The sequence below is a fragment of the Rathayibacter tritici genome (assembly GCF_002932875.1).
GTDB lineage: Bacteria > Actinomycetota > Actinomycetes > Actinomycetales > Microbacteriaceae > Rathayibacter > Rathayibacter tritici.
Genome location: NZ_PSWS01000046.1, coordinates 1 through 53,162, shown reverse-complemented (window position 1 = coordinate 53,162; position 53,162 = coordinate 1). Strand labels below are relative to the sequence as shown.

Below are 53,162 nucleotides of genomic sequence, written 5' to 3'. Positions count from 1 at the left end.
TCACCCCGCCAGGGCCCGCGATCATGCGTCGAAGCGGTAGCCGAGGCCGCGGACAGTAACCAAAAGCACCGGCTCCTTCGGTGTCTTCTCGATTTTGGAGCGGATGCGTTTCACGTGGACGTCGAGCGTCTTCGTGTCGCCGAAGTAGTCGCTGCCCCAGACCCGGTCGATGAGTTGGCCGCGGGTGAGGACACGGCCGGCGTTGCGGAGCAGCATTTCGAGGAGCTCGAACTCCTTGAGCGGCATCGGGGTTTCGGTGCCGTCGACTTCAACCGTGTGGCGTTCGATGTCCATGCGGACGGGGCCGGCGACGACGATCCGTTCCTCTCCGGGTTCTTCCGTGCGGCGGCGGAGGACGGCGCGGATGCGGGCGAGCAGCTCGCGGGTCGAGTAGGGCTTGGTGACGTAGTCGTCCGCGCCGAGTTCGAGGCCGACGACGATGTCCACTTCGGAGTCCTTCGCGGTGACCATGATGATCGGGACGGAGGAGCGGGTGCGGATCTCGCGGCAGACCTCCGTGCCGGGCATGCCGGGCAGCATGAGGTCGAGGAGGATCAGGTCGTAGTCGCCGTCGTCGAAGGCCGCGACGGCGCGGTTGCCGTCCTCGGCGACCGTGACGTCGTAGCCCTCGCGTTCGAGCAGGTAGCTGAGGGGCTCGCTGAGGGCGCTCTCGTCCTCGACGAGCAGGATGCTGGTCACGCGTGTTCTCCTATCGGGGCGGCCGCCGCGAGGGGCGTTCTGGTCGGGTCTGTTTCGGGGAGTCGGATAGTGAAGGTGGAGCCGCGTCCGGGCTTGGACCAGACGCGGACATCTCCTCCGTGGTTCTGCACAGCGTGCTTGACGATGCTGAGCCCCAGGCCGGTGCCGCCCGTGTGGCGAGAGCGGGCCTGGTCGACGCGGTAGAAGCGCTCGAAGACGCGGTCGAGGTCCTCCTCAGGAATGCCTATGCCCTGGTCGGTGACGGCGATCTCGACGACGCCGCCGGTTGAACGCACGCCGATTCCCACCCGGGAGCCGGCGGGCGAGTACTGAATGGCGTTCGCGAGGAGGTTGTGCAGCGCCGAGACGAGCATCTTCTCCTGACCGACGACGTATGCCTTCTTCATTCCGCCCTTGACCAGGGTGACGTTGTGCGACTCCGCCAGCACATGGGTGGTCTCGAGCGCCGCGGTCACGATGTCGTCGACGCGGAGGACGTCGGCCGAACCGGCCACGTCGGCGGCCTGGAGGCGGGAGAGCTCGATGATCTCCCGGGTGATCTTCGCGAGGCGGTGCGACTCCTGGGTCAGCCGGTGGGCGAAGCGGCGCACCTGCTGGGGGTCGTCGGCGGCGGAGTCGAGGGCTTCGGCGAGCAGGCCGACCGCGCCGATCGGGGTTTTCAGCTCGTGGGAGATGTTGGCGACGAAGTCGCGTCGAACGGCCTCGAGTCGGCGTGCCTCAGTGTGGTCCTCGGCGATGACGAGGACGTAGCGGGAGCCGAGGCGGGTCGCGTGCACGACGAGGGTCACGGCGGCGTCGGACAGGGGGCTGGTGACGAGCTCCAGGTCCTGGACGATGTCGTCGCCGAAGCGACGGACGCGGTCGACGATAGCGACGAGGTCCGGGTGCAGCAGAGTGTCCTGCGAGACGAGGCCGAGGGCGAGCGCCCGGGTTGAGGCTTTGAGCACGTTGTGCGACGGATCCGTCACGAATGCGGGCGAGCCGACGGCGTCGATGATCGCCTCGATCCCCTCGGGGAGCCCGACCGTGATCACGTCCTGCGCGATGCGGCCTTGACGGGCGGCGAGGGTGAGCACGGTCGTCAGAAGAATCCCGATCGCGACACCGAGAACGAGCGACAGAACCACGATCAAGCCCGAATCCACGGACCCAGGCTAACCATCCACCGGCCGTCCCCTTACCGGGCACCTGCCGATCCTCCGGGGGTCGAGTACTGTTCAAGCGCCCGGCACCGTCCGTTAACCTGCCGTGGTCATCATGACTGCGCCTGCGCCTACCGAGTGCAGTCGCAGCGGCGTGCGAGGTGCTCGCCGCAGATCCGGCGCCGTCGTCCTCGTCGCCGTAGAGAGGGTCGAACACAGATGCGCGAAGTTTTCCAGCAGGAGCTGGCCGAGGTCCAGGAACGACTCGTCGAGATCTCCGGGCTCGTCGAGATCGCCATCGAGAAGGCGACGCAGGCGTTCAACCACTCCGATGTGACCCTCGCCGAGGAGGTCATCGCGAGCGACGCGCGCATCGACGAGCTGGCCATCAGCCTGGACGAGCTCGCCATCGACATCCTCGCCCGGCAGAATCCGGTCGCACGCGACCTGCGGATCGTCGTCTCGGCGCTGCGGATCAGCGCGTCGCTCGAGAGGATGGGCGACATCGCCGAGCACATCGCTCAGCTCTCGCGCTACCGCTTCCCGGACAAGGTGGTCCCGAAAAGCCTGCGCCCGACCTTCGTCGAGATGGGCCGGCTCGACGTGGTCGTTGCGCACAAGCTGACGGAGCTGCTGCGCTCGCAGGACCCCCGCATCGCGGAGGAGATCCGCGACGAGGACGACAAGATCGACGAACTACACGTCAGCGTCTTCGACAAGGTGCTCAGCGAGGCATGGAAGGGCCAGGCCGCCGACACCGTGGACGCGACTCTCGCCAGCCGCTACCACGAACGCTTCGCCGACCACGCCGTGTCGATCGCGAAGAAGGTCCAGTACCTGATCTCGGGCGACTGGGGCTGAGTTCGCCTGCCTGAACTTCGGCTCGTGAAAAGGGCTTCGGCTCGCAGGAATCATCTGATCCTGCGAGCCGAAGGTGTTTTTGCGAGCCGGAGATCGGGGGACGCGGACGGGGACGGCTACTTCGTGGCGCCCTGGGCGGCGACGGCGGCAGCACCGGCGGCGGCGGCCTCGGGGTCGAGGTAGCGCGCTTCGCCGACCGGCTCGAAGTTCTCGTCGAGCGTGTAGACGAGCGGGATCCCCGTCGGGATGTTGAGCTGGGCGATGTCCGAGTCCGAAATGCCGTCGAGAGTCTTCACCAGGGCGCGGAGCGAGTTGCCGTGCGCGGTGATCATGACGGTCTTGCCCGAGGCGAGGTCCGGCTTGATCTCGGACTCCCAGTAGGGCAGCATCCGCTCGATCACGAGCTTGAGCGACTCGGTGCGCGGCAGGGCGTCACCGAGCTCGGCGTAGCGCTCATCGTGCGCCTGCGAGTACTGGTCGTCGTCGGCGATCGGCGGCGGCGGGACGTCGAAGGAGCGGCGCCAGGTCTGGAACTGCTCGGCGCCGTACTCGGCGAGGGTCTGCGCCTTGTCCTTGCCCTGCAGCGCACCGTAGTGGCGCTCGTTGAGGCGCCAGGAACGCTTGACATCGATCCACAGACGGTCGGCGACCTCGAGGGCAATGTTCGCGGTCTGGATCGCACGGGTCTGACGCGAGGTGTAGACGATATCGGGGTGCAGACCCGCCTCGATCAGCAGCTCGCCGGCACGGGTCGCCTCCGCGACTCCCTGCTCGGTCAGCCGTACGTCGACCCAGCCGGTGAACAGGTTTTTCTGATTCCACTCGCTGTTGCCGTGGCGCACGAGGATGAGGGTGTAGGTCTCGGACATGCGTCCAGCTTAGAGGCGGCCCCCTCGCCGGCGAATACGCTGAAGGGCATGCCCATCGGAGCCGTCACCCGCGGAACGACGGGCACGAACCGCCTCCGCCGAGTCGACCGCCGACTCGCCGAACTCCCCGTCCTGCAGAGCTCCCCCACGCCGCTCGTCGTCGACCTCGGCTTTGGTGCCAGCGCGGTCACCACCCTCGAGCTGCACCGACGCCTGGTCAGCACGGTGCCGGACGTGGAGGTGCTCGGCCTCGAGATCGAGCCGGCCCGCGTCGACACCGCCAGAAAGCAGCTCGCCCGGGTCCGGGAGGGAGGCACGGCCTTCCCCGCCGACGCGCGGGTGCACTTCGAGCGCGGCGGGTTCGAGGTCCCCCTGCCCGCGGGCCGGCGCGCGAGCATCATCCGCGCCTTCAACGTGCTGCGTCAGTATGACGAGGACGCGGTGGCCGCCGCCTGGGAAACGATGACCGTCAGGCTGCAGCCGGACGGCGTGCTGGTCGAGGGCACCTGCGACGAGATCGGGCGCATCTGCACCTGGATCGAGATCGGCCGGGAGGGTCCTCGCTCGCTGACGCTGTCACTCCGGCTCGCAGCAATCCCCTCGCCGATGACGGCAGCCGAGCGTCTGCCCAAGGCGCTCATCCACCGCAACGTCGCCGGCGAGGGGGTGCACGCCTTCCTCTCGGCTCTCGAGCGCGCGTGGACCCTCCACGCGCCGCTCGGTGTCTACGGTCCGAGTCAGCGTTGGATCGCGGCGATCCGCGATCTGCGCCGAGACTGGCCGATCCTCGACGGTCCGCGGCGCTGGCGTCTGGGTGAAGTGACGGTCGCCTGGGAGGCGGTCGCCCCCTCCTCCTGAACGCTAGGCGAGCGGCGGCAGTGCAGCGCGGGCCTCGGCCGGATCGGTGCCCGACGCTATGAGCAGGTCGACGACGAGCGGGCGGAGCAGGACCAGCACCGTCTTCTCGGCGAGCCGCGCCTCCGGGATCAACCGTTGAGGGTCGAGCGTGGTCGCGAGCAGCACGAGGTCTTGACGTGCGAGGGCGAGCAGTGACGGATCAGCGATTGCTCGGCCGAGCAGGGCGATGCCCGGTGCACACGCGGCGACCGCTCCGGCAAGCGCCGGCCGCGGGGCGGTATCGCCGACGAGGAAGTCGGTGCGGCGCGCGACGATGCGCAGATTCCGGGTCGCCAGATCGAGCGCGGCGAGCATGGTGGCCTGCCGGGCGAGCTCGCCGCGGTGCCGGCGAACGAACGGCGAGATCCGCGCGACCCCGATCGCCGAGTCGAGTGCTGCGGCCCAGCCGTCGATCAGGGGCTGCGTCCCTCGGACCCGGTCCAGGGCGACGGCGGAGGCGGAGGAGTCGCCCCGTCGGAGCGCGTCGGCCAGCTCCTCGACGGTGCGGCTGAGTGCGCTCATCAACCGGTGCGCCTCCGCCCGCGCCGTGCGCAGGGGCGGGCGGGGCACGATCGCCGTGCAGAGCAGCGCTGCGAGCCCGCCGATCAGGCCGTCGACACTGCGGGTGAACACTCCGCCATCCGGCTCGGGGAGGATCATCACCAGCATCGCCTGGGTGCCGGCGGCGACCGCGAACCCCGGCGAGGGCGAGAGCGCGCGTCCGAGGGTAAAGACAATGGCGAGCACCACCGCGAGCTGCCAGATCCCGCTCCCCCATACGAGCAGCAGGACCTCGCTCGCGGTAATACCGATCACCATCCCCGTCGCGGTCTCGGCCACCTGCTTGGGCCTCGTGTCGCGGGCCATGCCCAGGCTCGAGATCGTGACGGTCAGCGCCAGGACGGGCGAGGGATGCCCGAGCAGAACGTGCGCGACGGAGTAGGCGAGGGTCGCCGCGACCACGATCTGCAGCACCGCGGGCAGCGAGGCACCCGCGCGGGCGAGAGCCCGGGCCGGATTCAACCCGGGGGTGCGGAGGAGCGCGCGAAGCCGGCCGGCCGCTCGGCCCCGCTCGGCGGGTCCTGCGGCCACCATGCCGCGACCTACCTGGTCGTCGCCCCGAGGCGGGGCAGACGGGGCACGCCGGCCTCCGCTCCGGCGCCGGGTGGGACCACGACCTCCTGAGCCGCGGCGACCCGGGTCTCCCCCACGAGCACCGTCAGCTCGAGGTCGACGGGGACGCTCCGCTTGACGAGGGCGAGGGCGATGGGCCCGTCCTCGTAATGCCAGGCGCTGGAGGTGACGGTGCCGACCTCGACCGGCTCACCGCCCTTCACGGCCGTGACGACGTCTCCGTGCGCAGGCAACACCGAATCGGAGCCGTCGAGCTGCAGCAGCACCAGGCGGCGAGGCGGGTGGCCGAGGTTGTGCACCTTCGCCACCGTCTCCTGGCCCCGGTAGCAGCCCTTGGCGAGGTGCACGCTGGAACGGAGGAGGTCGAGCTCGTGCGGGATGGACCGCTCGTCGACCTCGGTCGCGTGGCGCGGACGCCAGGCGGCGATGCGCAGGGCCTCGAGGGCGTCCACTCCGGCGAGTGAGACCCCGGTGTCGGCGGCCGCGCCGAGTTGGTCGAGTGACGCCCTCGGCACCAGCACCTCACGGAGCGTCCACGCCGCTCCCGGGTGCTCGGCGGTGAGCGCGTACTGCCACCCTCCCGGCTGGACCTGCGACCACGGGTCGCTCCAGACGAGGGGAGTCTCGGCCAGGGACAGCGCGAGCGCGAGAGCCGTGCCGTCGCCGAGCGCCGCGAGTGTCGCGTACTCCGCGGTGCGATCGGCGACCTCGACGCGCAGCATGAAGCGCATCCGGTCGAGCCAGGCTGCCAGGCCCGCGGTCTCGTCGCGGTCGAGCAGAAGCCAGGCGGTCTCCCCGTCGTCGACGAGGCGGATGACGTGCTCGATTCGGCCCGTCGGATCGAGCAGAAGGGTTTCGGCGCTGGCGCGGGGGGCCAGGCGGGAGACGGCTTGGCTGGTGAGCGAGTCGATCCAGGTCAAACGGTCCGGGCCGGTGACCGTCACGACTCCGCGGCCGGAGAGATCGACGAGGGCGGTGCCGGCCGCGAAAGCCCGCTGTTCCCGGAAGGGCTCGCCGTAGTGGGCGGCGACCCCGGGTTCGGCGGCGCTGGTCGTGGCCACGGCGCCCGCGGCCGCGAGGAGCGGGGAGAAGGCGTCAGTCGACACGGGCGAGCCGTCCGGAGGAGTGGGTCCGCAGACCCTGCCCGAGGGCGGCGATGTCCCACGCCCAGAGCAGGTGATCATCGACCAGGCCGTAGAGCCGGGTCGCCGCGGCGTAGTCCTTCGCGGCGGCCGTGCGCATTACCGCATCGGTCGCCAGGTCGATCCGCGGCCCCTTGACCTGGCCGAGGTAGAGCTCGCTCACTCCGTCCGGGTGCACGAGCGAGACCTCGATGTCGAAGCCGCCGGCGGCGTTGCGCAGCGTCTCGACCGACTCCGCGTCCGGGAAGGCGGGAGCGCCGCGGCCGGGCAGCATCGCCGGGCCGGCGTCCGCGTCGGTGAGCGCGCGGCTGAGGCGCCAGTAGCCCATCTCGCTGACCAGAGGACGAGGCGCCTCGTCGGCGCCGTCCTCGATCAGCCAGGTGTACGAGCTGTAGTTGAGGTAGGGCAGCCCGTCGTAGCTGAAGCTGATGCGGTGGCCGAATTCGGCCTGCACGGAGTCGCCGCCGACGGCGTAATCGAGGACGCCGGAGCCCTCCCAGACACCGAGCAGCCAGGAGAGCGGGACGAGCTCGGGCGGGAGGCCCGATGGAAGCGAGATCACTCCGGCTCCGGGGCGGCTAGCTCTGGCCGCGGTAGAGCTTGTACACGATTACGCCGGAGACCCACGCGATGGCGAGGGAGGCGAGCCCGAGCAGACCGAGATAGAAGAGTTCCAGGGCGAGAAGCATGACTCCACCCTACCCGCCGGGTCCGACACCGGGGCGGGAGAGAGCGAGTGCTCAGGCGGGCAGGAGGTGTTCAGGCGGGCAGGAGGAGAGCGATCCCGCTCGCAACCGCGATGAGGGCCATCGCCCCGACGATGCTCGTCATCGCGCGCAGCAGGTACCCCTCGGCGCGGGCCACGGCCAGCTGCACGGCGAAGGTCGCGAGCACACAGCCACCGAAGGTCAGCGCGAGCCAGAGCTGACGGGACTCCGCAGCGGAGACGGTCAACGTGACCGCGGAGCCCAGGAGCGCGAGCACCCAGACGACCCCGATGCCCACCCGATCCCTGCCCATCCCTCAATTGTGCCCCAGGGGGCCGCCTCTTCCAGCCCGCCGCTAGTATGGCGGGCAGACCAGTTCTGGAGGATCAGTGGCGCAGTTGTTGATACTGACCTCGGCGGGAGGCGCCGAGGTGCTCCCCGCGCTGGGGCTCCTCAGCCACCGGACCCGGCAGATCCCCGCGGAACCAGCCCAGCTCGTGAATGCTCCGAGCTGCGATCTGATCCTGGTCGACGCGCGGCAGGACCTCGCCAGCGCGAAGTCGCTCTGCAAGATCCTCACCACGACGGGCATCACCGTCCCCCTCATCCTGATCCTCACCGAGGGCGGTCTTACCGCGGTCTCGGCCGACTGGGGCGTCAACGACGTCATCCTTGACTCGGCCGGCCCCGCCGAGGTCGACGCCCGCATCCGCCTGGTGATCGGCCGCCTGGCGCAGGAGCAGTCGACCTCGCGCATCCAGGCCTCCGGCGTCGTGATCGACGAGGCCAGCTACTCCGCCAAAGTGCACGGGCGCCCGCTCGACCTCACCTTCAAGGAGTTCGAGCTCCTCCGCTTCTTCGCCACGCACCCCTCGCGCGTCTTCACCCGCGAGCAGCTGCTGAGCGAGGTCTGGGGCTACGACTACTTCGGTGGCACCCGCACGGTCGACGTGCACGTGCGCCGACTGCGCGCGAAGCTCGGCGATCTGGAGTCGCTGATCGGCACGGTCCGCAACGTCGGATACCGCTTCAACGTGTACGAAGAGGACAATGAGCGAGTCGCTCAACCTGTCCGTTGAGGACCTGGCCGATCCCGCCGTCTCGGCCGGCCTGCAGCACCTGATCGGCCGCGCCGCCTGGTTCGACCACCAGCCCCCGTTCAGCGATCAGACCCTCGTCGATGCCCGGACCGGCTCGCGCACTCTGCTCGTGGGCCTGCGCGCCGACGTGGTGGTGGCGGCCGCGATCCTCGGGCAAGGCGAGCTGGAGTTCGTCGTCGATCCGGAGTGGCGCGGGGTGGGCTTCGGTACCGCGACCCTCGAGCAGGTGCTCGCGAGCGGCCGCACCGGCCTGCTCGCGTGGGCGCACGGCGACCATCCGGTCGCCCGCGCGCTGGCGGCCTCGCACGGATTCGCTGCGGTGCGCACTCTCCTGCACCTTGAACTCGAGCCGCTCGCTGCACCAAAGGTCCGGGTCCCCGAGGGCGTCGTCCTCGCCGACGCGCGCGACCTCGATCCGGCCGAGTGGGTCGCTCTGAACGCGCGGGTCTTCGCCGCCCACCCTGAGCAGGGGCGGCTGACGGAGCAGGACCTGGCGGCCCGGCGCGCGGAGCCCTGGTTCGACGAGGGCGACTTCCTGCTGCTGCGCGATGCGGACGGGTCGCTGATCGGCTACGACTGGCTCAAGATCGAGCCCGGGTCCACGACCGGCGAGATCTACGTGCTGGGAGTCGCTCCGGAGGCGGCCGGCCGTGGACTCGGTCGCACGCTGCTCTCCGCGGGACTCGCGCGGATGCTGGAACGGGGCTGCACAACGGCAGACCTCTACGTCGAGGCCGAGAACCGCTCGGCGGTGGCGCTCTACCGCTCGCTCGGGTTCACGGATGCCTCCGTCGACGTGCAGTACCTGCAGCGGGCCGCGCCCGTGCGCTGAACCGGTGTGCGGAGCAAACACTCCTCCACAGGCCCTCCCCGGCCGTCGTTCATCCGGCATTCACGGCCCGCGGCGCGCAGTGGGCGGACGCGATGCCAGGATGGTCGCATGGACGGCGACAACCTGCTTCTCGAAGACGGCCTGAGCGATGACCTCGACGACGACTTCGACGACGAGGAGGAGCACTCGGACCCGCTCCTTCCCGACAATCGCTACCTCGACCGCGAGCTGAGCTGGCTCGCGTTCAACCAGCGTGTGCTCGAGCTGGCCGAGGACCCGCTGGTGCCGGCGCTCGAGCGGGCCAACTTCCTCGCGATCTTCTCGTCGAACCTCGACGAGTTCTTCATGGTCCGCGTCGCCGGCCTCAAGCGCCGCATCCTGACGGGTCTGGCCCTGCCGACCAACATCGGCCGCGTCCCCGTCGACGTACTGACCGACATCTCCGAGAAGGCGCATCTGCTTCAGCAGCGCCATTCCCGGGCGTTCAAGGAACTCGTCGAGCCCGCGCTGCGCGAGGGCGGCATCGACCTCGTCCGCTGGGACGAGCTGAGCGATGCCGAGCGGACGGTGCTCGACGACTACTTCTCGGCGCAGGTGTTCCCGGTGTTGATGCCCCTCGCGGTCGACCCGGCTCACCCGTTCCCCTACATCTCCGGCCTGTCGCTCAACCTCTCGGTGCGTGTTCGCAATCCCAAGACGCAGAAGGTCGAGTTCGCACGCCTCAAGGTTCCGCAGATGCTCCCGCGCTTCGTGCGGATCGCGGGGGTCGCGGCGCCGGGCGAGCCGATGCGGTTCATCTCCCTCGAGGACCTGATCGCCAACCAGCTGGACGACCTGTTCCCCGGCATGGAGATCCTCGACCACCACGTGTTCCGGGTGACCCGCAACGAGGACGTCGAGGTCGACGAGGACGAGACCGAGAACCTCATCAAGGCCCTCGAGAAAGAGCTGCTGCGTCGCCGGTTCGGCCCGCCCATCCGCCTCGAGGTGACCGACGACATGGACGACGAGACGCTGGGCCTGCTGGTGCGCGAGCTCGACATCACGACCCAGGAGGTCTACAAGCTCCCGGCTCCTCTCGATCTCAGCGGGCTCTTCAGCCTGCAGAAGATCGATCGGCCCGATCTGAAGTACCCCAACCACGTTCCGACGACGGCGGTGCAGCTCTCGCCGAGTGAGCCGAACCAGCGCCAGGACGTCTTCAAGGCCGTGTCGCGCGGTGACGTGCTGCTGCACCACCCCTATGAGTCCTTCGCGACCAGCGTGCAGTCCTTCCTCGAGCAAGCGGCCGCGGATCCGGACGTCCTCGCGATCAAGCAGACGCTGTACCGCACCTCGGGCGACTCCCCCATCGTGGAGGCGCTGATCGACGCGGCCGAGTCCGGCAAGCAGGTGCTCGCGCTGGTCGAGATCAAGGCGCGCTTCGACGAGCAGGCCAACATTTCGTGGGCGCGCAAGCTCGAGAAGGCGGGCGTGCACGTGGTCTACGGGCTCGTCGGGCTGAAGACGCACTGCAAGCTCGCGCTCGTCATCCGCCAGGAGAAGGGCGGGGTGCTCCGCCACTACTCCCACATCGGCACCGGCAACTACAACCCGAAGACCTCGCGCATCTACGAGGACCTCGGCCTGCTCACCGCCGACCCGGAGGTCGGCAAGGACCTCACCCGCCTGTTCAACGAGCTCTCGGGCTACGCGATCGAGAAGAAGTTCAAGCGTCTGCTCGTCGCGCCGCGGCACCTGCGCAAGGGGCTGCTGAAGCGGATCGCGGTCGAGACCGAGCACGCGCGCGCCGGGCGGCCCTCGGGCATCCGAATCAAGGTGAACTCGATCGTCGACGAGGCAGTGATCGACGCGCTCTACCGCGCCAGCCAGGCCGGCGTGCCGGTCGACGTCTGGGTCCGCGGCATCTGTGGCCTCAAGCCTGGGCAGGAGGGGCTCTCCGAGACCATCCGTGTGCGCTCGATCCTCGGCCGCTATCTGGAGCACTCCCGGATCTTCAGCTTCGTCAACGGCGGCGAGCCCGATGTCTTCATCGGCAGCGCCGACATGATGCACCGCAACCTCGACCGCCGCGTCGAGGCGCTGGTGCGGATCGTCGAGCCGGCGCACCTCAGCGAGATCGACGACATGTTCGAGCGGGCGATGGACGAGCGGACCGCCTCCTGGTGGCTCGGCTCGGACGGCGACTGGACGCGGCACCACCTGGACGCGGACGGCGCTCCGCTCGCCGACCTGCAGAACCAGCTGATGCAGCACATCAGCCATCGCAAGCGTGCGGCGACACGCTCCGCCAACCGGGCCTCCAGCCGCTGACACCGTGACGGCAACCGTCTACGCAGCAGGAGCGGTGTGCTGGCGGATCATCGAGGGTCGGCCGCACGTCCTCGTGATCCACCGGCCGCACCGCCGGGACGTGAGTCTTCCCAAGGGCAAGGTCGACGCGGGCGAGTCCCTCCCCGAGACGGCGGTGCGCGAGATCCGCGAAGAGACCGGCCTCACCGTGGCGCTCGGAGTACCGCTCGGCTGCACCGAGTACACGCTGCCGAGCGGGCGCCCGAAGGTGGTCTACTACTGGGCCGCGCAGGTGACCGAGAAGGCGGTCCTCGCCTCGGACTTCCTCCCCAATGACGAGGTCGAGGCGCTCGAGTGGGTCACCCTCAAGCGGGCGCGGACCTACCTCACCTATCCCCACGACGTCACGATCGTCGACGAGTTCGCCCGGATCGCCGCGAGCGGAGCACTCGAGACCTTCGCGATCCTGGTGCTGCGGCACGCGAAGGCCGTGCCCGCCTCATCGTGGGACGGGCGCGACTCCACTCGCCGCCTCACCGGGCGCGGCCGGATCGAGGCGGCTGCGGTCGCCCGGGCCCTCGCCGCCTGGCGGCCGCGCCGACTCGTCTCCAGCACCGCCAAACGCTGCCGGTCGACCATCGCCCCTCTCTCCGCTCTCGTGAAGAAACCGGTCACATTGCGCGACGACCTGAGCCAGGAGTCGCACGAGCACGGCACCGCCGATCTCCGGGCCCTTGTCGGCAAACGGGTCCGCGCGCGCCGCACCGCCGTGCTGTGCAGCCATCGGCCCGTCCTTCCCGAGATCCTGCGCGAGATCGCCCTCGCCACGGCGACTCCGCTCGGCGCCTACCTCGACGAGGCGGCCGCGCTGCCCACGGGCGGCTTCGCCGTCGTGCACCTCGCGACCAGCCACCCCGGCTCCGGCATCATCGCGATCGAGATGCACACGCCGCTGGGCTGACTCGCTCGGCCGGGCCGCGCTCGACGCTCCGCACCGGAGCCGCCGTCCCGTCACTCCGCGCTGCGTGACGCAGCCCCGTTCACCGCGCGTTCACCGAGCGGACGGTGCTAAGACACGACGTCTCCGTACTCTCGCTCGCGGGCTGCACCAGGCCCTGTTCTGTTGTCCACGCTTTCCTACCCCGAAAGGGATACTTGTGAGATTCTCGCGTCTCGGCCAGGCGGCCGTCGTCGCCGCCGTCGCAGCGATCACGCTGACCTCCTGCGCTGCCAACGAGGCACCGGCCGCAGGCGGCGGCTCCGGCTCCGGCTCCGCCACAACCTCCACGCTCTCAGGCACTATCACCGGCATCGGCTCGTCCGCTCAGGGCACCGCGCAGACCACCTGGGCCGCCGCGTTCCAGACCGCGAACCCCGACGTGACTGTCAACTACGACCCGCAGGGTTCAGGCGCCGGCCGGACCAACTTCATCAACGGCGCCGCTGACTACGCCGGCTCCGACTCCGCGCTCAAGGACGAGGAGCTCGCGGGCACCTTCGCCGCCTGCGCCCCCGACACCAAGGGAATCGACCTCCCGGTATACATCTCGCCGATTGCGGTCATCTTCAACGTGGAGGGTGTCGACGAGCTCAAGCTCGACGCGGCCACCATCGCAGGAATTTTCAAGGGCACCATCACGTCCTGGGACGCCCCGGAGATCAAGGCCCTGAACCCCGACGCGACCCTCCCGTCGGCGACCATCACCTCCGTGCACCGCTCGGACGACTCGGGCACAACACAGAACTTCACCGACTACCTCGCGGCCACCGCGAAGGACGTCTGGGACGCTCCTGCCGCCCAGACCTTCCCGTACTCCAGCGGTGACGGCGCCAAGGGCACCTCAGGTGTCGTCGACGCGGTCAAGAACGGGACCAACACGATCGGCTACGCCGACGAGTCCGGCGCCAAGGGCATGGACATGGCACAGCTGAAGGTGGGCAACGCGTTCTCGACCATCTCGGCCGACGGCGCCGCGGCAGTCGTCGCCGCCTCCCCCATCGCGGAGGGCCGCGAGGACAACGACCTCGCGATCACGATCGACCGCACCGGCACCGAGGCAGACGCCTGGCCGCTGGTTCTGGTCAGCTACCTCCTCGTCTGCCAGGAGTACGCGGACGCCGACAAGGGCGAGGTCGTCAAGGCCTACGCCGCCTACGTCGCGAGTGAGGACGGCCAGAAGGCCGCCGCCACTCAGGCCGGTTCCGCTCCTCTGAGTTCGGAGCTCGCCGGCACGGTCGCCACCGCGATCGAGTCGATCAAGTAATTCCACTGGCAGGGCCCGTCTCGCAGCACGATCCGCGGGACGGGCCCCGCCTGTGCCGGGCTCGACCCACCCGGACGCTCCCCTTCGCGCCTTAGCATCTCCCTGTGCGCCCCGCCGAATCACCTCGTCTGAAGAGAGTCCCCTGGAATGGCAACTGAGACCGTCGTCCGCCCGAAGGCGAAGGTGCGTGTCGGAGATCGGATCTTCTCGATCTCGACCGTCGCCGCCGGCTCCCTCATCCTCCTCGTCCTCGCAGCCGTCGCGATCTTCCTCATCGCGCAGTCGATCCCCGCGTTCACTGCGCCTGCCGACAGCCTCCCGGGCGACGCGACGAGCTTCTGGGCCTATGTCGGTCCCCTGGTCTTCGGCACAGTGTGGTCGGCGGTGATCGCCCTGGTGATCGCTCTGCCGCTCTCGATCGCGATCGCCCTGTTCATCTCGCACTACGCACCGCGCCGCGTGGCGATGGCCCTCGGCTACGTGGTCGACCTCCTCGCCGCCGTCCCCTCGGTGGTCTTCGGCCTCTGGGGCGCGACCGTGCTGGCTCCGATGGTGCAGCCGTTCTACCTCTTCCTGAACGTGAACATCGGCTGGTTCCCGCTCTTCGGTGGCCAGGCCTCGGGCACCGGCAAGACGATCCTCACCGCCTCCGTCGTGCTGGCCGTGATGGTCATCCCGATTATCACGGCGGTGTGCCGCGAGATCTTCCTCCAGGCCCCCCGCCTGCACGAAGAAGCGGCGCTCGCGCTCGGCGCGACTCGCTGGGAGATGATCCGGATGGCCGTCCTCCCCTTCGGCGCCCCGGGCATCGTCTCGGCGGCCATGCTCGGCCTCGGCCGGGCCCTGGGCGAGACGCTCGCCGTCGCGATGGTGCTCTCGCCCGCGACGGTCGTCTCCTTCCTCCTGCTCACCTCGCAGAACTCCAACACCATCGCCGCGAACATCGCGCTGCAGTTCCCGGAGGCGAGCGGAGTCGGCGTGAACGTGCTCGTCGCCTCCGGCCTGATCCTCTTCGTCATCACCCTCGTCGTGAACTCGGTCGCGCGGTTCATCGTCAACCGCCGCAAGGCCTTCTCGGGAGCCAACTGATGTCCGCCGCCACCACCTCGATGCCCTTCTCGCTGCAGGCGGGCAAGCTGCCCAAGGGCACCCCCTGGATGCTGCTTGTCGGCAGCTGGGTCGTCTTCGCCGCCGTCTTCCTGGTCCTCCAGGCCGCGGGGACGATGAACGATTTCAGTCTCGTCGGCGCGATCTTCTGGGGCACCGTCCTCTTCGACATCGCCATCTACGTGGTCTCGCGTCTCGTCGAGGGCGGCCGCAAGGCGATCGACCGCCTGGTGACCTCACTGGTCGCGACGGCCTTCATCATCGCGCTGCTCCCGCTGATCTCTCTGCTGTACACGGTCGTCTCCAACGGAGTCGCGCGCTTCGACCCACTGTTCTTCTCCTCCTCGATGCGCAACGTGATCGACGCAGGCGGCGGCGCCCTGCATGCGATCATCGGCACACTCGAGATCACGGCGATGGCCGCCCTGATCTCGGTGCCGATCGGCCTGCTCACCTCGATCTATCTCGTCGAGTACGGGCGCGGTCACCTCGCCCGCGCGATCACCTTCTTCGTCGACGTCATGACGGGCATCCCCTCCATCGTCGCGGGCCTGTTCGCCTACGCGCTCTTCGCGCTCGTCCTCGGCCCCGGCGTGCGGATGGGCTTCGCCGGCTCGATCGCCCTCGCCGTACTGATGATCCCCGTGGTCGTCCGCTCGTCGGAGGAGATGCTGAAGCTGGTTCCGAATGAGCTGCGCGAGGCCTCCTACGCGCTCGGCGTGCCGAAGTGGCTGACCATCGTCAAGATCGTGCTGCCGACCTCCATCGCCGGCATCACGACGGGCATCACCCTGGCGATCGCCCGCGTGATCGGCGAGACCGCGCCGCTGCTGATCGTCGCCGGCTTCACCGCCTCGATGAACTACGACCTCTTCAGCGAGCGGATGATGACCCTCCCGGTCTTCGTCTACACGCAGTACGCGAACCAGGGCCCCGACGCCGAGGCGTTCCTCAACCGCGCCTGGACCGGCGCGCTCGCTCTCATCCTGATCGTCATGGCACTGAACCTGATCGCCCGCCTGATCGCGAAGATTTTCGCCCCCAAGCTCGGCCGCTGACACCCACCACTCGGCTCCGGCCGGAATCCCCGAAGGAAGCAATGTCCAAGCGCATCGAGGTCAACGACCTCAACGTCTACTACAGCCAGTTCCTCGCGGTGGAGGGCGTCTCGCTCGCCATCGAGCCCCGCACGGTGACGGCCTTCATCGGCCCCTCCGGCTGCGGCAAATCCACCTTCCTGCGCACGCTCAACCGGATGCACGAGGTCGTCCCCGGCGCGCACGTCGAGGGCGAGGTGCTGATCGACGGCAACAACCTCTACGGCCCGGGTGTGGACCCGGTGCAGGTCCGCCGCCAGGTCGGCATGGTCTTCCAGCGCCCGAACCCGTTCCCGACGATGTCCATCCGCGACAACGTGCTGGCCGGCGTCAAGCTCAACAACCGCCGCATCTCGAAGTCGGACGCGGATGCGCTCGTCGAGCGCTCGCTTCAGGGCGCGAACCTCTGGAACGAGGTGAAGGATCGATTGGACAAGCCCGGCTCCGGTCTCTCCGGCGGGCAGCAGCAGCGCCTGTGCATCGCTCGCGCGATTGCCGTCTCCCCTGATGTCCTGCTGATGGACGAGCCCTGCTCCGCCCTGGACCCGATCTCGACGCTTGCGATCGAGGACCTGATCGAGGAGCTCAAGAACGACTACACGATCGTGATCGTGACCCACAACATGCAGCAGGCTTCGCGCGTCTCCGACCGCACCGCGTTCTTCACCATTGCGGGCACCGGCAAGCCGGGCAAGCTGATCGAGTACGACGACACGGCGACGATGTTCTCCCGCCCCTCCGTCCAGGCGACGGAGGACTACGTCTCGGGGCGCTTCGGCTGATCCGCCGCACCGCCGACGAGCCGGATCCCTCCGGGTGCGGCTCGCCCCCAGGAACACGAAGAGCCGCACCCCGCGAAGGAGTGCGGCTCTTCTCGTCCTGATCGTCAGGCGATGTCGATATCGATCGCCAATATCGGGTCGGTGGTCGGAGTCGGCGATCCGCCGACGTCCTCGACTGTCACCGCGACCACTCCAGACTCGGTGAGGCTGCCCTCGAGCGGGGCGACCGTGCTCCCCGCTCCCCCGTCGAATGTGCCCGCAGCGACCGGACCGGATGAGCCGATGTACCAGAGCTCGTACGTCTTGTCCTTCGGCAGCGGAGCCAAATCGTCCACCACGAGGGCGGAACGGCCGAGCGAACTCGACCAGACCACCGTGGCCCGCTCACCGGTGGCGACCGTTCCCGTCGTCTCCTGCGCGTCGGGGGCCCTGCGGATCTGCTCGAGAGCCGACAGCTGCTGGGTCTGGCCGGGGCCGGAGGAGAGCAGGGGCGGGAGGGTCACCCCGCCGACCACAAGCACCGCGGCAGCTGCTGCCGCCGAGAGGTAGATCGCGGGCCGACCGAACCAGCGGCTCTGGGCCCGATTCGAGGCGCTGCCGCCGCTCTCCCCGCGAGCCGTCGGAGTACTCCGCTCGTCACCGCCGGCGACCGGGATCGCGCGCGGCGTGGCGGGCACCTCGTGGTCGTCGTCCGGCTCCTGGAGGGGCAGTTGCGGGGTCACGGCGATGAGCGCCATCAGGTCGGCCTTGAAGCCCGGCGAGGGCTCCACGGCGGGTGCGTTGGCGACGAGCGCCTCCGCCACCTCGGCGAACGCGTCGGCCTCGCCGCGCGCCTCCGGGTGCTCGGACAGGAAGCGCCCGTAGCGCTCCTGCTCCTCGGGCGTCAGGATGCCCAGTGCGTGACCCGCCGCGAGATCACGCGGGTCATCCGTCCCCTCAGGGAGTCGCACATCGTTCACAGGGCCACCCCCATTTCTTCTCGAAGTCTGATCATTCCGTCGCGCAGGCGTGTCTTGACGGTTCCCACGGGGCACTGCAGGATCCCCGCGATCTCGCTGTGCGAGTAACCGCCGTAGTAAGCGAGCTGCAGCGCCTGCCGCTGAAGCTCCGTCAGGCGGCCCAAGGCGGCCGCGACCTTCTCGTGCTCGAGGGACACCTCCGCCTGCTCGGAGACCTGGTCGTAGTCGCGTCCCAGGTCTCGGATTCCGATGCGCATGTCCCGGTCGCGGCCCGCCTGGGCCGCGCGAACCCGATCGATGGCCCTGCGGTGTGCCATCGTGAGGATCCAGGTCGTTGCGCTTCCTTTATTCGGAGCGAAACGTGCAGCGGTTTGCCAGATCTCGAGGAAGACCTCCTGGGCCACCTCCTCGGACTGGGAGCGGTCGACGAGGACGCGGGTGATCAGTCCGAGGACCCGGCCGGCCATCTGGTCGTAGAGCTCGGAGAAGGCGACCTGCTCTCCTCCGGCGATGCGCTCGAGAAGGACAGCCGCCTCCGCTGTGGTGTCATCCGTCATAAGCCCCGCCTCGCCCGCGCCCGGGCAGAAAGATTCCGCGTCATCCAGAAGGCTGTCACGGCGAGACCTGCTACGACGACCGACACCTCGATCGGATGCGTCACGAATCGGACATCCAGCGCCACGGTGCCCACCGGCACCAGGGCCGGATCACCCAGCCGAGGCGCCAGCCAGAGGGAGATGACGGCGACGGCCGCCGCGGTGATGCCCGGGTAGCTCCGCGGGCGGATGAGGACCCAGAGCCCCGCGAGCACGTCGAGACCCGCAAGGACGCGCATCACGGTGCCCTGCGAGAGGGAGACTCCGGCGGCGAACTGCGCCCCCTCGGCAGCATCGACGCTCGGGGCCGCGAGGAAGTAGAGCGCGGCGACCACGAGCAGGCCGGCCCCCGCCCAGACGCGCGCGCCGATCCGGAGAGCCCTGCTGTTCGTCATTCCGCTGGCGCCTGTCTGTGTCATTCCGCTGACGCCTGTCTGTGGGGACTCGGTCGAGGATGTCTCCTCCTGGGCCCTCACCTCGCGCACCGCGGCCGCGATGCGAGCAGAAGAGGGGCCGGACCGCAGAAACGCCTCTCGGCGCGAGGCCGCTCGAAGCGGCTATAAGTGGAGCCCGGGGTTACTGCGATCCGGCCATGCTGAGTCTATCAAAGGCCTCCGCGGAGCCGGCGAACCGCGGTCGCAGCGGAGGAACGCCGGGTGCGCGTCACTCCAGGGAGTCGCTGCGCCACAGCCGCGCGCAGCTCACGAGTTCGGACGCCGTGGTCGAGAGACGTAGAGCCCGCGTGGTCAGCTCGCTCGCGCGGACTGCGTTCACGGGCTCCAGGTCATCGGCGACGGAGACGGCTCCGGAGGCGCTCACCCGGCAGAACGCAGCAGCGCGGTCCAGCGCCACCGCGAAGTCGCCGTCGAAGACGCCGCGAAGAATGCGGTCGGCCAGCTCGGTGATCTCGGCCGGCCCTGTGGGGGTGCTCGCTCCCGCGACGACCGGGTCGATGGTGGCCGAGAGCTCGACTCCGCGCTGATAGAGGAAGCTTGTGCTCTCCGGGTCCTGCCGGATCACCAGCCGGAGCAGGTACAGCCGCCAGAGCGCACCCGGAAGACTCACAGCACTCGATCGCGCCCAGAGTTCGGCGAGCGCGTCGATGCCGTTGTGGTCGGTGTACTCGACCAGGCGGTCGATGATCACCGGGTCGGGGTCGTTGCGGACGCGGCTCAGCAGCGCGACAGCGGTCTCGTGGGCGACGCGGCTGATCTGCGCCGGGTCCTCTCCTCCCTGGAACGCCTCGAAGACGTGGGAGGGGAACTTCGTCGGCTTGTGGAAGCCGTCTGTCATGGCGCCGCCTTCCGCGGTCGTGGGCGCACGTGCTCTCAGGCTCGCGCTTCGATGGGGTCCGAGGAGGGTAACGTCCGCGCCTGGGCGGGTATGCCCGCTCCGGGGAGGTCCTCGGGCCGCTACCCTGGAGCACGCGGGCCTCTAGCTCAGTTGGCAGAGCAGCGGACTTTTAATCCGCGGGTCGTCGGTTCGAGCCCGACGGGGCCCACCACCCGATGATGTGGTCGCGCATTCCGGACGCGCGTTCCAGACCGTGCTAAGGCTCAGCCAGGCCGAGCCAGTACCTTGGGAGGAGTGCTGACTTTTCTCCGCGGTCTCCTGCGGCGGCCGCGGCTGTGCGAGGCGTGCCGTCTTCGGCCCGCTCGTCTTCGCGACCCGTTCTGCTCGACGGACTGCGCGAGGACCTACTACCTCTACCTCTGACGCGCTCTGTGCGCTCGTTGGTCATTCGTGGCAGAGCGACCACACGACGTCCGGGTAGTCGCGGACCTTCTCACCGACGAGGAGGCGCCAGCGGCCCTCCTGATGCTCGAGCAGGCGACCGGTGACCACCTCCGAGAGCCAGTCGGAGTCGAGTCGGTACCAGCGGACCAGGCGGACGGTCGTGGCGGTGTGCGAGACGCGAGTCGTCATCGCGGGGTCCCTTCTCGAGGAGGCAGGGAGGGCCGGGTCGCGGCGAGACGTTCGAGCATCGAACGGGTGGTGATCCGAACCGGAGCGACTGTCATTGCCGACCGGCCCGGAGTGCGGCGGGCATCCGGCCTACCGGATGCCAGGAACTCTCGACGACCGCGCGGACACTGTCTGTCCCGGCGGTGGTCACAGCGGACGGGTGGTCGGCAAGCGGCTCGCCCATCGACGCAGCAGCGGGTCGAGCGGGATGCGGTCGTGGCGCGCCGGCGGGAGCGGAGGCACCTCCCGTGACTCCGGCGCAGTCGTTCGCGCGGGCCGACGGTGCCGGAGTCACTGAGCCGTTGGAAGAACAGACTCACCCGCCGACCCTGTGCCCCGGACGGGGCGCGATGGAGGACTGGTACTCAGCCTCCGAGCGCGTGCTACGGGGCGCTGCCGGCTCCACCCGGAGTGATGACCGACTCGCCGCCCTTGCCCCCGCACCAGTAACACAGGTATCGGCGGGCAGGAGGCGCGTCCGGCGATCTTTGAATTGTCCGAGACGACCTGAAATTCTCTTGAAACTAACGAATTGCGGCCTCGGCCGTGGGAGATTAACCATCGCCATCAAGAAGGGCGACACAGCGATACTGAACCCCGCTCAACAATGATAGGAGAAGTAATTTGAGAATCAGTGCGAGAGCTCGTGTAGCTCTTGGCGTCGTAGGCTGTTGCCTTCTGACGACCGTGCTTTCTCCCGCGACGGCGGCCCAAGCGGACGAGCCCGTCTGCGACTTTTCGATGTCCACATCCAAGTACTCCTGCTCAGGCAGCTCCGCGGTACGAAAGCCGACGGACGTCATCGGGGCGCGGATCTTCAGTGGGGAGGGTTTTCAGGGCAGAGAACTGACGATCTGGGTGCCGACACAGTGCCCCAAGGACAATCGGGTGAACTGGTTCCTGGTCCTGGGTGACGAGCTGAAGATGCACGTCGGTTCCGTTCAGGGCTGGGCGGACTGCTGGGTCTGGTTGTACCGCAGAGACGGGTCACGCGAAGGCCCGTTCCGCTCCGACGTCCCTGATGTGTCCCAAGATGGAGGCGACCAGGCCGTCCGGGTCGGGCTGAGCTGATGATGAAACGACTTCTACGAACATTCCTGGTCATCGTTCTCGCCGTGCCGGCGACCCTCGTGGTCGCCCCATCGGCGAGCGCAGACGGCGGGCCGTCCAGCGCGGAGCTCCTCGAGCTCTGCAATAGGGGCGTACCTGATTCCTGCGTCTTCCACTCGAGCCGCCTTGAGACCGTCGATGACGAGCCACGCGTGGCCGGGTCGGACACGAATTGCACCGCCTTCGAATCGACTCGAGTGATTCGTTTCGACGCCGTCAGCGGAACAACCAACAGCTGGGGCGTCGACGTGAATGCCGGAACAAAACTCGGCGCAGCGTTCGAGGCAGGATTATCGGGCTCGATCCAACATCAATGGTTGTGGAGCGACGGCACCGGCGACGAGGTCAGACAGGATGTCGGACCGCACTCGGCTGTGAGAATCTGGGCCTCGAAGGAATCCACCCGAGTGACCGGTACGTGGGAAATTCACTTCGGCTACCGCTATCAAGGCCACTACATCCGGTATGTCAACGGTTCTGTCACGGGGCAAGTCGCCGGCCAGGGCTGGGACTTCCGCAGTGAGCAGACACCGGCTAAGTGCTAAGGCCGCGGTGGGCTGCACGTCGTCCGTGGCAATGACCACGCGCGACTGAGAACGATGGTCTGGTGGCGCGTCCTCTCTAGGACGCGTCACCGGACCATTACTCACTCACCGGAAACTCCCAGGGAATCAGTCGTGACCATTGCTGCCGTCGCCGCGGCCCGTGGCGGACTGCAGACGATCGATGTGCTCGGAGGCCTGGGCCTTGGTGAGATCGGCGGGGAGGGTCTCGCCCGCTTCGCGCGCAAGGGTGTCGAGGTAGCTGCGCTGCGGGCCGGTCATCGGCTCATCGCCGGTCACCCAGTCGGACGGGTCTTTGCTGGCGCTGGTGTCGCTGCCGTCGTCGGCACGTGCGCCGAGGACATCGCCCTCGGTTTTGACATCGGGGTCGGTGGTGTTGTCATCGCTCATGCTGCGACGGTACGCCCGACCACCGACACCGACGAGGGCTTGCGGAGCGGCCCCCTGCACTCCGGTTCACGCGACGAGCAGCGCGTGCGCGAGGGTGAAGATGACCAGGCCGGCCAGGGAGCCGACAACGGTGCCGTTGATTCGAATGAACTGGAGGTCCTTGCCAACCTGCAGCTCGAGCTTCTCGGACGTCTCGCGCGGGTCCCAGCGGTGGATCGTGTCGCCGATGATGCTGGCGATGTCGGTGCGGTAGCGGTCGACGAGGTTCGCCGCGACGGATCCGATCCAGGCATCGACGGTTGCGGCGAGGCCGGCATCGGTCGAGAGACGCCGGCCGAGGTCGACCACGATGGACTCGATGCTGCCGCGGAGCGGGCTCGCCGGGTCGTCCATCGCACCGAGGAGAGAGGCCTTCGTCGCCTCCCAGGCGTCGCCGGCGAGTTCGCGCACGCGCGGGCTGTCGAACGCGCGGTTCTTGATCTCCTCGACACGGGCGATCAGATCGGGATCGGTGCCCAGATCCTCCGCCAGCGTGGCGAGGTAGCCGTCGATGGCGATCCGCAACGGGTGGCCCTGCTCGTCGCGTACCGCTGCGATGAAGACGAGGGCCTCGTGATACAGCCGCTCGTCCACCGCTCGACTGACCGCGGACGGCAACCAGCTCGGCAGGCGTCCGCTGACCATCCGGGTGAAGCTCTGCGGGTTCGCGGCGAGCCAGGCCTCCGCTTGCTCGACCAGCGTGTCGACAAGGCGCCGGTGGTGCCCGGCCTCGACCACACTGCCCACCAGCGAGCCCAGCGGCGGCCCCCACTGCGGGTCGAGAAGGTGGCGTCGCGCGAGCGCTTCGATCACGCGCTGCACGTCGGAGTCGTCCAGCAGCGCGATCGCGGACCGGACGGCGGCCGCGCTCTCGCCACCGACCCGCTGCGCGTTCTCGGGCTCGGCAAGCCAGAGCCCCGCCCGTCGGGCGACCCCGAAGGAGTCGAGCTTCTCGCGCACGATGGCGCCGCGGAGGAAGTTCTCCTCGACGAACTGCGCGAGGCTCGCGCCGATCTCATCCTTCTTGGTCGGGATGATCGCGGTGTGCGGAATCGGTAGTCCGAGCGGACGGCGGAACAGCGCCGTCACGGCAAACCAGTCGGCGAGCGCGCCGACCATTCCGCCCTCGCTCGCGGCCCGCACCCACTGCAGCCACGGATACCGGTCCTGAAGGGCGAACGAGACGGCGAACACGACAGCCATCACCACGAGCAGGCCCGTAGCGAGCCGTTTCATCCGGACCAGGGCGACGCGCTTGGCCTCGTCGTCGCGCCCGACCGCCGCGAGGGTGGTCATGATGCGGTGGGGAACCCCTCGTGGCGGATGCCCCACGCGAGCGTCCACTCCTCGCCCGGCTCGAGCCAGCGCAGGCCTTGCCCGCTGGTGAACGCCTCGGCAGGAGCGGTCATCGGCTCGACCGCGATCGCTGTCTTCACGTCGTCGCCGTCCGGGAAGATCCGGGTGATGAAGACCTGGATGAAGTTGTGCGCGGCGTCGGCCCAGAGGAGCACGCGGCGCCCGTCGGCGGCGCGCAGCCCGTGCACGCTCTCGCCGTCGACCACGCGGACATCGGCCCAGGCGTCGTCGAGCTCGAGGTCGCCGATGCGACGGCCCGAGCGGAGATCCCACTCGGTGCCCTCGACCGGGCTCTGGCCGGTGGGGATGAGGCGCTCGTCGACCTCGATGTGTACCGCCGCGTCGACGGTGATCTCGAGCTCGTCGGTGGGGACGTCGCCGATGGCGAGGAAGGGGTGCGTGCCGATCGCGACCGGCGCCTCGTCGGCTCCGACGTTGATGACACGGTGGACGACCTTCAAGCCATCGGCCTGCAGCTCGTAGCGGACCGACGTCTCGAGGTGGAACGGGTAGCCCGCCTGCGGCACGACCGGCGCGGCCAGCTCGACGAAGGAGGGCCCCTGATCGACCAGGCGGTAGGGAACGCTGACCAGCAGGCCGTGGATGGCGTTGTGATACTTCGGCTCGGTGATGGCGAGCTGGAGCGTCTCGCCGCGGTGGTGCCAGCGCCCGTCCTTCACCCGATTGGGCCAGGGCACCAGCACAGTGCCCGAGCCGAACGGCGGAACAGTGCTCTCCGGGTAGGAGGCGGTGATCTCCACTGCGTCGACGGAGAGGTGGCGCAACGCCGCGGCCACCTCCGTCACGACGGCGTGCAGGGTGCGTCCCTCGGCAGTGAGGTCGAGCGAGAACTGGCGCCCGGTGGCGGGAGCGGGGGTGAAGTCGGCCATTCCTCGATCCTACGGACTGACGCGCTGCCCGAGCGCGCGGCAGCGGGTGACTGCGAGCCCCGCCTCCTCCAGGGCGGCGACAAGCCCGTCGGCGGCGGCGGCTCCGGTGAGCAGGCGGTCGAACTCGTCGGCGGACGCGACCCGGCCGAGATCGACGACGCCGAGCTTGGAGGAGTCGGCAACCACGATCCGCCGGGTCGCCGCGTGCAGCATCCGGCGCTTCAGAGCGGCCTCGGGCAGGTTGACGTTGGTGACGCCGGCCTCGGGGTGAACACCGGTGCAGCCGATGAAGGCAACATCGGCGCGGATGCGCTCGAGCATCTCGGAGGCGAGCGGTTCGACCAGCGAGTGCTGAAGCGGGCGCAGGGTGCCCCCGGTGACGACGACAGTGAAGCGGGGGATGGCCGGTTCGAGCGCCAGCGCGGTGGAGAGCCCGTTGGTGATCACGGTGACGTCGCGCAGGTCATCCCGCTCCACCAGCGCGCGCGCAATGGCGAGCGGAGTCGTGCCCACGTCGAGCACGATGCTCTGCCCGGAGGAGACGGAGGCGGCGGCCTCGCGCCCGATTGCGGCCTTTTCGTCGGACGCGGCGCTCAAGCCCTCCTCGAGCGAGCGCTCGCCGGAGCGAGCGGGTACCGGGATCGCTCCTCCGCGCACGCGCTGCAGGACGCCCTGGCCCGCGAGCACCGCGAGATCGGAGCGGACGGTGACGACAGAGACGCCCAGCAGATCGGCCATCTGAGCGACCGCGACGAAGCCCGAGTTCTCGGCGGTCAGCCGCAACCGCAGCCGGCGCTCGATCGCCGACGTCGACTCCTGCTCGCCGTCTCTCCTCATCCGCTCATCGTGCCGCGACCGGGAGGACTTGTCAAAGAGAAAATCACCTTTCTTTTTCGAAGGTTCGGCCCTAGTGTGGCTCCTGTCATGAACGAAGCGATCACTCTCTCCGGCGGCGTCGTCAAGCGCCCGCACACGCTGGCCGACGGCCGCGAACTCCTCTACTTCGACGACGCCGACACGACGCTCCCCCCGGAGCGCGCCGCCGACGCCCGCCACCTCGACCCGCGCCCCGCCACCGCGAAGATGCGCCAGGACGTGCTGACCGGCGAGTGGGTGTCGATCGCCGCCTCGCGCCAGAACCGCGTGTTTCTCCCCCCTGCCGAACTCGACCCGCTCGCCCCCGCCTCACCGACGAACCCGTCCGAGGTGCCCAGCCACTACGACGTGGCCGTGTTCGAGAACCGCTCCCCCTCCTTCGGCCCGCTCGTCGAGGACGCGAACGCGCCCGCCTCGCTCGAGGACCTCCGCGCCCTGGGGCTCGGTCGGACTTTGACCAGCGTCGGTCGCTGCGAGGTCGTCTGCTTCAGCCCCGAGCACGAGGGCTCATTCGCCACGCTGAGCGCCTCCCGCGCCCGAACCGTCGTCGAGGCCTGGGCCGACCGCGTGGGTGCCCTCTCGGCCCTGCCCGGCGTGCAGCAGGTCTTCCCGTTCGAGAATCGCGGCGAGGCGATCGGAGTCACGCTGCACCACCCTCACGGCCAGATCTACTCCTACCCCTACGTCACCCCCCGCACGACCCGCCTGCTCGCCTCGCTCGACAGCTACGGCCCTTCGATGTTCGCCGACGTCCTCGCCTTCGAGCAGGCCGGGGAGCGGGTCCTGATCCGCGGCGAGCATGTCACTGCGTTCGTGCCGTTCGCCGCGCGCTGGCCCGTCGAGATCCACCTGCTGCCGCACCGCCACGTTCCCGACCTGGCCGCGACGACCGCGGAGGAGCGCGACGAGCTCGCGACGATCTATCAGCGCCTGCTCCGCGGCATCGACGCGCTCTACGACACCCCGACTCCCTACATCGCCGCCTGGCACCAGGCGCCGGTACACGAGCGCCGCGACGAGGTTCGCTTGATGCTCCAGATCACCTCGCCCCGCCGGGCGGAGACGAAGCTCAAGTACCTCGCGGGCAGCGAAGCGGCGATGGGCGCCTGGATCGGCGACATCCCCCCCGAGACGAGCGCCGCAAACCTCCGCGCAGCCATCGAGCGGGCCGACGCCGCCGTTCTCGAGGCCGGGCTCGCCCGGTACCCCGACGCCGCTCTGCCGACCGCCGCGCACGCAGACGGCTCCCTACCCGATGGCGCCACCACTCCCGCCACCACCGCCGCGGCCATTGCCGGCACCGTCGCCGAGGAAAACCGATGACCGCCGCTCCCGCGTCCCTCACCGCCGTCGCCGAGAGCGCGGCCGCCGCGTTCGAGCGCAGCTACGGGCGCGTCGCCGCGGGCGTCTGGGCAGGCCCCGGCCGCGTCAACCTGATCGGCGAGCACACCGACTACAACGACGGCTTCGTGTTCCCCTTCGCGATCGACCGCGCCACGGCGGTGGCCGTCGCCCCGCGGGAGGACCGCAGGATCCGGATCAGCAGTGCCTTCTCCCCCGGGATCGTCGAGGTCGCTCTCGACGAGCTCGGCCCCGGCGCCGTCACCGGCTGGTCGGCGTACCCGCTCGGCGTGGTCTGGGCGCTCACCGAGTACGGCGTCGACCTCGGTTCCCACGCGGGCTTCGACGCGTACGTCGACTCCGACGTGCCGGTCGGCGCGGGGCTCTCGAGCTCGGCCGCGCTGATGTGCGCCATGGCCGTCGCCCTCGACGAACTCTGGGGTCTCGGCTTCGACCTCGCCACGATGGCTCGCGTCGGCCGCCGAGCCGAAAACGTCGCGGTCGGCGCTCCCACCGGGATCATGGACGAGTCGGCGTCCCTCTTCGGGAAGCGCGACGCCGCGGTGTTCCTGGACTGCCGCAGCCTCGACACCGAGGTCATCCCGCTGGGTTTCGAGGAGGCGGGACTCGTCCTGCTCGTCGTCGACACCCGCGTCGAGCATGCGCATGCCACCGGCGGCTACGCCGAGCGGCGCGCCTCCTGCGAGCTCGGCGCTGCGGCGCTCGGGGTGCCGTCGCTGCGCGAGCTGTCGATCCACGATCTGCCGCGTGCCGAGGAACTCCTCGACGATGTCACCTTCCGTCGCGTGAGGCACGTGGTGACCGAGGACACTCGCGTCCTCGAGACCGTCCGCACGCTGCGCGAGCACGGCCCGAGGGCGATCGGCGACCTGCTCGACGCCGGCCACGTCTCCCTCCGCGACGACTTCGAGATCTCGGTTCCCGAGCTCGACACCGCCGTCGAGGCCGCCCGCGGCGCCGGAGCGATCGGTGCGCGGATGACCGGCGGCGGCTTCGGCGGCTCGGCCATCGCGCTTACTCCGGTCGAGAAGGAGGAGCAGGTCCGCGGCGCCGTCCTCGCCGCCTTCGCCCAGAAGGGCTTCGCGACGCCTGAACTGTTCCTGGTCACGGCCGCCGACGGCGCGGGCCGGGTGCTCTGACGGATGATCCGGAAACGCCCTCCGTGGCCGAGCATCACACAGGGCGTCTCTCCTCCTGAGGGCGCTACTGCCGCGCATCCGGCGGGACGACCGCGCGCGCCTCGCCCCCGGTGACCCGCACGAACTCGTCGAAGCTCGTCGGGTAGACCGTCTGCGGGTGCCCGGCCGCCGCCCAGACCGCCGGAGAGGAGGCCAACGCCGTGTCGACCACCGTCCGGAGCGGCGCAGGATGACCGACCGGCGCGACTCCCCCGATGACCTGACCGGTCGCCGCTCTCACGTCACTGGCAGAGGCACGACCGATCACTCCGCCCAGCTGCTCGCCCAGCCACTCGGTCTCGACGCGGTGGCCGCCGCTGGTCAGCACCAGCGACGGCGCACCGTCGAGCAGGAACACGAGCGAGTTCGCGATCTGACCGACCTCGACGTCCAGCGCCGCGGCTGCCAGCGCGGCCGTCGACGCGGCCTCGTCGAGCCAGCGCACGCACAGCTGCACGCCGCGCCGGTCGAGATCGGCGAGGACGCGGTCGACGGCCGGGTGGCTCCGACCGCTCATGCCGCTGAGGCTAGCCCCAGGACCGCACTCACTTCTCGAACGTGGCGGCGTCGATCACGAAGCGATACCGCACGTCCGAGGCGAGCACGCGCTCGTAGGCCTCGTTGATCTGCGAGGCCGATACAACCTCGACGTCGCTCGCGATGCCCTTTTCCGCGCAGAAATCGAGCATCTCCTGGGTCTCGCGAATGCCTCCGATGCCGGAGCCCGCGAAGGAGCGACGGGCGCCGAACAGGGTGAAGACGTGCAGAGGGAGCGCCTCTGCCGGGGCGCCGACGTTGACCATCGTCCCGTTGCGGCGGAGGAGTCCCAGGTAGGCGTCGAGATCCAGCGGGGCGCTGACCGTGTTGATGATCAGGTCGAAGGTGTTCGCGAGGTCGGTGAAGGTCGCCTCGTCCTTTGTCGCGTAGTAGTGGTCGGCGCCCAGGCGCAGGCCGTCCTCCTTCTTGCTGAGGGTCTGCGAGAGCACGGTGACCTCGGCGCCCATTGCGTGAGCGAACTTCACGGCCATATGGCCGAGGCCACCGAGTCCGACCACGGCGACGCGCTTGCCCGGGCCCGCCCCCCAGTGCGAGAGCGGCGAGTAGGTGGTGATGCCCGCGCACAGCAGAGGCGCGGCGGCCTCGTAGGGAATCGACTCCGGCACGCGGAGCACGAAGTCTTCGACGACCACGACGTGGGTCGAGTACCCGCCCTGCGTGACGGTTCCGTCGCGGTCGACGGAGGCGTAGGTGCCGGTGTTGCCCCTGAGGCAGTACTGCTCCTCGCCGGCGAGGCAGTTCTCGCACTCGCGGCAGGAGTTCACCATGCAGCCGACACCGACGCGGTCGCCCACCGAGTGCTTGGTGACCTCGGAGCCGACCTCGGCGACGACGCCGACGATCTCGTGACCGACGGTCAGTGGGTACTGGACCTGTCCCCAGTCGCCTCGGACAGTGTGGATGTCGGAGTGGCAGATACCGGAGTAGGCGATCTCGATCAGCACGTCATTCGGTCCGACGTCGCGGCGCTCGATGGTCGTGGGGACGAGCGGCTCGGTCGCAGAGGGGGCGGCGTAAGCGGTGACGGTGAGCATGGATTCTCCTCGTGGGGCGGGGCGCGCTCCGAGGACGTGTCCGACGGGGTGGGGGACGCGAGAGCGCCGACCTACGCTACCGGGAGGCGACTGGGCATCTCCCCCAAACGCGGGTCGGCGCAGGGCGCTCAGCGCAGGGCTCGCTCCGCGGCAGTCACCACGTTGTGGATGAGCATCGCGCGGGTCATCGGGCCGACACCGCCGGGAACGGGCGAGAGCCAGCCCGCGACCTCCGCCACCGACGGAGCGACGTCGCCGGTCAGCTTCGCGCGCCCCGTCTCCGGGTTCTCGACCCGGGTGATGCCCACATCCAGGACCGCGGCACCGGGCTTCACCCAGTCGGCCTGGATCAATCCGGGCACACCGACGGCAGCCACGACGATATCGGCGCGGCGTACCTCCGCGGCGAGGTCGGCGGTGCGGGAGTGGGTCAGGGTCACCGTGGCGTCCACACCCTTCCGTGTGAGCAAAAGGCCGAGCGGACGGCCGACGGTGAGGCCGCGGCCGACGACGACGACGTGCTTGCCCGAGGTAGGGATGCCGTGGCGCTGCAGCATCTCCACGATCCCGTTCGGCGTGCAGGGCAGCGGACTGTCCAGTTCGCCCTCGACGCCGAGAACAAGCCGCCCGAGGTTGGTGGGATGCAGGCCGTCGGCATCTTTGTCCGGATCCATCAGCTCGAGCATCGAGTTCTCGTCGATGCCCCTGGGCAGCGGCAGCTGGATGATGTACCCGGTCACGGCCGCCGACTCGTTCAGCCGCCGGATGGCGGCGCGGATATCCTCCGCCGACGCGGTCGCGGGCAGGTCCACGCGGATCGACTCGATCCCCACCTCCGCGCAATCGCGGTGCTTGCCGGCGACGTACGAGCGCGAGGCCGGGTCGTCCCCCACCAGGAGCGTGCCCAGCCCGGGCACGACACCCCGCTCGCGCAGAGCGGCGACCCGCTCGGCGATCTCCGTTTTGACCGCCGTCGCCGTCGCGACGCCGTCGAGTACCTGTGCCGTCATCTCGGACTCCTCGTTCGGGGCGCGGCGGAGAGGGGGCGACGCCCCGCCTCCGCCGTGCGAGTGGTGTAGCGGGTCGACTACAGCCCGGGGTAGAGCGGGAAGTCGTCGGTGAGGCGGGCGACGCGGCCGCGCAGCGCCTCGAGGTCGGCCGAAGGCTTGAGCGCCTCGGCGATGACGTCGGCGACCTCGGCGAACTCCGTGTCGCCGAAGCCGCGGGTGGCGAGCGCCGGGGTGCCGATGCGCAGACCCGAGGTCACCATCGGCGGGCGGGGGTCGAACGGCACGGCATTGCGGTTGACGGTGATACCGACCTCGTGGAGGCGGTCCTCGGCCTGCTTGCCGTCCAGCGGCGAATCGCGCAGGTCCGCGAGGACGAGGTGCACGTCAGTGCCCCCGGTGAGAACGTCGATGCCCTCGGCCTTCGAGTCGGCCGCCGTGAGGCGCTCGGCGAGGATCTGCGCGCCGCGGATGGTGCGCGCCTGGCGGTCGGCGAACTCCGGCTCGCCTGCGAGCTTGAATGCTGTCGCCTTCGCGGCGATCACGTGCATCAGCGGTCCGCCCTGCTGACCGGGGAAGACGGCCGAGTTCAGCTTCTTGGCGTACTCCTGCTTGGCGAGGATGAGGCCCGAGCGCGGGCCGGCCAGCGTCTTGTGGACGGTGGTCGTCACGACGTCGGCGTGGGGCACCGGGGAGGGATGCAGGCCTGCGGCCACCAGACCGGCGAAGTGGGCCATGTCGACCCAGAGCTTCGCGCCGACCTCGTCCGCGATGGCGCGGAACGCCTCGAAGTCGAGCTGGCGGGGGTAGGCGGACCAGCCGGCGATGAGCACCTGCGGGCGGACCTCCAGGGCCTTCTCGCGCACCGCGTCCATGTCGATCCGGAAGGTCGTCGGATCGACGCCGTACGCGGTCGCGTTGTAGAGCTTGCCCGAGAAGTTGAGCTTCATGCCGTGAGTCAGATGCCCGCCGTGCGCCAGCTCGAGGCCGAGGATGGTGTCGCCGGGCTGAACCAGAGCGGCGAGTGCCGCCGCGTTGGCGGACGCGCCGGAGTGGGGCTGGACGTTGGCGAACTCGGCGCCGAAAAGCGCCTTGGCCCGGTCGATCGCGAGCTGCTCGGCGACGTCGACGTACTCGCAGCCGCCGTAGTAACGGCGGCCGGGGTAGCCCTCCGCGTACTTGTTCGTCAGGACGGAGCCCTGGGATTCGAGGACCGCGCGCGGCACGAAGTTCTCGCTCGCGATCATCTCGAGGTAGCTGCGCTGGCGATCGAGCTCCTGCTGAAGCACGGCGGCGATCTCGGGGTCGACCACCGAGACGGGCTCGTCGAACGAGGCGGCGACGCCGGGGCGCGCGGAGGCGGGGGATGAGGACACGGACGCTCCTTGGCTGGGAAACGGAAGGGGCCCGGCAGGTCGCGGCGGCGCGACACGGCTCGTTCGGGCGACCCGATCTACGGTATCCGTTCCAGCCCAGGCGTGCGGCGGGAAAAGTGTCCGGGACGCTGCCCCGGAGGAGGTGCCGCTCCCTGATGGTCACCCATCCAAACGCCAGTCGCGGCGCGCCCACTCTAGCAAGCGGGACGGGTGGCGCGGGAGCCGTGCCACCCAGCGACGGCACGTCGCCGCCGTGCGACGATCGCTCGGGCAGCTCCGGCGCGGGGCTGGTGAGGGGGCGTGGCTGTGGGTCTTCGACGCGGCTCCGAGAGCGTCGATGGTCTGGGCGATCCCGAACTGCTCGCGCTCGTGCGCAGCGGACGCACCGACGCCGTCTCCGAGCTGTGGCGCCGTCATTCCGGCGCCGGACGTACGGTCGCCCGTGCCTGGTCGAGCAGCTCGGACCCCGATGACCTGGTCTCGGAGGCGTTCCTTCGCGTGCTGCGGGTGGTCGAGGGCGGAGGCGGCCCCGAGGGCGCCTTCCGCCCCTACTTCTTCACCGCGATCCGCAACGTCGCCGGCTCCTGGGCGCGCCGGAGCCGGCGGGAGCGACCGTTCGACGAGGACGACCATTCCCTCCTCGCTGCCGGCCCGGACCCGGAGGAGCGCGCACTCGCGGCGCTGGAGCGCGATCTCGGCGCCCGCGCATTCCGGGCGCTGCCGGCGCGCTGGCAGGAGGTGCTCTGGTACACGGAGGTCGAGGGCCTGGCTCCCGCCGACGCCGCGCCGCTGCTCGGTCTCCGTCCCAACGCGGTCGCGGCGCTCGGGATGCGCGCGCGGGAGGGCCTGCGGGCGGCCTGGATCCGAGAGCACGTCCTCGACTCCTCCGCAACCGGCGAATGCGAGTGGGTACTGGAGCGAGCGGGGGCGCACGCTCGCGGCAGGCTGCCCGCTCGGGACAGGCTGCGCCTGAACGGCCACCTGACCGAGTGCCTTTCCTGCCGCGAGGCACTGGCCGAAGCCGAGCACGCAAGCCGACGACTCGCGACGGTGCTGCTGCCGCTCGTCGCGGGGTTGAGCGGGGCCGCGGCGTGGGGTGCTGCGGGCGGCGCGTCGGCGTCAAGCGGAGCCTCGGCGTCCGGCGCCAGTGCGCTGCGGAGCGGCGTCCAGGCGTCGCGGGCCGGGAGTGGAGCGGGCGTGGTTGTCACCGTGGCCGTCGTGGCGGGGCTCGCGATCGCAGGAGTCGGCGGGGGCGCAGTGCTGCTGTCCGCAGGGACGGTCCAGTCGGTCGTTGCGTCGGAGGAGGCGCTCCCGCAGGAGGCGCTTCCCCAGGAGGCGCTCCCCCACAAGGAGGACCACGAGACGGGACGCACCCCGAATCCGGAATCGACCCTCGAGGCGGCCACCGCACCCAGCGCGAGCACCGACGGGCAGGAGCCCGAGCGGGTCGCATCGTCCGATGCAGCCGGAGGGACGGACAGCACGCAGAACCGGAGCAGAGCAGTTGAGGCCGACCGGCCCGGCACCGCTCCGCCAGCGGACGCCGAGGCGACGCCGAACAGCAGCTCTTTCGCAGCTGTTTCGGCTCCGCGCACCGGCGATCGCGCACCGCAGGAGGAGACCACGGCCGTCCCCGCTCCCTCCGGCGGACCGGCGCCGGCACCCGTCGCCTCCGAGCGGAACGGCACTGCGACGTCGACAGCGACGCCCGCACCGGGATCGATACCGGCGCCCGCACCCGCACCCGCACCTGCGCCGGACCCGACCCCAGCACCCGCACCCGCACCTGCACCTGCACCGGCACCGGCACCTGCACCCGAACCCGAACCGGCACCTGCACCGGCACCCGAACCGGCACCTGCGCCGGACCCGACTCCGACGCCCGAACCAGCACCGGAACCGGCACCGGCACCGGCACCGGACCCAGCACCAGCACCGGAGCCGGACCCCGCACCCGCACCCGCACCCGCACCCGCACCCGCACCCGCACCCGAGACGGCGACTCCTGCGCCCGAGCCGGCGACGACCCCCGCGCCGCCGGCTCCGACTCCGGCTGCTGATGCGCCGACCGCCGCCGCGCCCACTCTCGTGCTCGACACCGACGGCCGGCTCCTCCCCGACGCCGCGGGAACCGCTGAGCCCGGAGCCACGGTCCTCCTCGTCGATGCAGCCGACGACCGCCGCTACGGTGCGGCCACGGCCGACGCCACCGGCCGCTGGACCGCCACCGCCCTACCCCTCCCCCTCGGCAGGACGACCGTACTCGCCCGCTCCGCGTCCGGAGCGAGCGCACCGGCGAGCGTCGATCTGCGCGCACCGACGCTCATCGCTCCGGACTCGGCGAGCGCCGGCGACGTCCGCGTGCTCGTCCTCGCCGACTCGGACGCCGACGGACTGGAGCTCCTGGTCGACGGCGAGCCGGTGCAGGCCCTCGCTCCCGGAGCCCCCGTCCTCACCACGACCATCGACCTACCCGCAGGGACGCACGTGGCGGGCGTCCGATACTCCGCTCCGGGCGGCCGCGTCGGAGCCATCGCCACCAGCGCCGTGACGGTCGAGTGAGCGGCGCGGACCGGCCCACCCGCCCCCGTTATCCTGGGCGGATGCAGCCCGAACCCGCCGCGCCCGCGACCCCCCTGCCCGCCCCAGCGGGCACCCCGTCGACGGGCAGCGACGCCGCCTGGGCCGGCGACCGGTCCGCGGGTAACCACTGGACCCTCACCTTCGCGTGCCCGGACCAGCCCGGCATCGTGCACGCCGTGTCCGGAGCCGTCGTCCAGGCCCGCGGCAACATCACCGAGAGCCAGCAGTTCTCGAGTGCCGACACCGGCCGCTTCTTCATGCGCCTGCAGGTGGAGTCGCCGATCACCCGCGAGGAGTTCGCCGCTGCACTGCTGCCGATCACCGAGCACTACGGGATGACCTGGCGCCTCGACGTCGTCGGTCGGCCGCTGCGCACCCTCGTGCTTGCCTCCACCGCCGCGCACTGCGTCAACGACCTGCTCTTTCGTCAGCGCGCCGGGCAGCTCGCGGTGGACATCCCGCTGATCCTGTCCAATCACGGGAGCCTGCGCGACCTCGCCGAGTTCTATGGCGTGCCGTTCGAGTCCCGCCCCGTCGTCTCGCCGCAGACCAAGCGCGAGTTCGAGGCGCGCGTGCTCGCGGTCGTCGAGGAGCACGACGTCGAGCTCGTGGTCCTGGCGCGCTACATGCAGATCCTCTCGCCCGAGCTCTGCGCCAGCCTCGCCGGGCGGGCCATCAACATCCATCACTCGTTCCTGCCGGGCTTCAAGGGCGCCAATCCTTACAAGCAGGCGCACGCCCGCGGAGTCAAGCTGATCGGTGCGACGGCCCACTTCGTCACCAGCGACCTCGACGAAGGGCCGATCATCGAGCAGAACGTGGTGCGCGTGGACCACTCGCACTCGGTGGCGCAGCTCGTCGCGATCGGCCAGGACGAGGAGAGCCGCACGCTCACGCAGGCGGTCAAGTGGTTCACGGAGGATCGGGTGCTGCTCGACGGCGCCCGCACGATCATCTTCCGCTGACCTCCGGCCGTTAGCATGGTCGGCGTGAATCGAGCAGGAGCGGACGCCGAGACCAGGGTCGGGCCGAACGCGATCCTCCGCTTCCTTCTGGAGCTCGTCGCCCTGGTGACCTTCGCCATCTGGGGCTTCTCCTCGTGGGACCTGCCGTGGAGCATCGTCGTCGGCCTCGGCGCACCCGTGCTCGCCGCACTGATCTGGGCGCTCTTCCTGTCGCCGCGTGCGGTCCTCGCGATCGACGTCTACGGCCGTTCGCTGATCGAGCTGCTGGTGATGGGGGCCGCCGCGGTGGCGTGGCTGGACCTCGGGCACCCGGTCGTCGCGATCGCGTTCGGCAGTGCGGCGGTCGTCTCCGGTGTCATCGCGGGGCGCCGCTCCCTCTGAGGACCGCGCAGCCCTGGTCGGGAGCAGGGGCCGGCTCGGGCTCTCGCTCGCGCCGCCGCTCCGCCCTCGCCCCCGCACGACGCCCGACACCCGATACAGGACCCACGACGCACAGCGAACGGCCGCCCCCACCGCTCCGGGAGGAGCAGGGGGACGGCCGTTCGCGGCAATCGCGGAGGGCTACTCCGCGGCGGCCACCTCATGCCGCGCCAGGGCACGGCGTCGGAGGCCGATGAGCACAGCACCCGCACCGACGAGGGCGAGAGCAACGGCTCCGAGGAGACCGCCGTCGAAGCCCGTCGATGCAAGGCCGCCACCACCGTGTTCGGGCGCGCCCGGTTCGGTGGGCTCCCCCGGAGCGACGATCGGGCCGACCGCCGGTGGCATCGTCGGCTCCGAGGGGCCCTCGGGCTCCGGAGCGGCGGTCGGCGTCGGAGTGGGCGAGACCGCCTCGGCGACGTCGACGCTCACGAGCGTCGAGAGTCCCGATCCGGCATACACGACGCGGCCGAGGTAGCGGGCCGGGCCGGCCAGGTTCGACCACGAGACGGCGTAGGCCGTCGGCTCGCCCTGCACCGCATCGATCACGGCCGGGTCGGTGCTGAGCGATCCGAGTCCGTTCTCCGGAGTGATGACGAAGCTGCGGAAATCGAACGTCGAGGTCGAGGACCCGGGAGCGGTCGAGTAGACATCGGCCTGGACCGTGTACTCGCCCGGGGCGGGGTCGGCGATGTCGACGCGCTCGTCGGCCGTACCGGTCGCCGAGGTGAAGACCTTCTTCGTGCTCAGGCTCGTGACGGTCAGGTCGAGGTCGGCCGTGTCGTCGACCGAGTCGAGGTCGAAGCGGGCGAATTCGGCGCCCTCGGGCACCACCACGGTGGTCGTCAGCGACTTCCCCTTGGGGAGGGACGCCGAGTGCCCGTCGGTGGCTGTCGCATCCTCGGCGAGGACGCCCTGCGTGAGGCCGCTCGCAGCCAGCGGCAGCGGACCCGTGATGCCGGGCGCGATCGTCACCGAGCCGGTGCCGGTGGAGCCGGTGCCGGACACCTCGTACGGCGCGTCCAGCAGGACCGGGCGCACCGCGATCGGGCTACGGACGTCGTGCTCCGCGCTCGCCCAGGTCAGATAGCCGGTGGCGAACTGATTGAGCGGTGCCGACCCGGTGGTGAAGGACACCGTGTACTGCGCCGTCTGGCCCGCACCCGTGAAGGAGAGGGTCGAGGGCGAGACGACGGCGTCGACCCCGGCGAGGCCGTCGACCGAGGCGGTGTACGTGCCCGCGCCGGTCGAGGTCACCGTGCGAGTGACGGTCTGCGCGCCCGCCAGGGAACCGATCGCGATCGAGGCCTGGTTGAGGTCGGACGGGTCGATCGCCGTGATGCCGTTGATCGCGTCGTTCGGCGTGAAGGAGTAGCCCGCGCCCTTGAGGTACGCGATCCAGTCCGCCGTCCCGCTGTCGTAGATCAGGCCGGGGTCCAGGAATGCGGCCGGGTCGACGTGTCCGGCACCCTGCGCGAAGACGTCCTTGGACACAGCTCCGGACTGGTCGACGCTGTCATACGCGGAGGTCATCATCGCCGACTTCACCGCGGACGGCGAGGCCTTGGGTGTCGCTCCGAGGATCAGCGCGCCGAGTCCGGCGACGTGCGGCGACGACATCGATGTGCCCGACTCGAACGCGAAGGCGGGGTCATCGCCCTGGGCGTTCAAGCTGTCGGCCAGGATCCCGACGCCGGGCGCCGTGAGGTCGGGCTTGAGCACGTCGGAGCCGTCCGCCTCCGCCGGTCCGCGCGACGAGAAGCCGGCGACCTGAGGGACGGGGATGACAGCGCCGGACGCGTTGCCCTCGGAGAGGTTCACCGTCGCACCGGCGGTGCCGGCGTAGGCGGTGATGGCCTGGTAGGCCTGCGAGTCGATCTGGATGCTCGGGACCGAGTGGTCATCGACGTGCAGAGCGTTCGGGGTCGGGTTGAGCAGCAGCATGCCGATGCCGCCGGCCCGCTCGACCTCGACCGACTTCGACAGGCGCGCGGTGACACCCGCCGTGCAGGCGACTACCTTGCCCTTCACTTTGTCGGGGTCGAGCGTGCCGCTCTCGCAAAGAGTGGGGTTCTCGGTGCCGGGCCGGACGACATCGGCGCTGGTGACCAGCGGTCCGGTGACGTCGTCGTGGACCGAGATGGATCCTCCGACGAACTTCTGGCCGTCACCGAGGGTGGCGGTCGCGGTGTAGGTCGGGATGGAGGATGCGGCGACCGTGGTGTACCAGGGCGACGCGTGGTCGAGGGTGGAGGCGCCCGCACCGGCATTGCCGGCCGAGGCCGCGACGAACACACCCGCGGCGGCGGCGTTGAGGAACGCCTCGTCGATCGTGGTCAGGGTCGAGATGGCCGCGCCGCCGCCGATCGAGAAGTTGATGACATCGACGCCGTCCTTGGTCGCGGCGTCGATGGCGGCGAGGATGCCCGACCCGGAGCAGAAGTCGTCGTCGTTGGGTCCGTTCCAGCAGACCTTGTAGGCGGCGACCTTCGCGGCCGGCGCGACGCCGGAAATCCGCCCGTAGTCGTAGCCGTCGACGCTGGCCTCGACGCCGTTGTTGCCGGCGGCAGTGCTCGCAGTGTGCGAGCCGTGTCCGCCGCCGTCGCGCGGGGAGCGATACTCGGGGTGGTCCTTCGAGCCGACCTTCTCGTCCCCGAGGAACCAGCGGGCGCTGATCAGCTTCTGGTTGCACTCGTCGCCGTTCCACTGCTCGGAGGCGGGAAGCCCCGGCGAGCAGGAGCCGACGAAGGTTCCGCCGTCCGACTTCACGAAGGAGGTGGTGGTGCCGTCCGTCGAGGGGGCCGCTCCGGGCGAGGTCGCCAGGGGCGGGCCCGCGAAGGAGGGGTTCTCGGGTGCGATGCCGGAGTCGATGACGCCGACGACGACGCCTGCGCCCGCCTTGTCGACGCCGCCCAGCTTCTGCCAGACGCCGTTCTCGCCCTCGAGGCCGAGGAAATCGGTCGAGCGCTGCTGTCCGGTGTCGGGCACCGGGATGCCGGCGGCGGTCTCGGCGGGCGGCGCCGTCTGCGCGGCACGATCGAGCTTCAGATTCTCGGCCTTGCGGACCTGGGCGACGTCGCGGCGGCTCGCGAGCTCGCCCGCCTGCTCGCCGGAGAGGCTCGCCGAGAAGCCGTTGAGGGCGACGGTGTAGTGGTAGCCGATGGCGGCGTCGACCGCGGAGGCCACATCCTGCTGGCGTTGCTCGAGGTGAGCGGAGTAGTCCTCCACTGGTGCGGAGGTGGCCTGCAGCTGCGCGCCCTCCGCGGGCGCGGTGCGGGCGAAGCGGGCGTCCGTGCCCTGGTAGGTAGCCGCGGAGGGCTCGACCAGGGTGACGACGTAATCGCCGTCATCGAAGCTCTGGCCGGTGGAGAGCCCGCCGACGAGTGATGCGGTTCCGGCGAGAGGGGCGGCGCTGGCGCCGGTGCTGGCGAAGGCCGCCGTCGCGGCGACTCCGAGGACGGCGAAGCCCGCGAGGATGCGCCTTCCAGCGCGGCGGACGGGTGGACGATGGGACAGGTGGATCGGCAAACGATGTCCTTACTCACAGTCGCTGGAAACCGGATCGGTTTCCACGCAGAACCGACCCTACGAACTCAATTGCCCAGCTTTGTTACGAGTAGGTAACGAAGTGACCGATTCGGGGACATAGCAACTTGGCACTCTCCCGGGTGGAGTGCTAAATTTTGTGGTGTTGAGCCGGATCGGCTCAACTCTTGAAACTCTTCGTTGCACGACCGAATGGAGTGATCTCAATGGCTCTCACCTACGACCCCGCCCGCGAACTCGACCGCCTTGCCAGCGCGCTCTTCGGCTCCGGCCAGGGGCCCCGCCGGATGCCGATCGACCTCTACCGCGACGGCGACCACTACGTCCTCACCGCCGACCTGCCCGGCATCGACCCGGGTTCGGTCGACGTCGACGTCGACGGTCAGCTCCTGACCATCCGCGCTCAGCGCACCGTCGCGAGCGCTGACGACGTCACCTGGATCACCCGCGAGCGCCAATCGGCAACGTTCGTCCGCCAGCTGAGCCTCGGCCAGGGCGTCGACACCGAGCGCATCGCGGCGTCCTACGACAACGGCGTGCTCTCGGTGACGATCCCCGTCAGCGAGAAGGCGCGCCCGCGCCGCATCGAAGTCGTCTCGAGCGCCCGCCCCGAGCAGGTGCGGATCGGCGAGGCGAGCGCCGAGTAGCAGACATCATTCGGGGGCCCGTGCGCGTCAGAGTGCGCGGGCCCTCCTTGTGCCCGCAGGCCCTACGCTGGCCGGATGCGCGCCCCATCCTTCGACACCGCTGTCGGTGTCCTGCTCCCCCGTGATCTGCCCGCCGCCGAGGTGCTCGACTACGCCCGCCGCGCCGAGGAGCTCGGGTTCGACGAACTCTGGCTCGTCGAGGACCTCGGCTTCCGCGGCGGTATCGCCCAGGCCGGCGCCGTTCTCGCGGCGACCGAGAGGATCGTCGTCGGCATCGGCATCCTGCCCGCAGCCGTCCGCACCGCTGCCTTCACCGCGATGGAGCTCGGCACCCTCGCCGAACTGTTCCCCGGCCGGATCCACGCCGGCATCGGTCACGGCATGCCGCAGTGGATGCGCGGCATCGGCGTCTGGCCGCAGAGCCCGCTCACTCTGCTCGAGGAGCAGTTCGACGCGATCCGCTCGCTGCTCAGCGGCGAGCGGACCACTCGGTCCGGTCGCTACGTCCACGTGGACGACCTCGCGCTGGAGTCACCGCCCGCTGTGGTGCCACCGCTGCTCGCCGGCGTCCGCGGGCCGAAGTCGCTCGCGCTGGCGGGCCGGATCGCCGACGGGGCCGTCTTGGCCGAGCCCGTCACTCCGGAGTATCTGGCGGTGGCCCGCCACCACCTCGGCACCGCCGGTCGGATCGTCGCCTACTCCGTCGCCGCCGTGGATGACGACCCCGCCGCCGCCCGCGACGCGGTGCGGCCAGGACTGGAGTGGATCGGCGAGCCCGACTGGGCTCCGCACATCGAGCCGCTCCCCTTCGCCGACGAGTTCGCACGGCTGCGCGCGAGAAGCACCGATCGAGCCGCCTTTGTCCGCGACCTGCCCGAGGCCTGGCTGGACCAGCTGGCCGTCGTGGGCGCCCCCGATGACGCCCGGCGCCGCATCGCCCAGCTGCACGATGCGGGAGCGTCGAGCGTGGTGCTGATGCCGTCCGGTCCGGATCCGCTGCGCGCGATGCAGCAGCTCGCCCGAGTACTCTGAGGCGCCCGCGCCCCGAGACCTGACTGCGGCGACGTGCCCGGCTCACTGGATCCGTGCGAGCCGGGCACTCTCGTGAGAACCGGCGGTCAGGCCGACATGCGCACCTTCAGGTTCTCGTCGAGGGTCGCGAGGAACTCCTCGGTCGTCTGCCAGCCCTGCTCGGGGCCGACGAGCAGGGCGAGGTCCTTCGTCATCTTTCCGGACTCGACCGTCGTGATGACCACATCCTCGAGCGTGAGCGAGAAGTCGATGAGCTCCTGGTTGCCGTCCAGCGTGCCGCGGTGCGCGAGGCCGCGCGTCCAGGCGTAGATCGAGGCGATCGGGTTGGTCGAGGTGGGCTTTCCCGCCTGGTGCTGGCGATAGTGGCGCGTGACCGTGCCGTGCGCCGCCTCCGCCTCGACGACGCTTCCGTCGGGAGTGGAGAGCACCGAGGTCATCAGGCCGAGCGATCCGAAGCCCTGGGCGACGGTGTCGGACTGGACGTCGCCGTCGTAGTTCTTGCAGGCCCAGACGTAGCCGCCCTCCCACTTCATGGCCGAGGCGACCATGTCGTCGATGAGGCGGTGCTCGTACGTGAGACCGGCGGCGTCGAAGCGCTCCTTGAACTCGGTCTCGAAGATCTCCTCGAAGATGTCCTTGAAGCGCCCGTCGTAGGCCTTGAGGATCGTGTTCTTGGTCGAGAGGTAGACCGGGTAGTTGCGCGAGAGGCCGTAGTTCAGGGACGAGCGAGCGAAGTCGCGGATCGAGGCGTCCTGGTTGTACTGGACCTGCGCGATGCCGTCGTCGGGGGCCTTGTAGACCTCGAACTTCATCGGCTCGGAGCCGTCCTCGGGCGTGAACTCGACGGTGAGCGTGCCCTTGCCCTTGAAGACGAAGTCGGTGGCGCGGTACTGGTCGCCGAATGCGTGGCGCCCGATGATGATCGGCTTGTTCCAGCCCGGAACCAGGCGCGGAATGTTCGAGATGATGATCGGCTCGCGGAAGATCACGCCGCCGAGAATGTTGCGGATCGTGCCGTTGGGCGACTTCCACATCTTCTTCAGGCCGAACTCCTCGACGCGGGCCTCATCGGGCGTGATGGTCGCGCACTTCACGCCGACCCCGTGCTTCTGGATGGCGTGCGCCGCGTCGATCGTGACCTGGTCGTCCGTCTCGTCGCGGTGCTCGATGCCGAGGTCGTAGTACTCGAGGTTCACATCGAGGTACGGGTGGATGAGGGTGTCCTTGATCTTCTGCCAGATGATGCGTGTCATCTCGTCGCCGTCGAGCTCGACGACTGTTCCCTCAACCTTGATCTTGGACATTGCTCTCCCATGATGTCGATGACCCCGCACCTGTGCGGGACGTGCGGCTCTGCACCGCTCCGGATGGCCTCCGCCAGCCTACCCGAGGCTCCAACTGTCTCGATGTCGAGACACTTCTCCGCTATCGGCTCAGGGAACTACATGCGTCGCCCGCCAGGAGGATGCCCCCCATGCGGCCCGCCGCTACAGTGACGGCATGAGTGACCTTCGCTTGGAAGAGCTGTCCGCCTCGAACATCTCCGCCGTGAACGGGCTGAGCCTCAAACCCGGCCAGGAGCAGTTCATCGCGCCGGTCTCCTACTCCGCCGCCGCCGCTGTGATCGACCCCGGCGCCTCCTGGCAACGCGCCGTGATGGACGGCGACGAGCTGGTCGGCTTCATCCACGCGCACTTCGATCCGGAGGCGGCGGAGGAGTTCCGCAGCTGCATCTGGCGCATCAACATCGACGCCGCGAAGCAGGGCCGCGGCGTCGGCACATTCGCCGTCCGCGCCACCGCCGAGGAGGCCCGCGCCCGCGGCTTCGGCACCCTCACCGTGATCTGGGAGTCGGGCGAGGACGGCCCGGAGCAGTTCTTCCGCTGGATCGGCTTCGAGGTGGTCGGCGAGACGCAGTACGGCGAGAACATCGGGGCGCTGACGCTCTGAGTGAGCAGGTCGACGCAGATCGGCCGGAGTTCATCGCGGCAGTTCTGGGCGTCGTCGAGTCGATCCCGCCCGGGCACGTGATGGCGTACGGCGAGATCGCCGCGGTGCTCGGCAGTCGAGCGGCGCGGGTCGTCGGCATGGTGATGGCGCACTACGGCTCGGACGTCGCATGGTGGCGTGTCGTGCGCTCGGGAGGTGCGCCACCACGAGGACACGAGGAGCGGGCTCGCCACGAGTACGAGCGCGAGGGCACGCCTCTGGTCGTCACTCCGGGCGGCTACCGCGTCGACATGCGCGCCGGCCGCTGGCGTCCCTGACTCGTCCGGCACGCCGGGCCGCCGCCCGCCGCCGTCCGCTGTCGTCCGCTGTCGTCCGCTGTCGTCCGCTGTCGTCCGCTGTGCAGGGGACCGTCCGATGTGCAGGAAACCGTCCGATTCGCAGGGGACCGTCCGATTCGCAGGGGGCCGTCCGATTCGCAGGGGATCCGCCTCTCGTCGGCTCATTCTCGCGGCAGGATCGCCCTCCTCACGAGGATCCCCTGCACACCGCACGCGTCCCTGCACACCGCACGCGTCCCTGCACATCGCACGCACGCACGTCAGCGCGCCGCGCCTCACACGAGGGAGTCGCGCCAGGCCGCGTGCAGGGTGGCGAAGCGGCCGTCGCCGGCGATGAGCGCCTCCGGAGCGCCGTCCTCGACGATGCGGCCGTGCTCCATCACCAGCACGCGGTCGGCGATCGCGACCGTCGAGAGGCGGTGCGCGATGATGACCGCGGTGCGGTCGGCCAGCAGCGTCTGGAGCCCCTGCTGCACCAGGCGCTCGCTCGGGATGTCGAGTGATGAGGTCGCTTCGTCGAGGATCAGCACGGCGGGATCCGCCAAGAACGCGCGCGCGAACGAGATCAGCTGACGCTGCCCCGCCGAGACGCGGCCGCCTCGCTTGTTCACGTCCGTGTCGTAGCCGTCCGGTAGCGCCTGGATGAACTCGTGCGCGCCCACAGCCTGCGCCGCGCGCACGATCTCGTCGTAGGACGCGGTCGGCCGACCGATCGCGATGTTGTCGGCGACCGACCCGGAGAAGAGGTACGCCTCCTGCGTCACCATCACGATCGCGCGCCGCAGGTCCTTCGGATGCAGCTGCCGCAGATCCACGCCGTCGAGGGTCACCACGCCGTCGCTCGGGTCGTAGAAGCGCGAGATCAGCTTGGCGAGCGTCGTCTTGCCGGCACCCGTCGATCCGACAAGCGCGATGGTCTGCCCCGCGGGGATGTCGAGATCGAAGCGCGGCAGCACCTCGCGGTCGGCGGTGTAGGCGAAGCGGACGCCCTCGAAGCCGAGCCTGCCGCGCGCCTGGCGCAGATCGATCGGGCGGGTCGGATCCGGGACGCTCGGCTCCTCGGCCAGCACGCCCGAGATCTTCTCGAGCGCGGCCGCCGCTGATTGGTAGGAGTTGTAGAACATCGCCATCTCCTGCACCGGGTCGAAGAAGCGCCGGGTGTAGAGCAGGACCGCCAGCAGCGCGCCGATCTCGAGCCCGCCGTCGAGCACGCGGACGCCGCCGATGAACAACACCACGGCGACCGTGATGTTGCCGATCAGCACGAGCCCGGGATCGAAGGTGCCGAAGACGCCGAAGACGCGCTTGTATGCGAGCCGGTACTGCTCGACGACTCCCCCGAACACCGTCTCGTTGCGCTTCTGAGTACGGAACGTCTGCACCGCGCGGATGCCGGTCATCGACTCCACGAACTGCACGATCAGCCGCGACGAGGCGACTCGGGTGCCGCGGAACAGCGCCTGCGAGCGCTTCTGGAACCAGCGGGTCAGCAGCGCGAGCGGTACGAGGGCGCAGGCGAGCACGATGCCGCTCACTCCGTCGAGCGAGACGAGCGCGATCGCGACGAAGCCCATGTAGAGCGCGCCCTGTACCAACTGGTTGATTCCGGAGTCGAGCAGCTCACGGATGGAGTCCAGGTCGCTGGTCTGCCGCGAGATGATTCGGCCGGAGGTGTAGTTCTCGTGGAACTCCAGGCTCAGCTTCTGCGTGTGCAGGAAGACGCGCTTGCGCAGGTCGATCAGGATCGCTTGGCTGACCCGCGCCGACAGCACCGTGTACCAGGCGACCAGGAGCGCGCCGATCAGCCCGGTCAGGATGTAGGCGCCGACGGTCACGGCCAGCGGAACGGCGTTCCCCGCGAGCACCGCGGGCAAGCCGTTGTCGATGCCCGCGGCGATCAGCGCTGGACCCGCGACCTGCGCCGCCGTCGCGACGACCACGACGACCGCCGTCAGCACCAGTCTGAGCCGCAGCGGCCGCAGCAGCGACCCGAGGAGCCGCAGCGAACGTCGGCGCAGCGACGCCGACTCCGCGCGCGAGAGGTCGTCGCGCTCCTCGGAGGAACCGAGCGTGCTCATGATCGCGTCTCCTGGCGGGTCGTCGCGGGGCGGGAGCCGATGCGCTCGATCCCCGCGGGCCGGGTCAGCTCGTCCTCCTCGAGGCTCGAAATGACGAAGCGGTAGTGCGGGCTGCTCGCGAGCAGCTCGCTGTGGGTGCCGACCGCGGTGATGCGCCCCTCTTCGATCAGCGCCACACGGTCGGCGAGCGCCACCGTCGACGGACGGTGCGCGACGATGATCGCGGTGGTGTCGCCGAGCACCCGGCGCAGGCCCGCCTCGACCCGCGCCTCCGTGTCGACGTCGAGCGCCGAGAGCGGGTCGTCGAGCACGAGCACGGCCGGGCGGGCGGCGACGGCCCGGGCGAGGGCCAGGCGCTGGCGCTGGCCGCCGGAGAGACTCATCCCCTCCTCGCCGACCGTCGTGTCCAGGCCGTCGGGGAGCCGGTGCACGAAGTCCGCCTGCGCGATCTCGAGCGCCTCGAGCAGCTCCTCCTCGCTCGCCTCGGGGCGGCCGAGCAGGACGTTCTCGCGCACGCTGGTGGAGAAGAGCGTCGCGTCCTCGAACGCCATGCCGATGTGCGTGCGCAGCTCCTCCCGCCGGAGCCGGCGGATGTCTACTCCGTCGAGCTCGATCGCTCCGCCGGTCACGTCGTAGAGCCGCGGGAGCAGCGCGGTGAGCGTGGTCTTCCCGGAGCCGGTGATGCCGACCAGCGCCATCGTCTCGCCGGGCTCCACCTCGAGGTCGACCCCGTCGAGCAGATCCCGGTAGCGCTCGGGCGCGTCCTGGTAGCGGAAGTGGACGTCGCGGAAGCGCACGCGACCGCGCGGGTCGGCGATCGTCTCGGGCTCCTCCGGGTCGGTAATCGTGTTCCGGCTGTCCATGACCTCGAAGTAGCGGTCGACAGCAGTGCGGGTGTCGAAGGTCATCGAGAGCAGGAACCCGATCGACTCGACCGGCCAGCGCAGTACGGTCGCGGTGGCGAAGAAGGCGAAGAGCTCGCCGACGCTCAGCTGGCCGTCCGCGGCGAGCCAGACCCCGCCGAGCAGGCAGAGTGCGAAGGCGATGTCCGGCACCAGCAGCAGGACGAGCCAGATCCCGGCGATGGCGCGGGCCTTGTCGATCTCGGTACCGCGGAGCTTCTCGGCCTGCCCGGCGAAGTTCTCGAGCGCGTGCTGGTGGCGCCCGAACGCCTTCAACACACGGATGCCGTGCACCGACTGCTCGACGGTCGTCGCCAGGTCGCCGGCCTGGTCCTGGCTGCGGCGCGCGATGCTCGAGTAGCGCTTCTCGAAGGCGAATCCGTAGATCCAGACCGGGATCGAGCACACGACGAAGAGCGCGCCGAGGATCGGGTTCCAGTAGACGAGGACGCCGAAGCCGACGACGATCGTCACCGCGTTGACCACGAGCAGCACGAAGCCGAAGGCGATCCACCGGCGGATGAGGCTGAGATCGCTCATCGCCCGCGAGAGCAGCTGACCGCTCTGCCAGCGATCGTGGAACGACACCGGCAGGTCTTGGAGGCGGCTGTAGAGGGCCGAGCGCAGGCGCGCCTCGATGCGCGTGCTGGGGGTGAGGACCATCCGGCGCCGCAGCGCGATAGCACCGGCCTCGACGACGCCGAGCACCAGGATGATGGTGACGGGGCCGATCAGCGGGCCGAGGTCGCCGGAGCCGGCGGCCGTCGCTCCGTCGCCCAGCGGACCGTCGACGAGCTGCTGCAGGACGAGCGGGATGGCCAGCGACACCAGGCTCGCCACGAGAGCGACCCCGATGCCGCTCACCAGGCGGGGCAGGGCATCACCGACGAAGGGTACGAGGCGCAGCAGCGTCCGCCGGGTGCTGGGGCGCTTCTGCTCGGCGGCGCCGGGTGACGGGAGGACGGGTGCGGACACGGTGCAGTGCTTTCGGGACGAGGACGGAGCCTTCCCCGAGCCGGGAGGAGTGGGGAGACAGGAATGCCACCGGGACGGGGGCCCGGGCAGCCTTGAAGGCTATACCCGGACGACGTGTCCCGTCCAGCGGCCGTCGCGCACTCGCGCCCGCTCGCCTCCGCCGTCAGCGCACGAGAACCGAGAGGCAGGTCACGCAGCCCTCGAGCTTTTCGAACTCCGAGATGTCGACGGTGAGCACGCGGTAGCCGAGGCTCCTCAGCAGCTCGGCACTGCGCGGAGCGGAGGCAGCCATCAGCAGGGTGTCGTCGTCGAGGACGACCACGTGGGCGCCGGGCTCCTCCGGCATCGGCAGGAAGGAGGGGAACAGGCGGGGCTCGTCGACGGCCGGCTCCCAGCCGATGACGGTGCCGTCGGGCAGGGCGGTCACGGCGCTCTTGAGGTGCAGCACCGTGGAGAGCGGTACCGCAACGACGTCGTACCCGCGAGGGCGCAGGATCGCGCGCAGCTGGGCTACTCCGGCCGCGTCGGTGCGGCGTCCACGGCCGACGTAGACAGTCGAGCCGACTGTGAGGACGTCGCCGCCGTCGAGCGTCCCCGGCTCCTCGATCCGGTCGACGGTGAGGCCGAGGGCGCGGACCGCCTCTTCCGCACCGGCGGCCTCACCGCGGCGGGACTCCGCTCCGGAGCGAGCGATCACGGCGTGGTCGCCGAAGGCGATGACGGCGTCCTCGAGGAACACGGAGTCGGCGAGGTCGGGCGCGGGCGCGGCTTCGACGCTCTCCCAGCCCGCCCGCTCGAGCAGGTCGACGTACGCCTCCCACTGCTGCTGCGCGCGCTGCTGATCGACGGGGACGCGCTCGAGGTGCGTGAGTTCGCCGGCCGAGAGGTCGGCGGCCGGTGCGCGAACCAGCGCGATGCGGCGAGCGGAGGCGGCACCCGGGGCTTCGTCGGTGCGGACGCGGAGCCAGAGAGCGCGTCCAACGGTCGCCGCCGAGACGATGAAGGCCAGGAGGAAGACAAGGTTGAGTCCGGCGAAGGTCTGGAAGATCGACACCCACACCGCGCCGGTGACAGGGTCACCGGTGGCGCTGGCCTGCACGAGCGTGCCGAACACGGCGCCGACCACGCCCGCGACGAGCCCGGTGAGGGCCGCGAGCCAGGCGCGGCCGAGGGTTCCGGCGATCGCCAGTGCGAGCACGACGACGAAGCCGAGCACGCTGGAGAGCAGGAAGTAGGCGTTCACCTGTGGGATCGACCCCGGCTGGAGCTGATTGCCGATGAAGTAGGCGAGCAGGTTCGCGAGGTGCGCGACCAGGGCGGTGGCCGCGGCGGCGAGCAGCGCGAAGAGGAGGCGGCGCCCTGTCGCGGGCGTCCGGTCGGTGGCGCGAGTGGTCACGGCGGTCACGGGCGGGCGGTCGGGCGTCGAATCGGAATGCACCCGCCGACCCTACGCGCGCAGCCCGCACCCCACCTGTCGAACCCCTTGCATCCCCCTATGAGACCGGCCGGTCGCCTCTCTACCCCCGCCCACAAGCCGAACTGCGCCACGCCGCGCAAGGAGCGGCGTGGAAGACCAGCCCCAACGGGCGCGCCCGCCCGTCACTCAGTGAAAGAAGTGCCGCTCCCCCGTCGTGTACATCGTGATGCCTGCGCGGGTGGCCGCGTCGATGACCTCGGCGTCGCGGACCGATCCTCCAGGCTGGACGACCGCTTTCACACCGGCGGCGAGGAGCACGTCGAGGCCGTCGGCGAAGGGGAAGAACGCGTCGGAGGCGGCGACGGAGCCGACTGCGCGCTCGCCGGCACGGGTCACGGCGAGGTGACAGGAGTCGACGCGGTTCACCTGCCCCATGCCGACGCCGACGGAGGCGCCGGCATGGGCGAGCAGGATCGCGTTCGACTTGACCGCGCGGCAGGCCTTCCACGCGAATTCGAGGTCGAGCATCGTGTCGGCGTCGGCCGGCTCGCCGGCGACGAGCTGCCAGCCGGAGCTAACCTCGCCGGGCCCGCCGACGAAACGGTCCGGCTCCTGAAGCAGCAGGCCGCCCGAGATCTGCTTGAACTCGCGTTCGACGGGGGCGTAGAAGTCGGGGAGTTGCAGTAGGCGCAGGTTCTTCTTGGTCTTCAGCACCTCGAGTGCCTCCGGCTCGAATCCGGGGGCGACGAGCACCTCGGTGAAGATCTCCCTCACCGTCTCGGCCATCGCGAGCGTGACGGGCCGGTTCGCGGCGATCACGCCTCCGAAGGCCGAGACCGGGTCGCACTCGTGGGCGCGGCGGTGGGCGGAGGCGATGGGGTCGATGGCCTTCGCGCTCGCGATCGCGATGCCGCAGGGGTTCGCGTGCTTGATGATGGCGACGGCGGGCAGCACGAAGTCGTAGGCCGCGCGGACGGCAGCGTCGGCATCGACGTAGTTGTTGTAGGACATCTCCTTGCCGTGCAGCTGCGTCGCCTGCGCGATGCCGGTGCCGTCGGGTGAGACGTAGAGCGCCGCCGTCTGGTGCGAGTTTTCGCCGTAGCGGAGCACCTGCTGGAGGGTCCCGCGGATCTCGACGGATCCCTCGACACCCTCGTCCGCCTCCCGCCCGGCGAACCAGGCGGCGACGGCACTGTCGTAGGAGGCGGTGTGCGCGAAGGCGCGGGCCGCGAGGGTGCGGCGGGCGGCGAGGGTCGTGCCGCCCACGGCGAGAGCGGCGACGATGCCGGAGTAGTCGGCCGGGTTGACGACGATCGCGACGTTCGCGTGGTTCTTGGCGGAGGCGCGCACAAGGGCGGGGCCGCCGATGTCGATGTTCTCGACGACGGTCGCCGCGTCGGCCCCACCGGCGACAGTCTCGCGGAACGGATACAGGTTGACCACGACCAGCTCGAAGGCGGCGATGTCCAGCTGCTGCAGCTGCTCCCGGTGCGAGGCGAGGCGCAGGTCGGCGAGGATGCCCGCGTGCACGGCCGGGTGCAGCGTCTTCACGCGGCCGTCGAGCGATTCCGGGAACCCGGTGACGGCCGAGACGTCGGTGACCTTGTGTCCGGCGTCGCGGAGGGTAGCGGCCGTCGAGCCCGTGGAGACGAGCTCGACGCCGGCCGCGGCGAGGGCCGCTCCGAGTTCGAGCAGTCCGGTTTTGTCGCTGACCGAGATCAGTGCCCGGCGGACGGGAACCAGGTCGCGGTCGTCGTAGCTGCTGGGGTCGTGGGCGGTGATGCTCATGCGCGGGCGAGTTCCTCGAGGTCGACGGTTCCGTGGGCGATGTCGAGCACCGTCTGCACCAGCAGGCGTCGCTCGATGGTCTTGATGCGCTCGTGCAGCTCGGCCTCGCTCTCGCCGGGGAGCACGGCGAGGCTCTCCTGGGCGATGATCGGGCCGGTGTCGACTCCGGTGTCGATGACGTGCACGGTGACGCCCGTCTCGGTCGCACCGGCGGCGAGTGCGTCGCGGACGGCGTGGGCGCCGGGGTAGAGCGGCAGGAGGGCGGGGTGCGTGTTGATCATCCACGGGCTGAGCGAGTCGACCACCACGGGGGGCAGGATCCGCATGAAACCTGCGCAGACGACGAGGTCGGGCTCCCACTCCTGGATGTGCTCGAGCAGGGCGGCGCCCCACTCGTCGCGCGAGGCGAAGTCGCTCGGCGCCACGATGAAGGAGGGCGTGCCGCGCTCGTCGGCGTGCCGGAAGCCCGCCGCGTCGGTGTCGCTTCCGACGGCGACGATGCGGGCCGGGAAGTCCTCCTCGCCCGTGGCATCCAGGAGGGCGCGGAGGTTCGATCCGCCGCCGGAGAGGAGCACGACCAACTTGAGCACTGCGCAATTCTAGGTGTACTGGCCGGGGAGGTTGGGGGACGTGTGACGACGCGCTGTCGTCGGCGAGACGGGATGAGGGCCTCCCGGTCGAGAGCCGAGCTGCTACGGCGTCGCCCCTGATCGGGAGGTCGTCCCACGCTCGCGCCGCTCGCGCGCCTGGACAACGCTGACGCAGCGGCCGGTCGTCTCTCGGCGTGCCGCGATGACGTCCGCCAGCATCCTCGACGAGCGTAGTAATGTGCCTCTCGTTCGCATCGATCTCGTACTGCGGACCGCGCGGCTTCGGTGACTGCCTTCCGCTTGAGTGCACCGTCGCCTCGGTTGCCGTGAACCTGTGCACGGCGGTAATCGGTCAGCAATCGTCGCGTCCGTGGTTCGATCAGCGGTGAGTCCGTGCGTGATCACCCTGCGCATTGCGATGCGTCTGCGAGTGTAGTGAAGGCAGTCGAAGGAGTATGTGTATGACGAACATGTCGACAAAACCCCGATCGAGGCTTGCGCGGCTGTCCTCGGCAGCCGTGCTGGTGGTCGCGCTGTGCATAGGTTTCGTGGCTGTGAATGCTGATGCCGCGCAGAGCGCCGACGATGTCAGGCCCACCGTGGGGCTGGTCAATGAGGATCTGGCCTCCGAGTTCAATGGCGATCAGTATACGTTCGGCACGTCATTCGTCGACCGGATCTCGAAGGATTCCGAGTACAACTGGATCGTGCTTTCCCACTCCGTCGCTGAGAAGGCGTACACCGATGGCTCTGTGGATGCGATCTTGTACATTCCTCAGTCGTTCTCGCGCGACATCCTGACCCTTCAGGATACGACCCCCATGAAAGCGACAGTCGAGTACAAGCTTAAACCGCAAGCGGACAAGCGAGCGGATCAGCTGCTGGACGGCAGGATCGTCGCGATCGTGAATGGGTTCAACGAGAGCGTCATCAAGATGTACTACGCCTCCTTAGCGGATAACCTCGCCGAGGCTGACGGGCACATGCACGGGACCCTCAGCAATCAGGAAGCACTCGTTGCCGCTCTGACCGCCGATGTACAAAAACCATTTTCGGGCACGATTCCGAATATCGAGAACTTTGTGTCCACCGCACAAGGTCTCAAGGACGTGAACGCTGCGACCGTGGAAGCTCAGAATACGTTTACGAAGTCGGTCGCGGACTCGCTCACCTCGAGCGCCGAGGCGTTCTCCGGGCAGCTGCAGAAGATCGATGAGTACGCGCGCAGGCAGCAAGAGATCGCTCAGATCAACGCCACTAATGGCAATAAGGGCATCGCGGATCAGGCCGCGTCTGATCGAGGCTTCTACGGTTCCCAGTTCGACGCGCTCAGAACCAGCACGCTGTGCAAGCTGGCAGGGCTCGACGCCGCAGATCTCCCCGCACCCTGCACGCGCCCGGACGGTACCACTGCGCCGCCTCTGGACGGCAGGATCGCCGAACTTCAGCAGGCAATCGCGCAGTACACAGCAGATCACACCCTCGCGATCGACAACCTCTTCGCCGATCTCAACATGCGAATCCAGAACTGAGCTGCCCAACGTTTCCTGGACCAGTTGAATAGTTGTCTACGCGGCGAGGTTCTCGGTGATCCATGCCTGCTCGGCTTCGTTCGGGGTCCGATAGCCAAGCCCCGAGTGAAGTCGTTGTTGATTGTAACGCAGTTCGATGTACCGTGTCACGTCGCGGATCGCTTTCTCTCTTGTCGGATATTGAGTGCGATTGC

49 protein-coding genes, 1 tRNA gene and 1 riboswitch are annotated in these 53,162 nt (G+C 69.8%); of the genes, 23 read left to right on the top strand and 27 right to left on the bottom strand.

The window, feature by feature from the left end; translation table 11 throughout:
• Positions 1-21: 21 nt before the first annotated feature.
• Positions 22-699: a response regulator transcription factor gene (locus C5D07_RS07135; RefSeq protein WP_068251792.1), complete on the bottom strand. Its 678-nt coding sequence runs from the start codon at positions 697-699 to the stop codon at positions 22-24.
• Positions 696-1,865 (bottom strand): sensor histidine kinase, encoded by a 1,170-nt coding sequence (locus tag C5D07_RS07130; RefSeq protein WP_104259021.1) that lies wholly within the window; start codon positions 1,863-1,865, stop codon positions 696-698. The genes C5D07_RS07135 and C5D07_RS07130 overlap by 4 nt, the downstream gene beginning before the upstream one ends.
• A gap of 216 nt (positions 1,866-2,081) precedes the next feature.
• On the opposite strand from C5D07_RS07130, the gene phoU reads away from it, so the two are divergent.
• Positions 2,082-2,723 (top strand): phosphate signaling complex protein PhoU, encoded by a 642-nt coding sequence (gene phoU / locus C5D07_RS07125; protein ID WP_068251784.1) that lies wholly within the window; start codon positions 2,082-2,084, stop codon positions 2,721-2,723.
• A gap of 116 nt (positions 2,724-2,839) precedes the next feature.
• Here phoU and C5D07_RS07120 read toward each other — a convergent pair whose 3' ends face one another.
• A complete protein-coding gene (locus tag C5D07_RS07120) occupies positions 2,840-3,592 on the bottom strand; it encodes a phosphoglyceromutase (RefSeq protein WP_068251782.1) in 753 nt (250 codons plus the stop codon).
• Between the two features lie 48 nt (positions 3,593-3,640).
• On the opposite strand from C5D07_RS07120, the gene C5D07_RS07115 reads away from it, so the two are divergent.
• Positions 3,641-4,450: a class I SAM-dependent methyltransferase gene (locus C5D07_RS07115; protein WP_068251780.1), complete on the top strand. Its 810-nt coding sequence runs from the start codon at positions 3,641-3,643 to the stop codon at positions 4,448-4,450.
• Between the two features lie 3 nt (positions 4,451-4,453).
• Here the strand turns inward: C5D07_RS07115 and C5D07_RS07110 are convergent, their stop codons facing one another.
• The 4 genes from C5D07_RS07110 to C5D07_RS07095 form a co-directional block, all read right to left on the bottom strand.
• Complete coding sequence (locus C5D07_RS07110) at positions 4,454-5,584, bottom strand: FUSC family protein (protein WP_068251779.1); 1,131 nt, start codon at positions 5,582-5,584, stop codon at positions 4,454-4,456.
• Positions 5,585-5,592: 8 nt separating this feature from the next.
• Positions 5,593-6,729: a CAF17-like 4Fe-4S cluster assembly/insertion protein YgfZ gene (ygfZ, locus tag C5D07_RS07105; RefSeq protein WP_068251778.1), complete on the bottom strand. Its 1,137-nt coding sequence runs from the start codon at positions 6,727-6,729 to the stop codon at positions 5,593-5,595.
• Positions 6,719-7,327, bottom strand: coding sequence for a nitrobindin family protein (locus C5D07_RS07100; RefSeq protein ID WP_068251777.1), 609 nt, complete (start codon positions 7,325-7,327; stop codon positions 6,719-6,721). The genes ygfZ and C5D07_RS07100 overlap by 11 nt, the downstream gene beginning before the upstream one ends.
• Positions 7,328-7,524: 197 nt before the next feature.
• Positions 7,525-7,785, bottom strand: coding sequence for a hypothetical protein (locus tag C5D07_RS07095; protein WP_068251775.1), 261 nt, complete (start codon positions 7,783-7,785; stop codon positions 7,525-7,527).
• A 76-nt stretch (positions 7,786-7,861) separates the two neighbouring features.
• On the opposite strand from C5D07_RS07095, the gene C5D07_RS07090 reads away from it, so the two are divergent.
• The 8 genes from C5D07_RS07090 (at position 7,862) to pstB (ending at position 16,946) form a co-directional block, all read left to right on the top strand.
• The gene (locus C5D07_RS07090) at positions 7,862-8,551 is read left to right on the top strand and encodes a winged helix-turn-helix domain-containing protein (RefSeq protein ID WP_068251774.1); all 690 of its coding nucleotides are present in this window, start codon (positions 7,862-7,864) and stop codon (positions 8,549-8,551) included.
• A complete protein-coding gene (gene mshD / locus C5D07_RS07085; protein ID WP_068251770.1) occupies positions 8,523-9,404 on the top strand; it encodes a mycothiol synthase in 882 nt (293 codons plus the stop codon). Before C5D07_RS07090 ends, mshD begins: the two co-directional genes overlap by 29 nt.
• A gap of 108 nt (positions 9,405-9,512) precedes the next feature.
• Positions 9,513-11,717, top strand: coding sequence for an RNA degradosome polyphosphate kinase (locus C5D07_RS07080; RefSeq protein ID WP_068251766.1), 2,205 nt, complete (start codon positions 9,513-9,515; stop codon positions 11,715-11,717).
• A 4-nt stretch (positions 11,718-11,721) separates the two neighbouring features.
• Positions 11,722-12,657: an NUDIX hydrolase gene (locus C5D07_RS07075; protein ID WP_068251763.1), complete on the top strand. Its 936-nt coding sequence runs from the start codon at positions 11,722-11,724 to the stop codon at positions 12,655-12,657.
• 196 nt (positions 12,658-12,853) lie between these two features.
• Positions 12,854-13,960 carry a phosphate ABC transporter substrate-binding protein PstS gene (pstS, locus tag C5D07_RS07070; protein WP_068251761.1) on the top strand — a complete coding sequence of 369 codons (1,107 nt, stop codon included), beginning with the start codon at positions 12,854-12,856 and terminating at the stop codon, positions 13,958-13,960.
• A 147-nt stretch (positions 13,961-14,107) separates the two neighbouring features.
• On the top strand, positions 14,108-15,049 hold the full coding sequence (pstC, locus tag C5D07_RS07065) for a phosphate ABC transporter permease subunit PstC (RefSeq protein WP_068251758.1): 942 nt from the start codon (positions 14,108-14,110) through the stop codon (positions 15,047-15,049).
• Positions 15,049-16,125 (top strand): phosphate ABC transporter permease PstA, encoded by a 1,077-nt coding sequence (pstA, locus tag C5D07_RS07060; RefSeq protein ID WP_068251756.1) that lies wholly within the window; start codon positions 15,049-15,051, stop codon positions 16,123-16,125. The genes pstC and pstA overlap by 1 nt, the downstream gene beginning before the upstream one ends.
• Before the next feature lie 41 nt (positions 16,126-16,166).
• Positions 16,167-16,946, top strand: coding sequence for a phosphate ABC transporter ATP-binding protein PstB (gene pstB / locus C5D07_RS07055; RefSeq protein ID WP_104259020.1), 780 nt, complete (start codon positions 16,167-16,169; stop codon positions 16,944-16,946).
• A gap of 104 nt (positions 16,947-17,050) precedes the next feature.
• On the opposite strand, the gene C5D07_RS07050 is transcribed toward pstB, so the two are convergent.
• The 4 genes from C5D07_RS07050 to C5D07_RS07035 all read right to left on the bottom strand — a co-directional run bounded on the left by C5D07_RS07050 (position 17,051) and on the right by C5D07_RS07035 (position 19,794).
• Complete coding sequence (locus C5D07_RS07050; RefSeq protein WP_104259019.1) at positions 17,051-17,905, bottom strand: anti-sigma factor; 855 nt, start codon at positions 17,903-17,905, stop codon at positions 17,051-17,053.
• The gene (gene sigK / locus C5D07_RS07045) at positions 17,902-18,462 is read right to left on the bottom strand and encodes an ECF RNA polymerase sigma factor SigK (RefSeq protein ID WP_068251750.1); all 561 of its coding nucleotides are present in this window, start codon (positions 18,460-18,462) and stop codon (positions 17,902-17,904) included. The genes C5D07_RS07050 and sigK overlap by 4 nt, the downstream gene beginning before the upstream one ends.
• The gene (locus C5D07_RS07040; protein WP_068251746.1) at positions 18,459-18,896 is read right to left on the bottom strand and encodes a hypothetical protein; all 438 of its coding nucleotides are present in this window, start codon (positions 18,894-18,896) and stop codon (positions 18,459-18,461) included. The genes sigK and C5D07_RS07040 overlap by 4 nt, the downstream gene beginning before the upstream one ends.
• A gap of 268 nt (positions 18,897-19,164) precedes the next feature.
• On the bottom strand, positions 19,165-19,794 hold the full coding sequence (locus C5D07_RS07035; protein WP_068251744.1) for a DNA-directed RNA polymerase subunit beta: 630 nt from the start codon (positions 19,792-19,794) through the stop codon (positions 19,165-19,167).
• A 135-nt stretch (positions 19,795-19,929) separates the two neighbouring features.
• Here C5D07_RS07035 and C5D07_RS07030 point away from each other — a divergent pair.
• Positions 19,930-20,005: transfer RNA gene (locus C5D07_RS07030), tRNA-Lys, on the top strand.
• A gap of 233 nt (positions 20,006-20,238) precedes the next feature.
• Here the strand turns inward: C5D07_RS07030 and C5D07_RS07025 are convergent.
• On the bottom strand, positions 20,239-20,427 hold the full coding sequence (locus C5D07_RS07025) for a hypothetical protein (protein ID WP_068251741.1): 189 nt from the start codon (positions 20,425-20,427) through the stop codon (positions 20,239-20,241).
• A 927-nt stretch (positions 20,428-21,354) separates the two neighbouring features.
• Between C5D07_RS07025 and C5D07_RS07020 the strand changes: the two genes are divergently transcribed.
• Both C5D07_RS07020 and C5D07_RS15310 read left to right on the top strand, forming a co-directional pair.
• Positions 21,355-21,537, top strand: coding sequence for a hypothetical protein (locus tag C5D07_RS07020; protein WP_104259018.1), 183 nt, complete (start codon positions 21,355-21,357; stop codon positions 21,535-21,537).
• 236 nt (positions 21,538-21,773) lie between these two features.
• Positions 21,774-22,121 (top strand): hypothetical protein, encoded by a 348-nt coding sequence (locus tag C5D07_RS15310; RefSeq protein WP_146076755.1) that lies wholly within the window; start codon positions 21,774-21,776, stop codon positions 22,119-22,121.
• Positions 22,122-22,247: 126 nt separating this feature from the next.
• Here the strand turns inward: C5D07_RS15310 and C5D07_RS07015 are convergent, their stop codons facing one another.
• The 4 genes from C5D07_RS07015 to C5D07_RS07000 all read right to left on the bottom strand — a co-directional run bounded on the left by C5D07_RS07015 (position 22,248) and on the right by C5D07_RS07000 (position 25,651).
• On the bottom strand, positions 22,248-22,529 hold the full coding sequence (locus C5D07_RS07015) for a DUF3072 domain-containing protein (RefSeq protein ID WP_068256952.1): 282 nt from the start codon (positions 22,527-22,529) through the stop codon (positions 22,248-22,250).
• Positions 22,530-22,595: 66 nt separating this feature from the next.
• On the bottom strand, positions 22,596-23,864 hold the full coding sequence (locus C5D07_RS07010) for a DUF445 domain-containing protein (RefSeq protein ID WP_068251735.1): 1,269 nt from the start codon (positions 23,862-23,864) through the stop codon (positions 22,596-22,598).
• Positions 23,861-24,814 (bottom strand): aldose 1-epimerase family protein, encoded by a 954-nt coding sequence (locus C5D07_RS07005; RefSeq protein ID WP_068251732.1) that lies wholly within the window; start codon positions 24,812-24,814, stop codon positions 23,861-23,863. Before C5D07_RS07005 ends, C5D07_RS07010 begins: the two co-directional genes overlap by 4 nt.
• A 9-nt stretch (positions 24,815-24,823) precedes the next feature.
• Complete coding sequence (locus C5D07_RS07000; RefSeq protein ID WP_084415792.1) at positions 24,824-25,651, bottom strand: DeoR/GlpR family DNA-binding transcription regulator; 828 nt, start codon at positions 25,649-25,651, stop codon at positions 24,824-24,826.
• Positions 25,652-25,738: 87 nt separating this feature from the next.
• On the opposite strand from C5D07_RS07000, the gene galT reads away from it, so the two are divergent.
• Entirely contained in the window at positions 25,739-27,013 is a 1,275-nt protein-coding gene (gene galT / locus C5D07_RS06995; protein ID WP_104259017.1) for a galactose-1-phosphate uridylyltransferase, read from the top strand.
• Positions 27,010-28,191, top strand: coding sequence for a galactokinase (galK, locus tag C5D07_RS06990; protein ID WP_104259016.1), 1,182 nt, complete (start codon positions 27,010-27,012; stop codon positions 28,189-28,191). The genes galT and galK overlap by 4 nt, the downstream gene beginning before the upstream one ends.
• A gap of 64 nt (positions 28,192-28,255) precedes the next feature.
• Here galK and C5D07_RS06985 read toward each other — a convergent pair whose 3' ends face one another.
• From C5D07_RS06985 to glyA, 4 genes are all read right to left on the bottom strand, one after another.
• Positions 28,256-28,747, bottom strand: coding sequence for a YbaK/EbsC family protein (locus C5D07_RS06985; RefSeq protein WP_068251726.1), 492 nt, complete (start codon positions 28,745-28,747; stop codon positions 28,256-28,258).
• 28 nt (positions 28,748-28,775) lie between these two features.
• On the bottom strand, positions 28,776-29,822 hold the full coding sequence (locus tag C5D07_RS06980; RefSeq protein ID WP_068251723.1) for an NAD(P)-dependent alcohol dehydrogenase: 1,047 nt from the start codon (positions 29,820-29,822) through the stop codon (positions 28,776-28,778).
• Positions 29,823-29,950: 128 nt separating this feature from the next.
• The gene (locus tag C5D07_RS06975) at positions 29,951-30,832 is read right to left on the bottom strand and encodes a bifunctional methylenetetrahydrofolate dehydrogenase/methenyltetrahydrofolate cyclohydrolase (RefSeq protein ID WP_068251721.1); all 882 of its coding nucleotides are present in this window, start codon (positions 30,830-30,832) and stop codon (positions 29,951-29,953) included.
• 77 nt (positions 30,833-30,909) lie between these two features.
• Positions 30,910-32,205: a serine hydroxymethyltransferase gene (gene glyA / locus C5D07_RS06970; RefSeq protein ID WP_104259015.1), complete on the bottom strand. Its 1,296-nt coding sequence runs from the start codon at positions 32,203-32,205 to the stop codon at positions 30,910-30,912.
• 87 nt (positions 32,206-32,292) lie between these two features.
• Positions 32,293-32,397, bottom strand: a riboswitch (ZMP/ZTP riboswitch).
• 114 nt (positions 32,398-32,511) lie between these two features.
• Between glyA and C5D07_RS16255 the strand changes: the two genes are divergently transcribed.
• The 3 genes from C5D07_RS16255 to C5D07_RS06955 are packed head-to-tail and all read left to right on the top strand — an operon-like array spanning position 32,512 to position 36,134.
• Complete coding sequence (locus C5D07_RS16255) at positions 32,512-34,767, top strand: sigma-70 family RNA polymerase sigma factor (protein ID WP_211286358.1); 2,256 nt, start codon at positions 32,512-32,514, stop codon at positions 34,765-34,767.
• Between the two features lie 41 nt (positions 34,768-34,808).
• Positions 34,809-35,753 carry a formyltetrahydrofolate deformylase gene (purU, locus tag C5D07_RS06960; RefSeq protein WP_104259013.1) on the top strand — a complete coding sequence of 315 codons (945 nt, stop codon included), beginning with the start codon at positions 34,809-34,811 and terminating at the stop codon, positions 35,751-35,753.
• 24 nt (positions 35,754-35,777) lie between these two features.
• Entirely contained in the window at positions 35,778-36,134 is a 357-nt protein-coding gene (locus C5D07_RS06955) for a YrdB family protein (protein ID WP_249028189.1), read from the top strand.
• A gap of 180 nt (positions 36,135-36,314) precedes the next feature.
• Here the strand turns inward: C5D07_RS06955 and C5D07_RS06950 are convergent, their stop codons facing one another.
• Positions 36,315-39,701: a S8 family serine peptidase gene (locus C5D07_RS06950; protein ID WP_104259011.1), complete on the bottom strand. Its 3,387-nt coding sequence runs from the start codon at positions 39,699-39,701 to the stop codon at positions 36,315-36,317.
• 224 nt (positions 39,702-39,925) lie between these two features.
• Between C5D07_RS06950 and C5D07_RS06945 the strand changes: the two genes are divergently transcribed.
• Both C5D07_RS06945 and C5D07_RS06940 read left to right on the top strand, forming a co-directional pair.
• Positions 39,926-40,366 carry an Hsp20/alpha crystallin family protein gene (locus tag C5D07_RS06945; protein ID WP_104259010.1) on the top strand — a complete coding sequence of 147 codons (441 nt, stop codon included), beginning with the start codon at positions 39,926-39,928 and terminating at the stop codon, positions 40,364-40,366.
• 75 nt (positions 40,367-40,441) lie between these two features.
• Positions 40,442-41,398 (top strand): LLM class flavin-dependent oxidoreductase, encoded by a 957-nt coding sequence (locus C5D07_RS06940; RefSeq protein WP_104259009.1) that lies wholly within the window; start codon positions 40,442-40,444, stop codon positions 41,396-41,398.
• 86 nt (positions 41,399-41,484) lie between these two features.
• On the opposite strand, the gene C5D07_RS06935 is transcribed toward C5D07_RS06940, so the two are convergent.
• Complete coding sequence (locus tag C5D07_RS06935; RefSeq protein WP_068251701.1) at positions 41,485-42,702, bottom strand: NADP-dependent isocitrate dehydrogenase; 1,218 nt, start codon at positions 42,700-42,702, stop codon at positions 41,485-41,487.
• Positions 42,703-42,898: 196 nt separating this feature from the next.
• Here C5D07_RS06935 and C5D07_RS06930 point away from each other — a divergent pair, with 196 nt between their 5' ends.
• Together C5D07_RS06930 and C5D07_RS06925 are read left to right on the top strand one after the other, a co-directional pair.
• Entirely contained in the window at positions 42,899-43,348 is a 450-nt protein-coding gene (locus tag C5D07_RS06930; RefSeq protein WP_068251698.1) for a GNAT family N-acetyltransferase, read from the top strand.
• The gene (locus C5D07_RS06925) at positions 43,243-43,665 is read left to right on the top strand and encodes an MGMT family protein (RefSeq protein ID WP_308470998.1); all 423 of its coding nucleotides are present in this window, start codon (positions 43,243-43,245) and stop codon (positions 43,663-43,665) included. Before C5D07_RS06930 ends, C5D07_RS06925 begins: the two co-directional genes overlap by 106 nt.
• A 296-nt stretch (positions 43,666-43,961) precedes the next feature.
• Here C5D07_RS06925 and C5D07_RS06920 read toward each other — a convergent pair whose 3' ends face one another.
• From C5D07_RS06920 to purN, 5 genes are all read right to left on the bottom strand, one after another.
• Positions 43,962-45,764: an ABC transporter ATP-binding protein gene (locus tag C5D07_RS06920; protein WP_068251692.1), complete on the bottom strand. Its 1,803-nt coding sequence runs from the start codon at positions 45,762-45,764 to the stop codon at positions 43,962-43,964.
• Positions 45,761-47,641 (bottom strand): ABC transporter ATP-binding protein, encoded by a 1,881-nt coding sequence (locus C5D07_RS06915; protein ID WP_084415789.1) that lies wholly within the window; start codon positions 47,639-47,641, stop codon positions 45,761-45,763. The genes C5D07_RS06920 and C5D07_RS06915 overlap by 4 nt, the downstream gene beginning before the upstream one ends.
• A gap of 163 nt (positions 47,642-47,804) precedes the next feature.
• Positions 47,805-49,079 (bottom strand): dimethylargininase, encoded by a 1,275-nt coding sequence (gene ddaH, locus C5D07_RS16250; protein WP_269465687.1) that lies wholly within the window; start codon positions 49,077-49,079, stop codon positions 47,805-47,807.
• Positions 49,080-49,244: 165 nt separating this feature from the next.
• Complete coding sequence (purH, locus tag C5D07_RS06905) at positions 49,245-50,846, bottom strand: bifunctional phosphoribosylaminoimidazolecarboxamide formyltransferase/IMP cyclohydrolase (RefSeq protein WP_104259007.1); 1,602 nt, start codon at positions 50,844-50,846, stop codon at positions 49,245-49,247.
• Positions 50,843-51,436, bottom strand: coding sequence for a phosphoribosylglycinamide formyltransferase (gene purN, locus C5D07_RS06900; protein ID WP_068251687.1), 594 nt, complete (start codon positions 51,434-51,436; stop codon positions 50,843-50,845). Before purN ends, purH begins: the two co-directional genes overlap by 4 nt.
• 461 nt (positions 51,437-51,897) lie before the next feature.
• Here purN and esaA point away from each other — a divergent pair, with 461 nt between their 5' ends.
• Positions 51,898-52,968: a type VII secretion protein EsaA gene (gene esaA / locus C5D07_RS06895; protein WP_170063519.1), complete on the top strand. Its 1,071-nt coding sequence runs from the start codon at positions 51,898-51,900 to the stop codon at positions 52,966-52,968.
• The last annotated feature ends 194 nt before the right edge of the window (positions 52,969-53,162 follow it).

Bases quoted from the DNA above. Each gene is read 5' to 3' on its own strand.
- galK (WP_104259016.1), top strand. From the start codon at position 27,010: ATGACCGCCGCTCCCGCGTCCCTCACCGCCGTCGCCGAGAGCGCGGCC.
- phoU (WP_068251784.1), top strand. From the start codon at position 2,082: ATGCGCGAAGTTTTCCAGCAGGAGCTGGCCGAGGTCCAGGAACGACTC.
- C5D07_RS06940 (WP_104259009.1), top strand. From the start codon at position 40,442: ATGCGCGCCCCATCCTTCGACACCGCTGTCGGTGTCCTGCTCCCCCGT.
- pstC (WP_068251758.1), top strand. From the start codon at position 14,108: ATGGCAACTGAGACCGTCGTCCGCCCGAAGGCGAAGGTGCGTGTCGGA.
- esaA (WP_170063519.1), top strand. From the start codon at position 51,898: ATGACGAACATGTCGACAAAACCCCGATCGAGGCTTGCGCGGCTGTCC.
- C5D07_RS07040 (WP_068251746.1), bottom strand. From the start codon at position 18,896: ATGACGAACAGCAGGGCTCTCCGGATCGGCGCGCGCGTCTGGGCGGGG.
- C5D07_RS07000 (WP_084415792.1), bottom strand. From the start codon at position 25,651: ATGAGGAGAGACGGCGAGCAGGAGTCGACGTCGGCGATCGAGCGCCGG.
- mshD (WP_068251770.1), top strand. From the start codon at position 8,523: ATGAGCGAGTCGCTCAACCTGTCCGTTGAGGACCTGGCCGATCCCGCC.
- C5D07_RS06935 (WP_068251701.1), bottom strand. From the start codon at position 42,702: ATGTCCAAGATCAAGGTTGAGGGAACAGTCGTCGAGCTCGACGGCGAC.
- C5D07_RS06975 (WP_068251721.1), bottom strand. From the start codon at position 30,832: ATGACGGCACAGGTACTCGACGGCGTCGCGACGGCGACGGCGGTCAAA.
- galT (WP_104259017.1), top strand. From the start codon at position 25,739: ATGAACGAAGCGATCACTCTCTCCGGCGGCGTCGTCAAGCGCCCGCAC.
- C5D07_RS06945 (WP_104259010.1), top strand. From the start codon at position 39,926: ATGGCTCTCACCTACGACCCCGCCCGCGAACTCGACCGCCTTGCCAGC.
- C5D07_RS07110 (WP_068251779.1), bottom strand. From the start codon at position 5,584: ATGGTGGCCGCAGGACCCGCCGAGCGGGGCCGAGCGGCCGGCCGGCTT.
- C5D07_RS07120 (WP_068251782.1), bottom strand. From the start codon at position 3,592: ATGTCCGAGACCTACACCCTCATCCTCGTGCGCCACGGCAACAGCGAG.
- purH (WP_104259007.1), bottom strand. From the start codon at position 50,846: ATGAGCATCACCGCCCACGACCCCAGCAGCTACGACGACCGCGACCTG.
- C5D07_RS07015 (WP_068256952.1), bottom strand. From the start codon at position 22,529: ATGAGCGATGACAACACCACCGACCCCGATGTCAAAACCGAGGGCGAT.
- C5D07_RS07095 (WP_068251775.1), bottom strand. From the start codon at position 7,785: ATGGGCAGGGATCGGGTGGGCATCGGGGTCGTCTGGGTGCTCGCGCTC.
- C5D07_RS07115 (WP_068251780.1), top strand. From the start codon at position 3,641: ATGCCCATCGGAGCCGTCACCCGCGGAACGACGGGCACGAACCGCCTC.
- pstA (WP_068251756.1), top strand. From the start codon at position 15,049: ATGTCCGCCGCCACCACCTCGATGCCCTTCTCGCTGCAGGCGGGCAAG.
- C5D07_RS07010 (WP_068251735.1), bottom strand. From the start codon at position 23,864: ATGACCACCCTCGCGGCGGTCGGGCGCGACGACGAGGCCAAGCGCGTC.
- sigK (WP_068251750.1), bottom strand. From the start codon at position 18,462: ATGACGGATGACACCACAGCGGAGGCGGCTGTCCTTCTCGAGCGCATC.
- pstB (WP_104259020.1), top strand. From the start codon at position 16,167: ATGTCCAAGCGCATCGAGGTCAACGACCTCAACGTCTACTACAGCCAG.
- C5D07_RS07025 (WP_068251741.1), bottom strand. From the start codon at position 20,427: ATGACGACTCGCGTCTCGCACACCGCCACGACCGTCCGCCTGGTCCGC.
- C5D07_RS06980 (WP_068251723.1), bottom strand. From the start codon at position 29,822: ATGCTCACCGTCACCGCTTACGCCGCCCCCTCTGCGACCGAGCCGCTC.
- C5D07_RS07080 (WP_068251766.1), top strand. From the start codon at position 9,513: ATGGACGGCGACAACCTGCTTCTCGAAGACGGCCTGAGCGATGACCTC.
- purU (WP_104259013.1), top strand. From the start codon at position 34,809: ATGCAGCCCGAACCCGCCGCGCCCGCGACCCCCCTGCCCGCCCCAGCG.
- C5D07_RS06920 (WP_068251692.1), bottom strand. From the start codon at position 45,764: ATGAGCACGCTCGGTTCCTCCGAGGAGCGCGACGACCTCTCGCGCGCG.
- C5D07_RS07035 (WP_068251744.1), bottom strand. From the start codon at position 19,794: ATGACAGACGGCTTCCACAAGCCGACGAAGTTCCCCTCCCACGTCTTC.
- C5D07_RS07005 (WP_068251732.1), bottom strand. From the start codon at position 24,814: ATGGCCGACTTCACCCCCGCTCCCGCCACCGGGCGCCAGTTCTCGCTC.
- C5D07_RS06985 (WP_068251726.1), bottom strand. From the start codon at position 28,747: ATGAGCGGTCGGAGCCACCCGGCCGTCGACCGCGTCCTCGCCGATCTC.
- C5D07_RS06930 (WP_068251698.1), top strand. From the start codon at position 42,899: ATGAGTGACCTTCGCTTGGAAGAGCTGTCCGCCTCGAACATCTCCGCC.